This window comes from Mesonia sediminis, assembly GCF_042684705.1.
GTDB lineage: Bacteria > Bacteroidota > Bacteroidia > Flavobacteriales > Flavobacteriaceae > Mesonia > Mesonia sediminis.
The window spans coordinates 57,672-115,342 of record NZ_JBHULZ010000008.1 but is presented as its reverse complement, the minus strand read 5'-3'; the positions used below and the strand labels follow the sequence as shown (position 1 = coordinate 115,342).

Below are 57,671 nucleotides of genomic sequence, written 5' to 3'. Positions count from 1 at the left end.
TTACGGAAATGTAGAATCTAAGCATTCAGGTTTAGGTTTACCTGATTGATCGATTTTTTGATCATAAAAAAACCAGCAAAAGAAATTTTACTGGTTGTATAATAAAGTCCGGTTAAGTTTCCTTTAAGGGAAGCAATATTAATTCTTCGAGAATTGTTGCTGGGCGCGAACAATTAATAATAAACCGATGGCAATGAAAGGTAAACTTAGCCATTGTCCTGTATTTAAAGCCCATTCGGCACGTTGATCTACTTGTGCTTCCTTAACAAATTCTACCATAAAGCGAACACTCCAGAGCATTACTAAAAATGCTCCGAAAATAAAACCGAGCTTTTCCTTGCTGTTGGTGCTCCAATAAAGATAAGAAAGAATAATAAACACGATAACATAACAACCAGCCTCATATAATTGAGCTGGATGCCTAGGGAAATTTTCGCCTAGTTGGGCGAAGATTACACCATAGTCAGAAAAAGTGGGTTTACCAATAATTTCAGAATTAATAAAATTACCTATCCGAATAAAAACCCCACCAATGGCTACGGGTAATACAATGCGATCTAGTATAAATAGCATTGGTTTTTTTAGAATTTTTTTGGAATACAGATACATCGCTAAGATTATACCTATGGCTGCTCCGTGACTGGCCAAGCCTTGAAATCCTGTAAATTCAAATTCTGGATTAAATCTGGCTGGTAAAAGAATAGATAGTGGGTCTTCAAAAATTAATTCAGATTGATAAAAGAAAACATGACCTAAGCGAGCTCCTAGTAGGGTCGCGATAACGGTATAAAGAAATAAAGGATCTAGTTTTTCTTCCGATATATTTTCGTGGGCAAACATCTTTTTGATGATATACCACCCCAATGCAAACGCAATAACATACATCATACTGTAGTATCTAAGCGTAAAAAAGCCTAAATCAATTCCTAAAGACGGATCCCATACTATGGCATTACTTATCATATACTAATTTTTACTGTTGACAGCGTAAATATAAGGATATATTTAGCTTAGAGTAGAGATTGTAGAATTAAATCAGTGGTTTGAATTAAGGAACGGGATCATAGCCACTTTCTCCCCAAGGATGACATTTTGAGAATCTTTTAAAGCTTAAATAACCACCTTTAAATAATCCATGTTTTTTAAGTGCTTCTTGTGCGTAAGAAGAACAGGTTGGACTAAATCGACAAGTCGCAGGTGTAAGTGGCGAGATAAATTTTTTATAGAGCCAAATTAAAGCTAAGAAAGGCGCTATAAATATTTTCTTAATCATTTTTAATGGTAAAAGATGTGCCTTCACGGCTATCTTTTAACTGAATACCCACTTTGTTAAGTTCGTCCCTTATTAAGTCACTAAGTGAAAAATCTTTGTTATCGCGAGCCTTTTTTCTTAAACTAATAAGTAATTCTACTAATTTTTCTACGCGATTTCTATCTTGACCACTAACAAGGTCAATATTAGGAATTAAACCCAAAACATCAAAAACAAAATTATGCATTGTTTCAGATAGTAGCACTTTGTCTGCAGCGGTTATTTTAGCTTGTTCTGTACGAACTGCGTTTATCATTTTTACCGCCTCGAAAAGATGTGCAATTAGAATTGGACTATTAAAATCATCATTCATAGCATCGTAGCAGTTTTGGCGCCATTTACTGATGTTCAAACTGCTTTGATTTGATTCTGGAAGTGATTCGACTAAGCTTATGGCTTCCATTAAGCGATTAAAACCTTTTTCTGCCGCCTGCAGAGCTTCATCTGAAAAATCGAGAATACTTCTGTAGTTGGCCTGAAGCATAAAAAATCGGGTAACCGAGGGACTATAAGATTTACTCAATACATCATTGTTACCAGAAAATAATTCTTTTGGTAAAATATTATTACCGGTACTTTTGGCCATTTTTTTACCATTTAAGGTAAGCATGTTGGCATGCATCCAATAGTTCACAGGAGACTTATCGTGTGCGGCTTCTCCTTGAGCAATTTCACATTCGTGATGAGGGAATTTTAAGTCCATTCCTCCTCCGTGAATATCAAATGACTCTCCTAAATATTTGGAGCTCATTACGGTGCATTCTAGGTGCCAACCGGGAAACCCAACACCCCAAGGGGACGGCCAGCGCATAATGTGCTGCGGTTCAGCTTTTTTCCATAAAGCAAAATCTTGTGGATTCTTTTTATCTGATTGCCCGTCGAGTTCGCGGGTATTCGCAATCATATCTTCTAATTTTCTTTTACTCAGAATACCATAGTGTTTACTTTGGTTATATTTTATAACATCAAAATAAACAGAGCCGTTGGCTTCATAAGCTAAGCCTTTTTCAATAATTTTTTTGATCAGTTCTATTTGCTCAATAATATGACCTGTCGCAGTAGGCTCAATGCTTGGTGGTAAGTTATTGAATTGATGTAAAATCTGGTGAAAGTCTACCGTGTATTTTTGAACCACTTCCATGGGTTCAATTTCTTCTAAACGAGCCTTCTTTGCAATTCGATCTTCGCCAGTTTCGGCATCGTTTTCTAAATGACCAGCGTCTGTTATATTACGCACGTAACGCACTTTATACCCTAAATGCTTTAAATACCTGAAAACTAAATCAAAAGAAATAAAGGTTCGGCAGTTCCCTAAATGCACGTTACTGTAGACAGTGGGGCCACAAACATACATTCCCACATAATCTTTCGTGATAGGCTTAAAACGTTCTTTTTCTCCCGTAAGAGAATTGTAAATTTTTAACTCTTGATTTTCGTATAAGGGCATGGGTATAATTTTTAACTTGGTGTAATGAACTTAAAATTTTAAAATTCAGTATCCATATTGATGTAGTCTAAAAACTCTCTTTTTATATTCTTGTCTTTAAACTTACCACCAAATTCGCTTGTAACGGTACTACTTTCAATATCTCGTATTCCTCGACTGTTGACACAAAGATGCTTGGCGTCGATAACACAAGCCACATCGTCTGTGCCTAGTGCTTTTTGAAGTTCAGCTACAATTTGCATAGTTAAGCGCTCTTGCACTTGAGGTCTTTTGGCATAGTAGTCTACAATTCTATTCATTTTTGATAGCCCCACAACAGTACCATTTGAAATATAGGCCACGTGAGCGCGACCAACGATAGGTAGTAAATGGTGTTCACAAGTAGAATAAACCGTAATGTTTTTCTCTACTAGCATTTCCCCATATTTGTAATTGTTTTGAAAAACAGAAGCTTTAGGTTTTCTCTTGGGGTGTAAACCGGCAAAAGACTCATTCACAAACATTTTAGCAACGCGAAGAGGAGTTCCTTTTAAGCTATCGTCTTCTAAGTCTAAACCCAAAGTCTTTAATATATTGTGAACGTCTTGCTGTATTATGGCAATCTTTTCTTCATCTGTTTTTTCAAACGCATCTTTTCTTAGCGGATTCTCTGCGCTAGAACTTACATGGTTGTCACCAATTTCTTCTATATTTTCCAAGATATTATCAATTTTCATTTTATAAACCTCTATCGATTTTAAGTGGGCAAAGATAAGCATTTATGTTTTTCTAAACTAAAGCTTTATTCGGCAAGGCAAAAACATTATAGTTTTTAACTTAATTTTGGCCTATGATTAAGTTTTCAAAAATCGTAACAAAAGCTTTACACCTAAAGAATTGGTAATAAACAGACAGAACTTAAACTACTTGCCTACATATCAAATATAAAACTCATTATGTAGTTAGAATCATTTCTTTCTAATTGCACAGTATTGCTTAAGCCTGTTTTTAATAGGTCTTGTTGCATGTTTACCTGATAGTAGCTATAGGCAAAATCTATTTTTATTCGACCAAAATTATATCCTAAACCAGCTGAAAATCCGTAAAGATCGTCTTGTAAATCCTTATTTTCAAATGGAGATTGTTCAAAACGAGCTCCTGCACGTAAACTCCAATTTTTAATACGATGTTCTACACCCATCTTTATGCTTGAGGCAGCAGTTAGTCCATCGCTTAAGTTTTTATTTTGTATTTCAAAGTTTTGATTTTCTCTAGGTCGCAATTTAATATTACCATAGTTTTTATAGCCGTAATCTAAACTAACCAGTGTTGAAGGTGCAAAAATCAAAGCTGCACTTGCTTTTATTTGACCTGGTGTCCTAAGTTTATAATTTGGAAAAACGTTCACAATAAAAGGATTAGCAGTAGCATTACCAAATTCTTGACTTGAGGTGCTTAGATATTGGGTCGTTTCATCAGAAATTGTATACCAAGTAGGAGAGTCGTAACTCAATCCAAGTCGTAAAACCTCATTAACCTTAGCTATTCCACCTAATTGAAAAGAAAATCCTGAACCCACTGTGCTCAGGTTGTTTTCGAAGTAAATTGAGGATAATCTGCTGCCAGTGTCAGGTCTTTCAAAATAGCTTGTAATGCGTTCATAATTAATAAAATGAGCATTTAGGTTAAGTCCTAAATAAAATCTGTTTTGCAAAGCTAAGGAGCCATTTAAAGAGAATTTACCATTAAAGCCTGTGCCTTGTTGACTATAGGAATGATAAGTATTGTTGGTGGTAGTATTTGAACTATATTGCGTGTTTTCTAAATCATTCGGATCTGCTGGATCAAAAAGATATGTTTCGTAACCCAAGTAAGCTGTTTGCAGTTCGGAATTGGTAACTCCAAGGTTGTTGAAGTTTGTTTCGCCTAAAAATCGGTATAGATCATCTAAAGATTCACCAGGCCGTGTGGTGAACAAATCAAGGGGAATACCATTAGCTAAATTTGTAAAGTAGGAACCGATAGTCTCGTTGCTTGTTCCTCGAGCAAGAAAATTTTGTTCCAAATTTTTTTGCTGATCATAGGTGAGACCAAAACTGAATTTATTTACAGTGGCTTGAGGATTGTAATTTTCAAAAACATAGACTGCCCCAGCTTGAGGAATGTGAAATTCATTTTCTTTCGCAGCTCCATTTTCACCGGCAAAAGAAGAATTGTTTTTGAGATGCTGATAACCAAAGGTAAACCCAGCGGTATTATGCAGAAAAATTGAGGATCCAGCAGGATTTACTTGGAGCGCAGATAAATCACCACCCAAAGCGCCAAAAGCTCCGCTCATGGCCGTAAAACGTGCCGTTCCTAAAACATCAGACTGTCCAAAATTTAGGGCCTCATTAATACTTTGAGCAGCACCTATTGTTGAGATAAATGCTGCTGTTATTATACTTATATATTTTTTTTTCATAAAGATATTTTTATCTAGGAGAACGACGAGAAGAACTACCCCTGCTGCTTCTTGTTCCGCTACTTGATCGGCTAGAGCTAGAAGATCTTGTAGAGCTCGAATTGCGGGTTGATCGACTAGGCGAATAAGTGCGATTGCTTGAATTTGTAGACCTACGGTTTATAGAGTTCGAACTTCTGGTGCTAGAACGTGCGCTTCGGTTGTAGTAACCACTTCTTCTACTGTTTTGAGTAGCCGATGAATTTCTGTTTACGCCTCGATTGCTTTGGTAACGGCTATCACCTCTCGCATTAATGCCACGGGTGTTTTTTATAGTCGTTCTTGATTGACTTCTCCGAATGCTATTATTGCTACTTCTGTTTATACCGCTATTTGAATTTCTACGGTAGCTTTCTGAGGCATTTCTACGATAGCTATCACCGGCATTGCGTCTGTAATTGCTATTACGCGTGTTGCGATAATTTCTAGTTGCATCGTGATAGGCTATTGAGTGTCTATAATTATGATAGGCAGGATGATAAGCCACGCCACCATAAAATGGGTGATTCCAAGCGCCCCAGTAATTATAAGGGTGTCCCCATCCCCAATAGGCCGATCCCCAGCCAAATCGAGGGTTGTGCCAACCCCATCCCCAAGCGCCGTAATAACCGCCATACCAGGCGCCGTGAAAAGGAGCGCTCCATATCCCCCAAGGGTGATAAAAACCGGAAAATAAATAAGGATTTCTATCGATAACGGTGATGTTAACCTCGGTTGGGTTAGATCCCCAACTAGCATTGTTGTAGGTGTATTCCTCATCTTCGTAGATTATATCTTCCTGACCGTTGTTTTGATAATTGCTCTGCGTAGTGTAATTGTCAATATCGGTAAAAACTTCATTCTCTTGGTTTACTCCTTGAGCCATAGCGATTTGCTCGCCTTGCTCTTTAAAGTAATTTTGGTAGTAACCAGCTTTTTCATTTTGTCGTTGCTGTTGTGCAGCAGTAGGTCGATTTAAGTTTTGATTGTATATGCCATCTTGAGGAATAGACGTATTCTGATACGTGCCACACGATAGCAGTAAAAATAGCATCCCTATCCCAAGTGGCCAAGATGCGTATTTCAATATATTTATAGAATTAAGATGCATATCTTTTGTATTTTATTGTTGAACATTTCAAATTTAACTAGTTTTGCCTAAACTAAAAATTCATTAACAATAGCACAAGCATTGTGCCAAAGATAGATATATGGCAAATAAGCTAACCTCAAGAAGTACAGATTATTCAAAGTGGTATAATGAGCTTGTTGTACAAGCAGATCTAGCAGAGAACTCTGCTGTTAGAGGGTGTATGGTGATTAAACCTTATGGCTATGCCATATGGGAAAAAATGCAAGCTCAGCTAGATAAGCGTTTTAAAGAGACAGGGCATCAGAATGCTTATTTTCCTTTATTTGTACCGAAAAGTTTATTTGAAGCCGAGGAAAAAAATGCCGAGGGATTTGCGAAAGAATGTGCGGTAGTAACTCACTATAGATTAAAAACCGATCCTAATGATGCATCAAAATTAATTGTAGATCCAGAGGCAAAATTAGAAGAAGAACTAGTGGTTAGGCCAACCTCAGAAGCTATTATTTGGAATACCTACAAAGGTTGGATACAATCTTACCGTGATTTACCTATTAAGATTAACCAATGGGCCAATGTGGTACGCTGGGAAATGCGTACACGTTTGTTTTTAAGAACAGCCGAATTTTTGTGGCAAGAAGGGCATACCGCTCACGAAACAAGAGAAGAGGCTCTGTTTGAAACCAAGCAAATGAATGACGTGTATGCTGATTTTGTAGAAAATTTTATGGCAATTCCGGTTATTCAGGGTAAAAAGACCGAAAGTGAACGTTTTGCGGGTGCAGAAGAAACTTATTGTATTGAAGCCCTTATGCAAGATGGGAAGGCCCTTCAAGCTGGAACTTCACATTTTTTAGGTCAAAATTTTGCGAAAGCCTTTGATGTGAAATATGCTAGCAAAGAAGGTAAATTGGAACACGTTTGGGCCACAAGTTGGGGGGTGTCTACGCGATTAATGGGAGCCCTAATTATGACCCATAGCGATGATAAAGGACTTGTGTTGCCGCCAAAATTAGCGCCGAATCAAGTGGTTATAGTTCCTATTTATAAAGGAGAGGAGCAATTAAAACAAATTGCCGAAAAGGCACATATAATTGCCCAAAATCTTAGAGAAGCCGGTATTTCGGTGAAATTTGACGATCGTGATACACATAAACCAGGCTGGAAATTTGCTCAATATGAATTACAAGGGGTTCCTGTACGTTTGGCAATAGGACCAAAAGATTTAGAAAAAGGTACAGTAGAGTTGGCTAGACGGGACACCCTTACCAAAGAATTTATAAAACAAGATGAACTTGTAGAGAAAGTGAAAGATCTAATGGTTGAAATTCAAGATAATCTATTTAATAAGGCACTTAACTACAGAAATGAACACATTTCTAAAGTTGAAGATTTTGAAACATTCAAAAAAGTATTAAAAGAAAAAGGTGGTTTTATTTCAGCTCATTGGGATGGGACAGCCGAAACGGAAGAGAGAATTAAAGAACTGACTAAGGCAACCATTCGCTGTATTCCTTTTGATACTGAAAATGAATCAGGTAACTGCGTATTGACTGGTAAGCCGTCTAATCAACGTGTTTTGTTTGCTAAGGCTTATTAAAAAAAGTTTAAAAAAAATTGAAATTTTGTTTGGTGCATTTAAAATAAGTCTTATTTTTGCATCCGCATTCAAGCAATAATGGTCCGTTCGTCTAGGGGTTAGGACGCCAGGTTTTCATCCTGGTAACAGGGGTTCGAATCCCCTACGGACTACAAAGTAACAAACAACTGGTTTGTTTTTGAAATAAGTAAGCTAATGGTCCGTTCGTCTAGGGGTTAGGACGCCAGGTTTTCATCCTGGTAACAGGGGTTCGAATCCCCTACGGACTACAATTTAATTAATGAGATAAGAAATAGAGTTATGGCAAATCATAAGTCGGCATTAAAGAGAATACGTAGTAATGATGTGAAGCGTTTGAGAAATCGCTACCAGCATAAAACTACCCGTAATGCCATAAAGAAATTAAAAGCGGCTGATAAGGCGGAGGCAGAGAAGCTATATCCTTCTGTTGTTTCAATGATCGATAAATTAGCGAAGAAAAATGTAATTCACACTAATAAAGCAAGTAATTTAAAATCTAAATTAGCAAAGCACGTTGCTGCTCTGTAAGTTTTAGTTAGTGTTCAAAAATTTTGAAACCTTCCTTTTTGGAAGGTTTTTTTATTTCTAGCTAGATCGTGAAGTTTCTATAGCTCTTAAATATAAAAAAACCGATTGGTATGTATAATCCCAATCGGTTTTTATGTTGAGTGTCATACAATCTTTCTATCCGTTCATCGAGATAAGAAATTCTTCGTTGTTTAAACTGTTTCTTACTTTGTCGTTTATAAACTCCATGGCCTCTATAGGATTCATATCTGCTAGATATTTTCTAAGTACCCACATACGCTGAATTGTATTTTCATCGTGTAGCATATCATCTCTACGGGTACTTGAAGAGGTAAGGTCTATGGCAGGGAATATTCTACGGTTAGCAATTTTACGGTCTAACTGCAGCTCCATATTACCCGTACCTTTAAATTCTTCAAAAATCACCTCGTCCATCTTAGAGCCTGTATCGGTTAAAGCGGTCGCTATAATAGATAAAGACCCTCCTTTTTCAATATTTCTTGCCGCACCAAAAAAGCGTTTTGGTTTGTGTAAGGCATTTGCATCTACACCACCACTTAGTACTTTTCCACTGGCGGGTTGTACAGTGTTATAAGCTCGTGCCAATCGAGTAATAGAGTCAAGTAAAATTACTACGTCGTGGCCGCATTCAACCAAGCGTTTTGCTTTTTCTAATACGATATTGGCAACGCGAACGTGTTCGTGCGCTTCTTTGTCAAAGGTTGAAGCAACAACTTCACCATTTACGTGGCGCTGCATGTCGGTAACTTCTTCTGGGCGCTCATCTATTAATAAAACGATTTGATAAACTTCTGGGTGATTGGCTGCAATGGCATTGGCGATATCTTTCAATAGCATCGTTTTACCGGTTTTAGGTTGCGAGACAATCATACCTCTTTGCCCTTTTCCTATAGGAGAGAATAAATCAATTATGCGCGTAGATAAATTGCTTTCTCTTTCGGCTAGTTTAAACTTTTCTTGTGGAAATAGAGGAGTAAGGTGCTCAAAAGATACACGGTCTCTAACCACTTGTGGGTCTAAACCATTTATTTTACTAATTTTGATTAACGGGAAATATTTTTCGCCCTCCTTTGGAGGTCTTATTTGTCCTAAAACGGTATCTCCAGTTTTTAACCCGAATAGTTTAATCTGTGATTGAGATACGTAGATGTCGTCGGGTGAAGAAAGGTAGTTATAGTCTGATGAGCGTAAAAACCCGTAGCCATCTTGCATAATATCTAGAACCCCTTCACTTTCTATAATGGCATCGAACTCATAATTGGGCTCGCGGTATTTATTGCGTTTATCTTTGTTACCATTTTGAGATTTATTTTTATGCTGAGGGTCTTTTTTATCGTTTGATCGATCGCCCTGCTTTTTACTTTGCTCGTGTTTCGGGTGCTGGTTTTGCCTTTCTTTTTGGGGATTTGAGCGACCAGAATTAGAATTAGAGCTCTCGTTTGCTTTTTTTCCTTGATCAGGATGCGAAGTGGTCTTTTTAGTTTGTTTGGAGGGTTGTTTTTTAGATCTATCTGATTTTTGATCTTTCTCTCCTTCTTTATGAGGAGATTTTTTTAGAGGCTTTGAATGATTGTTTGGTTTTTCTTCCTTTCTAGCCTCTGCAATATTTTTTTCTTTAGGTTTTGTTTGTGGCTCTTCCTCGCTTAACGCCTCCTTGGCTTTGTGCGGGTTTGCCGCTTGGTAATCTAAAATTTGATAAACTAAATCTAATTTTTTTAAGCGGTTGTACTTAGGTACATTGAGCGATTTGGCAATTTCTTTAAGCTCGGGTAGCTTTTTTGCTTTTAATTCTGATATTTCTAACATCTATTGAAAAAATATATTATTGAATGTTTTGTGTTAAAACCAAAACCTATATGTGAAAAACGACGGTTTGGTAAAATGTATGTTTTTTTTGAAAAAATTATGAAGTTCTAAGTAACCTTGTTTGAAGTGGTTACGCATAGATACTGCAATAATACAATTTTATTTTCTTTTTTAGGGTTTTCAAATACAATAAATATTATATTTTTGTATCCATATCAAAAGATAAAAATGATTCAACGCATTCAAAGTATTTATTTATTGCTGAGTTTGGTGGTTAGTGTTATGGCGTCATTTGTATTTAGCTTGTGGTTGAACCCCAATGCAAATCCAATTTATGCCACAGACCTACCTTATGTTTTAGCGGGACTTCTATTGAGTGCTTTATTGGCATTGGTAAGTATCTTTTTATTTAAAAATAGAAAATTGCAGTTTGTTATGAACAGACTCAACATCATATTAAACTTTATTTTACTAGGATTTTTCGTGTACTGGTCTCTAATCGTACCTGGAGAGATGAATATCTCAGAGAAAGGTATTGGGTTGTTTCTTCCTATCATTTCTATCGTTTTTTTAGTGTTGGCTAATAAAGCCATCAAAAAGGATGAAGCACTTGTAAAATCTGTAGACCGACTGCGATAAACCTAATATCTTAGTAGTATTAGTGCGTAAAAACTCAGTGATTTTCACTGGGTTTTTTTATTTTAAATTACCACGTTTTCCTAGCTCAATAATTTCTAGCTTTTCAATTTTTTCTTTATTAATTTCAAAGCGGAGCATTGTGCGAACATTATGAAAACCGTGGGTACCACATGCGCCAGGGTTCATATGTAAAACCTGATTGTTTTTATCGTACATCACTTTTAAAATGTGCGAATGTCCACAAATAAAAAGCTGAGGTTTTTCAGTTTCAATTAATTGCTTTGTTCGGGCATTATATTTTCCTGGATAACCGCCTATATGAGTCATGTATACTTTCACCTGTTCGCAGTAAAAAAACAAATCTAAAGGGAAACTGCGCCGAGCTTTATCATCGTCTATATTTCCGTAAACAGCTCTTAAAGGTTTTATCCTACTTAAAGTATCGGTTACTTCTAAATTTCCAATATCGCCGGCGTGCCATATTTCATCCGCTTGACGGGCATAAGTAATTATGCGATCATCAAGATGTGAATGGGTGTCACTTAAAAGGAGAATCTTTTTCAAAAAATAAGAGGTTTTTAACAGGGTTTAATGCTTTAAGACCTACATGGTCTATAGATTCATGTATCTTTGCAAAGCAAAAATAGGTAAATAGTTTGAGGTATTTTATCGAATTGGCTTACAACGGTACAGCTTATTTTGGCTGGCAGAGGCAACCGAATGTAATTAGCGTACAAGAAGTCTTAGAAGAAAAGCTGCAAATTGCTTTGCAAAATTACACCGCTGTTGTGGGTGCAGGCCGTACCGATGCTGGTGTTCACGCTAAGCAATTGTTTGCTCATTTTGATTGCAAAGAAAGCTTAAACGAAACCGATTTCTGTTTCAAAATGAATACCCTGCTGCCGAAAGATATTGCGATTTCTCAACTTTTTGAGGTCCCCGGTGAGGCACATGCGCGTTTTGATGCCACTGCGCGTAGTTATGAATATATAATTGATACGCAAAAGAATCCTTTTACAAATCAAGGAAGTTATTTTGTGAAACGTACTTTAGATATAAAGAAAATGCAAGAGGCGGCCGATATTTTATTGGATTATACCGATTTTGAATCTTTTTCAAAAGTTAAGACAGATGTTTTTACTTTTGATTGCTCCATTATGCACGCTAGTTGGAAACAAGTGGACCATCAACTTATTTTTAGTATAAAAGCAAATCGTTTTTTGCGTAATATGGTAAGAGCCATAGTAGGAACTTTATTAGAGGTGGGTAGCGGGAAACGCGAACCGAAAGCAATGCACCAAATCATTCAATCTAAAAACAGGTCTAATGCTGGAGCTTCTGCGCCGGCTCGAGGTCTTTATTTAACGCAGGTTGATTATCCTGCACATATTTTTACAAACCATGGCAAATAAAACGGGTAAGGCATTTGATTTTAGGTTGTTTAAGCGTTTACTCACGTATACTAATCCGTACAAAAAAACCTTTTACTTTGTAGCTTTTACAGCTATTTTGCTCTCTTTACTTGGGGTGGTTAACCCGTATTTAACCAAGGTAGTCATTAATCAAAGCATAGTACCAAAAGATGCGAGTTTACTGGTTAACTTTATTATGCTAATGTTAGGAGCTTTAGTGTTAGAAGTGCTTACTCAGTTTGGATTTATTTACTTTGCGAATTGGCTTGGGCAGCAAGTTATACGGGATATACGAGTTAAATTGTTTGCTCATATGCTGCAATTTAAAAAGCAATATTATGATCAATCTGCTGTAGGTAGGTTGGTTACCCGTGCTGTAAGCGATATTGAAACCATTGCAAGTATTTTTAGCCAGGGGCTCTTCATGATTATTAGCGATTTATTGAAAATGCTTGTGGTAGTTGGGTTTATGTTATATCAAAGCTGGAGGTTAAGCCTCTTGGTTTTTCTAATCTTACCGCTGATTATTTACGCTACACGTGTTTTTCAGAAAAAAATGAAAGTGGCCTTTGAAGAGGTCAGAACACAGGTTTCTAATCTCAACACATTTGTACAAGAGAGGCTTACAGGAATGAAAATAGTGCAGATTTTTCATCGAGAGAAAGTAGAATATGCTCGTTTTAAAGCCATTAACGAGAAACACAAAAATGCTTGGATTAAAACAGTTTGGTACAATTCTATTTTTTTTCCTATTGCAGAAATGGCAACTTCGATTGCGATAGGATTAGTAGTTTGGTTTGGAGGATTAAGGGTTGTAGCGGGCGAAGAATTAAATTTGGGTATAATTGTCATGTTTATCCAGCTTATACAAATGTTGTTTAGGCCTTTACGACAAATAGCCGATAAATTTAATACCCTGCAAATGGGAATGGTAGCCGCAAATCGGGTTTTTGCGGTTTTAGATACCAAAGCCATAATAAAAGATCAAGGGACTCTAATAGCAAAAAATCTTCAAGGAGATATTGAATTTAAACAAGTGAGCTTTGGTTACATACCTGATGAGTTAGTGCTTAAAGGGATTGATTTGAAAGTGAAAGCTGGAGAAACGGTAGCTATTGTAGGTGCAACTGGTGCTGGTAAAAGTACTATCATAAATTTATTAAGTAGGTTTTATGAAATTAATGACGGAAGTATTAGTATAGATGGTATTAATATAAAGGATTTTCAGCTTAGATCTTTACGGAATGAAATTGCTGTTGTATTACAGGATGTTTTTCTTTTCGCCGATACTATTGAGAATAATATCACATTAGAAAACCCGAAGATAAGCTTAGAGGATGTCATTGCTGCAGCGAAAGAAATTGGCGTACACGATTTTATCAATACCTTACCAGGGAAGTATCAATATAATGTAAAAGAAAGAGGCACGATGTTGTCTAGCGGGCAACGGCAATTGATTGCGTTTTTAAGGGCCTATGTAAGTAAACCAAGCATTTTGGTTTTAGATGAGGCCACCTCTAGCGTAGACAGTTATAGCGAACAGTTGATTCAGGAGGCTACCGATAAGATTACGAAAGGAAGAACCTCTATTATTATAGCGCACCGATTGGCAACTGTTAAAAAAGCAGATAAGATTATCGTAATGGATGCTGGGAAAATTGTTGAAATAGGAACACATCAACAATTGCTTCAAAAAGAAGAAGGGTATTATAAAAGCCTTTATGAAGTGCAGTTTCTCGAATACGATATATAATAGTTAATGAAATAGATGAAGTTTATGAAAGATCTTCTTCTAGTTTTTTTTCTAGCTCCTCCAAATCATCGTATAAATCAAAACTTCCATCTTTGATATAGGAGGTATGTCCAGTTTCTTCACTAACCACTAAGGCAACAGCATCTGTTTTTTCGGTTATGCCGATAGCAGCGCGGTGCCTCAACCCAAAACGCAGCGGAATGTTTCTATCGTTAGAAACAGGTAAAATAACCCTTGTTGCTGTGATAGTATTATCTTCGATAATCATAGCTCCGTCATGTAGAGGAGAGTTTGGATAAAAAACAGATTCTATAATAGGCTGGTTTACTTTAATGCGCATACTATCTCCTGAGCTTTTTATAAAATCTAAACTTGTATTTCTTTTAATAACAATTAGCGCACCAGTGTTGTTTTGACCCATTTTCTGGCAAGCCTTAATTATCGATTTAAAATCGGTTTCAAGTTGATTACCATTGTTTTTATTGAATTTAAACTGACGTAGAAAGTTGCGCCTACTACCAAAATTGGTTGAGCCAACCATAAGTAAGAATTTTCTTATTTCTTGCTGAAAAACTACAATTAAGGCGAACATTCCGGCCCCAATAAACTGTCCTAATATGCTGCTTAGCATTTCCATTTGAAGCAATTGGGTTAATTTCCAGACAAGGTAAATAATTACAATGCCTATAAATATATTAATGGCTGCACTGCCCTTAACCAAGCGATAAACATAATATAGTAGTATAGCTACTAATAAGATGTCTATAATGTCTAATATTCTGAGTTCTAAAAAACTAATGCTATCCAAAAAAAAATGATTTTCGTAAATTTATAAATTAATCTTTAAGTTGGTCTAGAATAAGTACACATTCTTTAGCTTCTTTAACATCGTGAACCCGAAGAATCTGTGCACCCTTTTGTAGCGCCAGTGTGTGTAAGACCGTAGTTCCGTTTAAAGCGTTCTGTGCATTTGAGTCTAATAGCTTGTAAATCATTGATTTTCTTGAAACGCCAATTAAGATTGGTGCTTGAAGCTGCTGTAAAAGTTCAAGCTCATTTAGCAAGCTATAATTTTGAGTCAAGGTTTTAGCAAATCCGAATCCTGGGTCTATGATGATATCATTAAGACCAAGATCACGAGCTTGCTGTATTTTCTTTGAAAAGTAAAAAATAATTTCTTGAGTAAGATTTTGGTATTGCGTTAAGCTTTGCATGGTTTTTGGGTTTCCTCGCATATGCATCATAATGTAGGGTACTTGTAATTTGGCTGCTGTTGATAACATAGCCTGATCTAATTCTCCTGCAGAGATATCGTTAATAATTGCTGCTCCTGCGCCAATACTCTTTTCGGCGACCTCACTTCTAAATGTGTCTATTGAAATAAGTGTCTCGGGAAAATTTTTAAGAATAAGCTCAATTACTGGTAGCACCCGCTGGCACTCTTCCGTTACACTCACTTCTTTAGCACCAGGACGAGAGCTGTATCCGCCAAGGTCAATAAAATCGGCTCCTTCGCTAAGCATTTTTTCAGTTTGTTGAAGTATTTGTATTTCAGATTTATATTGTCCACCATCATAAAAAGAATCGGGTGTTAGATTCAATATACCCATTATTTTAGGTGAACTCAAATCGATAAGGCTTCCTTTGCAATTAATTGTCATCTTAAAAATTGATTTTTATAATTATAAATGCGAAATTTACGCAAAATTCATCTTTTCTATGCAACAAACAGCGCAGCAATACGATGCCGTAATCCAAAAATGTAGAGCTCTTTTTAGTCAGAAAATGCAAGATTACTCCAGCGCATGGCGTATTCTGCGATTACCTTCACTAACCGATCAAATATTTATTAAAGCACAACGCATTCGCGGATTGCAAGAAAATCAAGTTCAAAAAGTTGACGAAGGGGAAATTCCAGAATTCATAGGCATTATTAATTACAGCGTGATGGCTTTGATTCAGCTTAAAAAAGGTGTTGCGCAGCAACCTGACTTGTCATTAGAACAAGCTCTAGAAGTTTATGACGAGCAAATTGCCTTAACCAAACAGTTAATGTTGAATAAAAACCACGATTATGGCGAAGCTTGGCGCGAAATGCGGGTAAGCTCTTTAACCGATTTGATTTTGCAAAAATTATTGCGGGTAAAACAAATCGAAAATAATCAAGGCAAAACGTTGGTTAGCGAAGGTATTGATGCTAATTATCAAGATATGGTGAATTATGCCGTATTTGCCCTTATTTTACTTAATTTCAATCAGCAAAAAAAATAATTATGAAAGCAGTTGTAAACTTTGCACGCATATTTGTAGGTGTACTTTTTATCTTTAGTGGTTTAGTAAAACTTAATGATCCCGTGGGTTTTTCGTTTAAGCTACAAGATTATTTTGCAGCCAGCGTTCTTAATCTGCCTTTTTTAGTGCCTTATGCATTGGCTTTGGCGGTTTTTATTGTAATTTTTGAGGTGCTTTTGGGTGTAAATTTACTACTCGGTTACTTAAAGAAATTTACTAGCTGGAGTATATTACTAATGATTATTTTCTTTACATTTTTAACCTTTTATTCGGCTTACTTTAATAAGGTAACCGATTGCGGATGCTTTGGCGATGCGATCCCCTTGACGCCCTGGGAGAGCTTTTATAAAGACGTTGTTTTAAGTGTGCTTATTCTTATAATTTTCTTTAATCAAAAATATATACAACCTATTTTTAACCCAAATTCTCATAAATGGATATTTTTTGCGGCTTTTATAGGTTGTTTGGGCTTAGCTTATCACGTCTTAATGCATTTACCGGTTGTAGATTTTAGAGCCTATAAAGAAGGGGTTAATATTCAAGAGGCCATGCGAGTTCCAGAAGGCGCACCAGAAGCAATTTACGACTACCATTGGAAATTCAAAGTAGATGGTGAGGAAAAAATTTACACTACTCAAGGCAGCTACCCGCCAATTGATGGAGAGTTTGTTGAGGTAGAAACCGAAATGGTAGCTGAAGGTTATGTGCCACCAATCCACGATTTTGCATTAGAAATAAACGGTAAAGACTTAACCGGAGAAATATTAAATGAACCAAAAGTTTTAATCGTTAGCGCTTATAATTTATCTAAAACCGAACGTAAAGGTTGGGCAAAAATCAAACCAGTTCTCCAACAGGCTCAAGAGAAAGGTTATAAAGTAATAGCTTTATCGGCTTCTGGAGCGGCAGAATACCAAGAAATTAATAAAGATTTTCAACTAAACCTAGATTTTTATTTTGCCGATGAAACCACTATTAAAACTATTGTGCGTTCTAACCCCGGTTTGGTTCTGCTTCACGAAGGAACCATCAAACAAAAACTGCATTGGAATGATGCTCAAAAAATTGCATTAGATTAAATTTTGATAACATACATTGGTAAAAAGATAGTTTATGCAGCCTTAACCCTTTGGGGGGTAATAAGTGTAATTTTCTTATTGTTTCAAGTTTTACCCGGCGATCCCGCTCAAATGATGCTCGGTCAGAATGAAAGTGAAGAGCAATTGCAAATCATTCGAGAAAAATATGGATTTGACCAAAGCTTAGCCACACAATACGGGTATTATTTAAACGACTTGTCACCCATATCGGTCCACGCAAATAATAAGTCACATTACACCGCTCTTAGTACAGGAAAATATGATGCTATCGCTTTGTTCAAAACAAACTCTTTTACTTGTGTTGTCAAAAGACCTTATCTACGAGAATCCTTTCAAAAAAACAATAAGCAGGTCGGACAGGTGATTGCCGAAACGCTTCCCAATACAATTGTTTTAGCATTTTCGGCAATTAGTATTGCTTTGCTATTGGGTGTTTTTTTAGGCATTTTATCGGCTTTGAGAAAAGACTCTTGGATAGATCAAAGTATTCAAGTACTAAGTACGGTAGGTATGAGTGTCCCTTCATTTTTTAGTGCCATTATATTTGCATGGCTGTTTGGGTTTGTTTTGCACAACTACACCGGTCTGAATACCACAGGAAGTTTATATGAGTTAGATGATTTTGGTGAAGCCAATCAATTACAACTTAAAAATTTAATACTACCCGCTTTGGTTTTAGGCATTAGGCCCTTGGCTGTAGTAATTCAATTAATGCGAAATTCTCTGCTCGATGTGTTGAGTCAAGATTATATTCGTACCGCCAAAGCCAAAGGTCTTAATACCTATCAAATAGTATGGAGGCACGCTTTAAAAAACGCTATGAATCCGGTTGTAACTGCCATTTCTGGTTGGTTTGCTTCAATGTTGGCAGGGGCAGTTTTTGTGGAATATATCTTTGGGTGGAATGGTTTAGGAAAAGAAATTGTAGACGCACTTAACACCTTAGATTTACCAATAATAATGGGCGCGGTAATTGTGATAGCCTGTATGTTTATGCTTATCAATATTTTGGTAGATGTAATTTACGCCTATTTAGATCCAAAAATAAGAACGAATTAAATAAAAAATTATGCGAGATAAAATTGTTGCAGGAAACTGGAAGATGAATAACAACCTGCCCGAATCAATAACTTTGCTAGAGGCTTTAAAAAAGAATGAAATGCATTCAGAAGTTAAAGTGATGGTTGCACCTAGCTTCCCTTTGTTATTCCCAGTCAAAGAAATGCTAAAAGTTTCTGATATAGAAGTAATTGCACAAAACTGTAATGCACATAAGCAGGGAGCGCATACGGGAGAGGTTGCTGCATCTATGCTAACCAGTATTGGAGTAAAAACTGTGATTATAGGGCATTCTGAACGCAGACATCTGTATAATGAAAGCGATGATTTATTGGCTGAGAAGGTTAATACGGCGCTAGACGAATCGATGCAAATAATTTTTTGTGTAGGAGAGGAGCTAGAGGCTAGAAAAGCCAATCGTCAAAATGAAACCATTAAAAGCCAACTTGAAAATAGTCTCTTTCATCTAAATGCAGAGCAAATGAAGAAGGTTATTATTGCTTATGAACCGGTTTGGGCAATTGGAACTGGTGAAACGGCTACTCCCGAACAGGCCCAGGAAATGCATGAGTTTATCAGACAACAGATCACTGAGCGCTTTGACGCTGATTTATCTGAAAATACCTCTATTTTATATGGTGGTAGCGTAAAGCCTAACAACGCCAAAGAACTTTTTTCAAAACCCGATGTAGATGGCGGATTGATAGGTGGTGCATCGCTTAAAGCGGATGATTTTTCAGCTATTATAAATGCTTTTTAATGTTTTCGAGCATCAATATTTTGAAACTGCTCCATTGTGAGCAGTTTTTTTATGACAAAAGTCACTATTTAAAAAAATAAGAGAAATTTATTGAGATGATTTTTTACTTCTAAATGCTAACTTTAATCAAGTTAAAAACTGGTGTAGATTTTTTTGAAAGATAAATTGATACGTATTTATAACTATGCTTGCTGTAAGTTTTTGAAAATTAAAATCTTATAGTTTGGGTTGATAAAGCTATAAGATAAAACTATTCTGTTTTTTTATTTTTTAATCCTTTGTGATTTAAAGCAAATAAAATTATTGAGATAGGGCTTAAGATAAGGCTGATTTAAGTCATTTTTATCACTTTAAACTAAAACTAAATTTGCTAATAAATAACAAATAAATTCTAATTTTAAATACTATTAATTATGAAAAAGGTAGTTTTAGCATTATTAGTGGCTATGCTCGTACCGTTTGTGGGTCAAGCACAAGAAATCTCAAAAAATGAGCAAACCGATTATTCTAAATGGCAATTTAGGCTTAGGGGTGTCGTAGTTACTCCAGATGAAAGTGCCAATATCGAGGCTATTGGTGGAGATGTTGACATTTCAACAACAGTAATTCCAGAATTGGATATCACTTATTTCTTTACTAAGAATATTGCAGCGGAATTAATTTTAGGGACGACCAAACACGAGGTCTCGGCGATTAATACGGCTGTTGGAGAAATAGATTTAGGTTCAGTATGGTTATTGCCACCTACTTTAACCGCTCAATATCACTTCTACAATGGTAATTTCAAGCCCTATTTGGGGGCAGGGATTAATTATACCATATTTTATGGAGAAGACGAAGGTCCTGTTGCCGATAATTTAACCTATGATAACAATGTTAGTTTCGCCTTACAATTGGGTCTAGATTATACCTTAAATAATAATTGGTTTCTAAATTTAGATGTCAAAAAATTATTTTTAAATACAGATGTAGAGGTAGACGCTACCAGTGCACTAGGGGCAACTGTTGGGGCAGATGTTGATATTAATCCTTGGTTAATAGGATTTGGTGTAGGATATAAATTATAATTTAAAGTAAATAGATAGATAAAACCTGGTGAGATACCGGGTTTTTCTACTTATTTAAACTATTGATTTTATTTTTTAGTTCTTGCATCGAAGCCTGCAATTCCCGCAAAATGCCATTGTCTGAGTTGGCATCTAGATTAAAAGTAAGTTTAGAATTGACTTGCCATAATTCCTGAATTTCAGCTACATTTACTTCAAAGGCAGGATACTCGTCATTAAAAGAAATTAATCGAACACGGCTAGGATCCGCTAACTTATGCAACTTTTTTACCACTACACTATCATACATTACCACCACATACACACGGTGGTCATTGGCATCACTTATACTTGGTACTGCCTTGGCCAACACCCACTCATCTGGTCTAAAATTGGGCAGCATACTATCTCCTTCTATTTGAAACCCTCTATAAGTTGCATTTCTAAATTGAGGAAGCGGCATATCAAATGCAGGTAATTGTCTATACCAATCAACATCTTGAACATTATGAGGGTAACCTGCAGCAGCTTTTTGGTTTACCATTACAATGTTTTCATTTTCCTCAGAATTAAGGCTAATTACCTTTGGCATGGTATCTACTCGATGCAGAGGCAAACGCTTTTGATTGCTTTCACCAAACAACCATAAAGGGTTTATACTAAACTGCTTGAGTAACTCCATTACTACACTTCCGCTAAGCTTAGTTCGACCGCGTTCAATATCGGCAGTTGAGGTTTTAACACCTAAAAGGGAAGCAAACTCGGCTTGAGTTGCGCCTTGCTCTTCTCTAATTTCTTTAAATCGACGTATTTCTATTGGTAATTCCATATCCAAATATACATTATTTGGCGGATATTTTCCAAAACTTATTCGGTTTATTTCCGTTTAAACGGATTTAATCCGTAAATTTGTATAAAATCCATATAAATGAATTTTGATAGAATCAAAGAAAAACTTAGCATACTAGCCGATGCAGCTAAATATGATGTTTCTTGTTCAAGTAGTGGTAGCAAACGAACCAACAAGAAAAAAGGTTTAGGCAATTCAAGTGGAATGGGAATATGCCATACCTATACGGCCGATGGTCGGTGCGTTTCATTGTTGAAGATTTTGCTTACTAATCATTGTATTTTCGACTGTGCTTACTGTGTAACGCGAAAAAGCAATGACATTAAACGGGCGGCTTTTAAAGTACAAGAAGTAGTCGATTTAACAATCAATTTCTATAGGCGCAATTATATTGAAGGACTTTTTTTAAGTTCAGGTATTTTTAAAAATGCAGATTATACGATGGAACGCCTCATCTTGGTAGCTAAAAAATTGCGGTTAGAAGAAAACTTCAACGGCTATATTCACTTAAAATCTATTCCTGGGGCGAGTGATGATTTGATGTATGAGGCAGGCTTGTATGCCGATCGACTTTCGGTAAATATAGAGATTCCTACTCAAAATGGGTTAAAATTACTGGCTCCCGAAAAAAACCGCGAAGATTTTTTAAAACCCATGAAAAAGGTGCGTAATGAGATTGTTAAGTATAAATCTGAAAAAAAACTGATTAAAAGTACGCCGGTATATGCACCAGCGGGGCAAAGTACGCAAATGATTGTAGGGGCTACCAATGAAACCGATGCCCAAATTATGTATACTGCTGCTCATCTTTATAAAAAGTATAAAATGAAAAGGGTGTATTACTCGGGGTACGTTCCTATTTCTTATGATTCTCGACTTCCCGCAATTGGTACAGAGGTGCCCATGCTTAGAGAGAACCGACTTTATCAAACCGATTGGTTACTAAGATTTTACGGCTTTTCAATCGATGAGTTATTAAATCAGAAACATCCTAACTTAGATAGTGATATAGACCCAAAATTAAGTTGGGCCTTACGAAATTTACATCTTTTTCCTGTAGATATAAACAAAGCCGATAAACAACAACTCGCGCGCATACCTGGTGTGGGACTAAAGTCTGTTTACAAGATTCTGCAAGCCAGAAAGTACCGGAAACTAGGATGGCAGCACCTAAAGAAAATGGGTATTGCTTTGAATCGAGCGCAATATTTTATGGTATGCGACTCTCGTGATTTTCTAAAGGCCGATATGAGTGCGCAACAAATAAAATCAAATATACTTACTCAAGGAAAAAGCAAATACAAGCCATTGTTTAATTCACAATTAAATTTATTTGAATAAAATGAAAATTGTGCTATTTGATCATAGCTTTGAAGGTTTGTTATCTGCCATTTTTGAGGTGTTTCATTTAAGATTGAAAGATGTAAAACTGATGGGGCAAAACAACCATGCTGCATCTTTTTTTGATGAAGAAATATGGGTAAGCACAGATCAAGAAAAAGCCGCCCGTGTGGCAAAGGGAATTATTAAATATGGCGGTAAAAGCGACCTTACTTGGTTATACCGATGCTTTTTGAGCGAGTTGGCTGAGGTGCCCCAGTTAATACTTGCTTATATACGCCAATTGATGGTTGATAAGCATAGTGGTAAAAATGACTTTAGTAGAGATGCAGTAATACAATTGCAAAAGATTAATAAAATGATAGGGAGAGAAAAGCATCGTATGGATGCATTTGTACGTTTCGAAAAAACGGCAAACGGTCTATACTTCGCGCGAATAGCTCCCGATTTTAATGTGTTACCCCTAAATGCCAAGCATTTTAAAACCCGTTATGCCGATCAAGAATGGTGTATCTATGATATAAAACGTGATTATGGTTTGTTATACGATTTAGAATCCTTAAGGCATGTGCACTTGCCATCGGTAAATACTTTCTTGCATAGTACGCCACCAGATTTGTTAGCTGAAGATGAAGTGGCCTATAAAAAATTATGGAAAAATTATTTTGAACATACCAATATTCAAGAACGCGCCAATAAAAAACTGCATACTCAACACGTTCCTAAACGATATTGGAAATACTTAAGTGAAAAATATATATTGGATTATTAAATTATTTTCTCACCAATCATACCAATGCAAAATCCTAATATTGCCCCTAGCGTTGGGAGGTAAGTGTTTTTTAATTTACTTTCAGGAATGAGATCTTGTACGAGAAGATATAAAATTCCGCCACTAGCGAAGGTCATTAAATAAGCTGTCAAATCAGGGTAATCACTTAAAATAAAATGTCCTGCTAAAGCACCACCTAATCCAAAAAAACTTAGAAAGAAGAAAAGCAGCAGAGTTTTACGTGTACTAAATCCACTTTGGGTTAAGTCTCTAAAAGCATTAAAGGCTTCGGGTAAGTTTTGTAAACCAATAAAGACGGCAAGTAATTTGGCCATTTGAGACTGTGATGCAAAAACGGCTCCCAGAGCAATGGATTCTGGTATAAAATCCATAAGCATTGCCAGTAAAGTAGCGGTTTGACCACCTTTTTTACTCAAATACCAATCGATTAATAAAAAACAGAGCGCACCAGATAAGAAAGTCAAAACCAGCGGCCATACCGCTAACTCCTCAAGGCCTTTAGGAATTAAAACTAAAGCTACTGCCGATAGGATAATCCCTGAGCCAAAGGCCATAAAACTATGGCTTAACTCGTATTTTATAGGGGTGTCTTTAAGGTGATGATTAAAAATATAGGCTAGAAGTCCGCCAATAAAAACACTTACCCCAGCTAGAAACGAAAAGAATAATAATTTTTCCATAGTTAGGTTTTTAACATAAAATAAAAAAACCAAACCGGCTGTTGAGGCTACTCTATATTATTGGATTTCGGCACTAATTCCCGCTTCTAGTAAGGCAGTACAACGTGGTTTTAAATCTTCATAATCTCCCGTTTTTACGGCACATTTTCCTTTATAATGAATAATAAGCGTGCATTGCTCGGCTTGTAGGGCATCGTGATCACAACTCTTAATTAGCATTTCAATTACATGGTCAAAAGTGTTGACATCATCATTAAAAACAATAATTTGGTTCTGTTCTTCTTCTGCGGTTTCTGTCGCACTCTTTTCTAGTACTTCCTCCTGAACACTCATAGTTGTTAAGCTTGTTTCTTTCAAAAATAAATAATTTTGAATGTAAATTTTAATTTTTAACAAATTTTGCCCCCACCCAATTATCTTTTATGTGGTGGTTAACGTATTGCAGTCCCAATTGATTGCATTTTTCTTTTATGAGACTTAAATCTTCTATGTAAAAGCCGCTTAATAAAATAATACCCTCTTGTAGCAATACCTTTTCGTAAATGGGTAGATCTTGAAGAAGAATATTGCGGTTGATATTGGCGATGATTAAATCGAATTTTTTAGAGCCGAGCAGTGATGCGTCTCCTTCAAAAACTTTAATTGCCGGGTAGTTATTGCGAACTACATTTTCTTGTGTGTTTAAATAGCACCAATGGTCTATATCTATAGCGGTTATATCTGTAGCACCTCGCATACCGGCCAAAATGGCAAGAATACCTGTGCCACAGCCCATATCTAAAACCACTTTGTTTGTGCAATCGAGCTGCAATAAATGTTGTACCATCATATGAGTGGTGGCATGATGCCCCGTACCAAAAGACATTTTAGGTTCAATAATAATATCGTAGGTAGTCTCTTGTTTGGCATGAAAAGGTGCTCTTATTTGGCAGATGTCATCCACTAAAATAGGCTGGAAATTTCGTTCCCACTCCTCATTCCAATTTACCTGTTCAATTTCCTTAACTTCAAAGTCTATCTTAAAATCAGGATTTTGAAAAATGTATAATTCTTTAACTGCCTCGGGTTGATGCAGAGATTTCTCTATATAAGCCTCTAATCCCGTTTCGGTTTCAACAAAACTATCAAAACCTAATTCGTTAAGCTGGGCAATCAAGATTTCGGCAAGCGGTTGGACGGGTTCTAACCGAAAGAAATATCCTATATAAGTTGGAGTCATGGTTTACAATATTTGGTGCAAAAGTAAGTAAGATTTTTAGTAGCTGAGAGGCTTCGTTCGAATTTTATTCCGCGAAAGCGATATTCTTTTCAGTTTTCTTTTGCGGATAAATGCTTAAAATAACTTGGGTGCCTTGCGGTGCTTGTTGTTCATCTTTCAAATCGACTATCTTATAAGTGATTTCCCCTTGAAAGGATTTGTTATATAATTCTATTCGTTCTTTTATGATAGAAACGCCCATACTTTTGTGTTTTTTCTGTGAACTGGGTTTGGGTTGACGACCTATTCCGTTATCGGTAATACTTATGCTGGTTTTTGTTGTGTTGTGATTGATGTTTACACTTATTTTTTTCTTTTTTTTATCACTGAGCATTAAGCCATGCCAAATAGCATTTTCTAAAAAAGGCTGTAACAAAAGCGGTGGTATCTTAACTTCTTGAATTTCTGGATTATTGTCACCAATAAACAGGATTTCTAAGTCTTGTTCAAAGCGATTTTCTTCTAGTTGTAGGTAGTAGTTGGCCAGTTTAAGTTCTTCGGGTAATGAAATAACGTGTTGTTTTGAAGTTTCGAGAACCATACGGGTATACCTGCTGAATAATTTTAGGTACTTTATTGCTTTTTCATTTTGCTTGATTTGAATTAAATAAGTGATAGCGTTTAAACTATTGAATAAAAAATGCGGATTTACCCTTAACCGCGTAACTAGTATTTCGGCTTGAGCTAAATTACGTTCGTAAATTGCATTTAGTTTTTCTTTCTCTTCTTGATTAATTCTGGTATTGGTGGTTTTTCTTTCTTTGTAATTACGGTATTGCAAATACAAAATAATAAGTATTAAAAGCAAACTAATCCCTAGAAAAAAACTGATGAGGTTACGCCTAGCAAGCAATTCATTTTGATTAGCCAGTTTAACAGCTTGCAGGGCTTTATCTTTTTTTAATAGCGCAATTTCATTTTCCTTTTTAGCCAAGTTATACTGTTTGGTCAGGGCATCTATTTTAACATTTTGCTCATGTATTTTTAAACTATCGGCGTAAGCTTGCGCCCATTTATAGTGTTTCAAGGCATCGGCAAATTTGGTTTGTTCTTCGTGCAATTGCGCCAATAGCTCATGATTACCTTGCAAAACAGCGGTTTGCTTGTTTGTCGTGGCCAATTTTTGCGATTGTTGTATATAATTACTGGCTTGGGTGTAATTTTTTCTATTTAAAAAAGTATGCCCTAATTGATGCAGTACTTCTGCTTCTTTATGGCTGTTTTCAAGTTGAACATAACCCGCAAGCGCTTTTTTATAGTAAATCACTGCTTGAGTAAGATTTTTGTTTTCCTTAAGATAGGTTAGCCCCAAATACTCATAAGCGATAGCCAATCCAAAAACGCTGTTCATTTCTTGATTGATACGCAGTAAGCGGTTAAGGTAAGATTTGGCTAAAACATAATTTTCAGTTTCGATATGATAATCAGCAATCGATAAATAATTCATGGCTGTACCCAGCTTATTACCGCGTTGTTGTTCGGCTTTTAAAGAACGGTTGAAGTAAGCCAAGGCTTCTTTTTGTTTTCCCGGGATTTGACTCAAAGCATTGCCAATCCCGTTACTTGCAATGGCTATATTTCTTAAGTCTTCTTCCTCCTCGGCCAGCTGCAGGGCTTTCATATAAAAATCTACTGCCGTAGCATATTTCTGGTTGTATCGACTAGCTACTCCTGCATTGTTGGCAAAAATCATCTTGTAAAGTTTGTCAACTGATTTATTTTCTATCCATTCAAAAGCTCGTTGATGATAAGCAAAAGCGGTAGAATAATTTTTATGGTAGCGGTAGAGCAAGCCTAAATTGTCATTTGCTCGAGCCATTAAAAGGGTGTCGTTTAGTTGCTCAGCTAAAAGTATGGCTTGCTGTGCCAAGGCAAATTCTAAACTGTCTTGTTGCTTTTTTTTATGCAATTCACGTGAACGATTTATAAGAGTGAGTACCTGGGTGCTGTCTGGTGCTCGAACAAAAAGCTCTGTATCCATATTTTGCGCTCGACCAATACTAAAACTCACCAAAATATTCATCCATATAAAACATAATAGCTTAAGGTTTAGAACCTTTACAAAATTAAATAAAGTTTGGAGAGCTGTTGAAGACAAAATATCTCGTATTAAATTACAAATAAATCACTGCCTATACCCGATCGAGAAAATCGGCTTTTTTATTGCGTGAGACTGGAATTTTTATGTTGTTTTTAAGCACGATATAAGCCTCGGCTTTTACAAACTCACATACTTGATCTAAATTTACCAAGTAGCTGTTATGCACCCTAAAAAAATGATTGTCGGGTAGAAGGCATTGTATGTCTTTTAGCTTTTTTGATAAAAACAATTCATTACCGTCGCATAAATAAATACGACAATAATTACCGTCACTTTTACAATAGGCAATTTGCTGTGGTTCAATAAAAACTAATTTTCCATCAACGGGAATGGCAACCCTTTTTTGATTGTTTAGACGTTCTTCTAAAATATCACTGGGATTTTGCTTTTCTTTATTATACTTTAACCGATTGATAGTAGAAACCAAATCATCTGTATCAATAGGCTTTAGCAGGTAATCAAAAGCACTTTCTTTTATGGCCTTTATGGCATATTGACTATATGCCGTTACAAAAACTACTTCAAATTGACGGCTTTGAAATTTGCTAATGAATTCGAGACCATCCATCTGGGGCATCTCTACATCGATGAATAAGCAATCTGGAGTATGATTTTTTAGATACAAAAGCGCCTCGTTAGGGTTGGTGAAAGTCTTTAATATATTTACCCCTTGGCAATAATTTTCGATTTCCCACTCCAGACTTTTTACGGCTTTAAGTTCGTCATCCAGTAATACAATTTCTAACATTTTGTTGGTTATTTAGTCTATCTAATTTACGAAAAAATTGAATTATATAATGGTATATTGTATAGTTTGGATTAAAAACCGTATATCTGGTTAAAATACCTTGATGATTTTCAAGATGTTCATTTTCAAGTACCTTGGTGAGTTTGGTTTAATAATCATCTGGTTTATTTATTATTTTCTGAGCACGTTCTTGATGAGCTGCTAAGGTAGATTTATCCATTTTATTAAGCATACTCATCATCATACTCATACGTTGGTTGTCTTTTAATTTTTCGCGATGAGTAGCTAGAAAATTCCAATAAAGCGCATTAAATGGACATGCGCTTTCTCCGGTTTTCTCCTTTACCTTATAGTGGCAGTCTTGACAATAATTACTCATTTTATTGATGTAACTACCGCTTGAAATATAGGGTTTTGTAGCTACAGTGCCACCATCGGCAAACTGACTCATACCGCGAGTATTTGGCATTTCTACCCATTCAATCGCATCAATATATATGCCTAGATACCAAGCATCAACCTCATTGGGGTGCACACCAGTGAGCAGGGCAAAATTACCCGTAACCATAAGTCGTTGAATGTGGTGCGCATAGGCAAGTTCTAGACTTTGCGAAATGGCGTGGCTAAGGCAATTCATTTTTGTTTTACCGGTCCAATAAAAATCGGGGAGTTGGTTTTGGTGGTCCAGTTTATTACTGCGGCGGTATCCTGGCATTTCTTTCCAATAAATCCCACGCATATATTCGCGCCATCCCAAAATCTGACGTATGAATCCCTCTACTTGAGAAATATTAATATCGTATTCAGCTTCGTAATAAGTGTCTAGAACTTTATCGATAACCTCTTTAGGGGATAACATTTTGGTGTTTAATGCAAAAGAGAGTCTAGAATGAAAGAGATAGTTTTCTTGCGTATGCATAGCATCTTGAAAATCGCCAAAGTGCACTAAGAGCTCATCGCAGAAATACCGCAAAACTTTTAAGCTGTCTTCACGCGAAGTGGGCCAATTAAATTGTGTTTTGTCTACCTCTCCTATGCTTTTTACATCGGTTTTGGTAAGGGCCCCAACAATATCGGTTACGTCTTTTCTAAATCCTTTTTCGTGCGGAATCGTTGGAGAGCCTTTCCACTTTTTCCGATTACTTTTATCAAAATTCCATTTTCCGCCCTCTGGGTTATTTTCGTCCTGCATTAAAATACCATGTTTTTTTCGCATAGCACGATAAAAATACTCCATTACCAATTCTTTCTTGCCTTCAAAAAAATCGGTTAAATCATGGCGTTGAGTAAAAAAATGTTCGGTATCATAGCTTTGAGTTTTTATATCTAACTCATTGGTAAGTTCTTTAAGTTGCTCATCTAATCTATATTCATCTGGTAAGAGGTACTCAAAGCATTCTATATCATGTTCATCTATTAAAGCTTTAAGGTTGGCACTTAAATCTTGCTTGTTCTTTTTATCGGTCAGCGTATAGTACACTAGCTTATGACCACGCTCTTTTAAATGCTCAGAAAAGTTTCGCATGGCAGCAAAAAAGCCTACAATTTTTTGAATGTGATGGTTAACATAATCGGTTTCTTGCTTCATTTCGGCCATAAAATAAAGCATGTTATCATCGGTTGTAGAGAACCAAGAATGTTTATAATTCAATTGGTCACCCAAAATTAAGCGTAGCGTTTTCATGAAAATAGTTTGTTTTGTAGCCAAGTCTGTTGGTATTTACTAGAAGCATCGTATCGGTTGGCTTGGCTTTTAATATTAAATTTACGGTCCCGAGGGTCATTACCTACACCACTGTTGTACATCCAATTGCCCCAATTGCTGTGTACATCATAGTCTACCAGCATACTTTCTAAGTAGGCGGCGCCTTTTCGCCAATCTTGTTTTAATTCCTTTGCCCAATAACTGTTGATGTTTTGTCTTCCTCTGTTGCTCATAAATCCGGTTTGAGCTAATTCAATCATATTAGCATTTACAAAGGGTTCGGCTGTTTTACCTTGTCGCCATTGTTCAAATACTTGTGGGTTATTATGCCAGTTTAGTTTTTCTTTACGGATTCCTGATTGCTTAAAAATAGCATTTCCGTGCTTGAGTGAAATGTATTTGAAGAAGTCTCGCCATAGCAACTCAAAAATTAACCAATAGGTGCTTTCGTTTTTTATGATTTCTTCTTCATATTTTTTGACTTCCCAATAAATTTTCCTAGCCGATATACAACCGTTAGCCAGCCAAGCCGATAGCTTAGAACTGTAATCTGCACCCAATAGTCCGTTTCTCGTTTTTTTATAAACGCTCAACTTTTGGGTTTTCCAAAAATAATCCTGTATTCTTTTAGAAGCCTCTTGTTCTCCTCCCTTAAAGGGGAAAGCGGTGCGAGAATCGGGTTCAAAAGAATGTAGCCCTAGTTCTTCTAGGCTAGGGATCGCTTCTGAATGTTCACTAAGTGCTTGATGGTAGTTTTTTTGCGGTAGCGGTAGGCAAGCCCTTACATTGGCTTCTTTTTCTACTTTTTTTCTAAATGCGGTAAAGACTTCGGGTATTTGATTAAAACTAAAGGGGATGTCATTTGGGTGATATAGTATTTGGTCAAAAAAGGAATGCGCTTTTAATAAGCCGCATCGACTTTTAATTTTACTATAAACCAAAAACTCTTCTTCTGTCCATTCTTTTTGGGAATAGAGATCGGTAATATTAAATTTTTCAACCAACTCGGGTATTTTATCTTCGGGTTGCGCCTTAAAAACCAATAAGTCTATACCTAGTTTAGTCTTTAAATTCTGTTTTAATTGCTTTACACTCTCTATAAGAAATTGCGCTCTAAACTTCTCTGTTTTTTTAAAACCATAGGCGGTGGTAGCATAATGGCGAGGATCAAAGCAATAAACCGCATATACTTGTGGGTGTTTTTTGCAAGCGGTGTATAAGCTATTTTGATCTGCAATGCGCAGGTCGTTTCTAAACCAAACTAGTGCGCTGTCTTTTTGTTTTGTCTGCATCTTTGGCTACAATATTTTACATGTTCCCAATCGCGTTGCCATTTTTTACGCCAAGTGAATGGACGCTGGCAAGTCACGCAAATCTTTACAGGAAGATGTTTCTTATTCATAAATACTTTTGGTGGGTACATCGGGTTTGGCGTAGGCCAAGCGTGTTAGAAGATGAGGTAGGGCATAAGCATCTAGACCATTTATGCATACCGTTTTTTGTTGTGCTAATCCTAAAAAACCATCTTCTTCTGGCGAGGTTTCGCTATAAACGCCTAAAATCTCCCCAACAATTAATCGGCATTTATTCTCTTCTATAAAGTAATGATTTTTCATTTTACAAGCTATTTGTACCGGTGCTTCTGCTACAAATGGAGCTTCAAAATCGTTTTTATAGACTGGAGTAAGGCCACTTTTCTCAAATTCTGATACCTCACCATTATAGCGCGCCGAGGTATGATGAGCTTGTTGGTATATCGATTCGTTCACGTGATTAACACTAAAAACCCCAGTGCGGTTAAGATTATCCCAAGTGTTGCGAATTGCAGAAGTAGGCCGTAGGATAAATCCCAACAAGGGCGGATGACTGCCTAAATGAATTACAGAGCTGAAAATAGCGAGATTTTCAATTCCATCTTGCGATCGGGTTCCAATCAGATTAGCCGATTTATAACCGCTTAAGCTATTGATAAAATTAGCACGGTAGCGCTGGTCCATAGCTTTGATTTGTGTTCGTGAAAAATACATATGTTTAATAATTTTATTATTACGTTAAACAAAAGTAAGCTTTTGGCAAAAAAAAGACAGCTAAAACAACTGCCCTTTTCCAACAACTAAACTTAAAATTAAACTACTTTTTGTTTTTTTGGTCTTTTATAGTTTCCTCATCAAAATCTACCTCATTGTTCTCTCGCTTTCGATTACCAAATGAATCTAACGGCTGATCTTGTTCTTTTCTTTTTCTATGTTTCTCTTCAATTCGTCCCATTTCTTTTTTCTTTAAAATTAGGCTTATTTTTGCAGAAAAATTTTAATTAAAAATTAAAATTTTGTTAAGTAGGTTTAAATTTATTAAAATAAATCAATAAAGCATAATTTATTGCTTTTATCTTTTTAAAATATTTGCTTTACGGATGAAAGCCTTGTTTTGATTATAATCTGAAGAAGTACAATAACTTAAACTTACATACAAAATAAAAGCCCCGCCAATGCCTACTAGCGCTTGCTGTGTAGAAGCCACCTCCCAAGCCAGAGGTAAATCGGCCCCTAGGGCAATAGCAAAATGATAACTTGAGAATGCTAGACCGTACAGCATGGTATAAAAGGCGGCTTGGCTACTTCCCTTATACCATAAAAATCCCATAACCAATGGTACAAATGCGCCGCTGGTTAAGAAATCAGACCCTATCCAAGATACTTTTAAAACCGATTTTATTTTTAGTGCGATAAATAAGGCAATGGCAGCCATAAGTAAGGTAGCTACGCGCGCGACCAATATTTTCTCTTTATTGCTCGATTGGGGCTTCAGGTGGTTTTGATAAATATCTACACTTAGTGCCATAGCACCGGTATTGAGCAGTGAATCCATAGTCGACATAATGGCGGCACTCAAGCCTACAAAAATCATCGCGCTTAGTATAGGTTGCTCTATTTGCGCAACCATAGTGGGTACAATTCCGCTTGACGGTAAATCTTCATATAGTACACTGGCGAACATTCCGGTATAGGTTACCATGAGGTATAAAGGAATAAAGGCAATAAAACTGTACAGCATCATTCTTTTGGCGTCGCTACCGGTTTTGGCGGCCGAAATTCTTTGCCAAACGTTGGCTTGTATCATCCACGAGGTACCAAAGGTAATCACGTACGCCAATTGGTCGGGAACCTTATGAAAAAAGGAGGTAAATCCGGTTTTTTGTTGAAGCAGCGCTTGTTGTTGTACCGCCTGCATTCCACCAGAAGCGGTGTACGTAAAATAAAATAGAAAAATTCCCGCCAATAAGAAAAAGACAAATTGGAGTAAATCGGTTACCACTACTCCTTTAAATCCGCCGAAGAGCGAATATAAAAGGACAATAGCTGTACCCAAAACGGCCCCGGTTTCATAACTAATATTAAAGAAAGCCTCAAAAAATTTACCTATGACAATTACTTGAATAGCTGCGGCAATAAGCATAAAAAGCAAAATAAAAATACTGAGTAGTAATCCGGTCCTTCGGTCATAACGGGCTTGCATCAATTGTGGTTGCGACAAATGCCCTAAGTTTCTAATACCTTTAGAAAAAACATACATCAAGCCTGTTGCAAGTAAAACGGGTACTCCGTAAATCCAAAAAGAATTGAGTCCGTTGGTGTGGGCGTGGTCTACCAAGTCTATTGCCGATCCGCCTCCCCACCAACTGGCAATGAAGGTCACTGCCAGTAACCACGCGGGTAATTTGCGCGAAGCCAGAAAGTAATCTTCATTGTTTTTGCTCTTGCTATAATAAATGCCTATACCCGCGATTAGCACGACATATATCACTAAAAAGAGGACACTTAATTCATGATGATTCATTACCCTTATTTGGTGGTCGAAAGTACGAGATTATTTCGAATTAAGAACAATTGTTGTGTATGGGTAAATATTCTCTTTTATCTATACAGACAGAATTCTACCATCTTTACTCCTCTAAATTGAGCTCTAAAAGCTATTAGATCTCGAGTAGGTGGCTCGTTCTTAAAGTACTGCATTTAAAACTCAGGAGGGTATTTAAATTTTATTACTCTTTAGGTCCTACTTGCTTTAAACTGACTTAGTCTTTTAGTATACTAACTTTATAGCAAAGCAAGATTTAAATCAAATTGTCTTTATCATAAATCTATATTGAACCTATTATGAGTTTACTTTAGTGCACTATTTAGTGGACTCACTGTGGATTCACTGTGGACTCAGTGTGGACTCAGTGTGGACTCAATATGCTTTTGATAGGCATTTGAATTGAAGTAAACAGACTTTATTTAAGCTTGAAAGTGGAATGGGTAAGAGTTCTGGCAATGGTAATGCTCTAATTACTCCGTTCTTTAAAAAAAGATAAAGGTTATGAATACTCGTTATATGCTATATTTTATCCATTAGCAATAAAAGGCTTATTCAAAAATCCAATTACTTTTTAAATTCGCAGGCAACTTTTGAGATTGACTCTATGTATTTTTTTTGAATGCAATCTAACTTAATTATAGCTTAAAAGGGTAGACAAAATTTTCTGATTTCACGCAGAGGGAGTACACAATCAAATTTTAGGGGTATTCGCTTGATTATTTTGCTTACTTTTGCTTTAAGAAATGGGGTGCTTATTTCATAGGCTGAGAAGATACCCAGAGGTCATCCTCGAAACCTGATCTGGATAATGCCAGCGTAGGGATTTTTACGGACTACTTTTGCAAACAAAAGGCTTGGTCTGCACTTGCCATTTCGTTAAACTATAAAGAAATGGATTCGCTGTTTTACAATTTTACCCTTATTCAAATCTTAGGCACCTGCTTTGGCGTTACTCAAGTTTTACTGGCTCGCCAAAACTATATACATAACTACCTGTTTGGCATTGTTTCAATACTACTAAGTATCTGGATTCATTACCACTCCCAGTTGTATGCCGATATTGTTTTGAGTCTATACTATTTAGTAATGAGTATTTACGGGTGGCTGTATTGGCAGTTTGGCAAAAAAAACAATCCGCCACCCATACAATATGCCAATCGTTTAGATTATATAATAAGCTTTGGCATTGTGTTGTTTTGTTTTGGGGCGATGAGCTTCTGGTTAATCAACTACACCGATTCTGATGTACCTATTTGGGATGCAACCACCAGTGCCTTTGCTTGGGCAGGCATGTGGTTGATGGCTAAACGTAAAATGGAGAATTGGATTTTTCTAAACATCAGTAACATCATTACCATCCCTTTACTTATTTATAAAGAACTTTATATCTATGCCGCCCTCACCGGTTTTTTATTTGTGGTAGGGGTTTCAGGATATTTGAAGTGGAGAAAATTAATACAAGATGAAAACCAACCTACAAGGCATCAGCCAGCAACAACTTAAAGCCGCCTGTTTGGGTGCAGCAAGCTTCTCTAATGAAGTGCTGCACTACTTGGCGCAAGAAAATTTATGGAATATCTGGGTACCTCAAGAATATGGGGGTCAGGCTTTATCTTTAACCCAAGGTTTAAAGAAGTTACAGGCAGTAGCAAAAATAGATGGTAGCCTGGGTTGGACGCTCACCTTGTGCAGTGGGGCTAATTTCTTTGTTGGCAATTTAGAAAACGAGGCTGCAGCCGAAGTTTTTAAGGCAAAACAAAACACAATTCTAGGCGGTAGCGGCGGAGTCTTTGGCGAAGCGCATCAAGAAGAAGGGCAATACCGTATTAATGGAACTTGGCATTATGCCACAGGTGCACCCTACCTTACGCATTTTACTTTAAATGCTCGAATTATGAATGCCGGCAAGCCAGTAAAAGATGACAACGGAAACGACTTAATAAAAAGTTTTATTTTGCCTAAAGAAGCGGTGAAGATTATTCCTAACTGGTCGAGTATGGGTTTAAAGGCTACGGCTACACATTCTTTTCTGGTTTCAGATTATCGTGTGGCACCAAGATTTAGTTTTGTTTATCACGAGGTAAAACATGCGGCAGACTTGTACCAAATTCCTTTTTCGGTCTTTGCTGATTTTACTTTATGGGTCAATTACATCGGTATGGCGCAACATTTTTTAGATTTAGCCAGGTATAAGGAGGTTGAATCTTCTTGGCAAATTTTAAATGCTACGCTAGAAGACAGCGAAAAACGCATATATGACTTAGCACTACAAACCGAAAGTCGTCTAGACAACTCAACATTTGGTTGGGAAGAATGGGTGGTGCAGGTACACCAAGCAGCCGTAAATTCTGTGCAAGCTATCTCTCAAGCCATTATAGGTTTGTATCCGTTTTTAGGTATTTCGGCAAGCAAAGAAGGCAGCGAGTTGAACCAGGTATTTAAAGATTACTTCACCGCAACGCAACATCATATTTTTACAAAGAAGCGCTAGAATAAACTATTTATCTACTTTAGAAGTGTCCTAAAAAAGGGGAAAGCCTATATTATATCTCCTATTTTAAAGGTATAATTGATATATAGAATAAAACCCTGAATTAATAAGGCGCTAATGTAGAAGCTTTATACAATGCCGATATAAAAAATACCGACCGAAATCAGCTACTTTAAGCGAATTCTAAATAACGAATTAATATAAATTACCCGAATTTTGTCAACACTTTCTAGACAATTACTATCTTTAGAAAAATAATCTAAAAACTTGCAACAAGCACCTACTTAAGTCATATCAAAGTTCTTTAAAACGCTTTAATAGGACTTCTTGTATAATGTACTTAGCAAATTTCTATAACATTTATGGCCAAGAAGAAAAAAATTGAAAAGACAAAATCAATCGAAGAAACCCTTTGGCAATCCTGTAATAAGCTAAAAGGTTTTGAAGAGCCTTTTGAATACAAATAAACTGTCATAGCATTAATATTTTCATAATTCACAATATGAAAACATCTTCTTTTTAGAAGATACTTTTTGATGATTTTATTCTACAAAAAAAATGTTAAGCAATATGATATTGCTTTAAAAATATACGAAACATTTAACCTTTTTAGAAATTCTTTTATTTTCGCAACCCTTTATGTATTTTATCAATTTTAAGTAAATAACCAATTTTTATTTCCATGAAAAGATTTAATTTTTTAGCAATTATTTTTTTAGCGATTATGATAGCGTTCACCTCTTGTTCTAGGGATGATGATGCTAATATTTCAGGTGATTACTTTTCTATCACTAGAAATGGTGAAGAATACTTTAAGGAGGAAATAAATTACGCTTACTTAGGAATAGATTTTAGTCAGTTGTGTAGTGGTCGACCAGATTTAACGATTAATAGAACAGAGGAATATATAGAAACAAACGAATTTAGCTTCTCAATACAATTATTAGCACCCGCTTGGGATGAAGATATGGAGCATGTAAGTTATTTAGACGCACAAATATTTATTGCACATGATGGCAATAACCAAGAAAATGATTGCAATTATGCTTACCATTTAGATTTGTTATATTCTGAAAATGACAGAATTTTCTATCCTGATAAAGGCGCAAATAATGTTCACTATATACAAAGTGTATCAAAAATTTCTGAATACGATAATGAGGTTGTCTATGCGGTTAAAGGCAGTTACCAAGCTACTATGATAAATAGTTCTTGTGATACTATTGATATAAAAGGTGATTATAATTTTTATATCAGAACATTCAAATTAACTTAATAATCTTCGTTACTTTAGTCCCTTAATTACTTTAGCCCCTTAATAGTTCGGAGTGATATTTTAAATTTCAATTAATACCTTTGAAATATGAAATATAAGAAGAGCAGTTCATAGTTATCATGCTCCTGAAGGTAAAATGCCTACGCCTCAATTATTGAATTATAAGTATGATTATGATAAAATTTAATTAAAATTTGTCACCTCAATTGTCACCTTAAATTATAAACCCTCGTAAGTACTGGCTTACGAGGGTTTATTGTGGAGTCGGGGAGACTCGAACTCCCGTCCAAACAAGCAATTCAATGGCTTTCTACACGCTTAGTTTTCACTTGAATTTTCGAGAAAAATCTGGCAGAAAACCGCCTAATCTTTCCTTAGCCTTTTCAATTTCGGTATTCCTTAAAGGCGTCAGAATACCTAAATTTACTTTATCGGTGCCTCAAATGCAAGTGCCGTAAATTAAGGCCCTCGCGAGACATCTCGGCTCCCTGTCTTACAGGGACTAAGCTAATCTTACTATGATTCAGATTATGCAGCCAAGGCGTAATTATTTTCGCCGTTTAAAAAAGTCTGAAACATGAGATTTACGAGCTATATTCCGGCGCTCGACGTGCTTACTATTCAATTCGACTCGCTGTCAAAACCAAATCGACCCCAATAGTAGTACCATTATCTACAACAACTATTCCCTTTTTACCTTTGGCAGAAAAAACTTAGGCAACAAGCTTAATACAAACTTCTGGGCGTTCCGCTTTTGATGCAAAAGCGGCGGGCTATCCGCTATATCTTTTAAAGCAAACCAGCTTTAAAAGTATGCCGCTGCTATCCCTAACGCAAAATAGTTTAAAAGAACAATATCTGTAATAGATAAGGCTGGCAAAGATACAATAAAATCATATATTTACCCAATAAATCCGAAAGTCTTCCGCTAGCTTGTTAAAGACGAAGTGGTTTTAACTTTTGCCGATAAAATTTTTGTGAAAATATGAAAATAGGAATTATAAAAGAACGTAAAAATCCGCCCGACAGGCGAGTGGTATTTTCTCCAGAAAAACTTTCTCAACTTAAAAAGCAATTTCCCAGCTGCCAAATTGCGGTAGAATCTTCGGCTATTCGTGTTTTTCCAGACGAAGACTATAAGAATTTGGGGTTCGAGGTAACCCAAGATATGAGCGATTGCGATGTGTTATTAGGAGTAAAGGAAGTGCCGGTTGAAGCTTTAATACCCAATAAAAAATATTTTTTCTTCTCGCATACCATCAAAAAGCAACCCTACAATAGGGCCTTATTGCAGGCTGTTTTGTCGAAAAATATAGAACTCTATGATCACGAAGTAATTACCGATACCCAGAACAGCAGACTTATTGGTTTTGGTCGCTACGCTGGTATTGTTGGGGCGTACAATGGCTTTAGAGCTTTAGGATTACGCGATAATTTGTTCAATTTACCCAAGGTAGAAGACCTACCCGATTATAATGCTGTGGTAGCCAACTTGCAGCAGGTAAAATTGCCGCCTATTAAAATAGCGCTAACAGGATCGGGAAAAGTAGCCCACGGAGCACAAGAAATTTTAGAACACCTAAATATCAAAATGATTAGCGTGCACGATTTCTTAACTAAAAGCTATGATGAGCCGGTGTATACCCTGCTAGATGTGCTTGATTATAACAAACGCAAAGATGCTAAGGTGCTAGATAAATACGACTTTTACAATCATCCTGAACAATACGAATCAAATTTTATGCGTTTTTCGCGGGTAACCGACTATTTTATAGCCGGTCATTTTTATGGCGAAGGCGCTCCAAAATTGATTACCCAAGAACAAATTCAACAGCCAGATTTTAATATAAATCTCATTGCCGATGTAAGTTGCGATATCAACGGACCCATTGCCAGCACCATAAGGGCTTCAACCATCGCCGATCCGTTTTATGGCTACGATAAAACCAGTGGCGAAGAAGTTGCCTACGATGCAAAAAATGCCATTTGCGTAATGGCTGTAGATAATTTGCCTTGTGAACTACCTAAAGATGCTAGCGAAGGCTTTGGAGATATGTTTTTAGAGCATGTAATTCCCAACTTTTTTAATGATGACCCAGAAGGTGTCTTAGAACGGGCTAGAATGACGTCTAACGGAGAGCTAACGCCAAGATATGCCTACTTAAAAGATTATGTAAATGGGGAGTAGAGCATTTTTATGCTTGCTGTTAAGCGCCGGCATTCTTTTTTCTTGCGTTGGTTTAAAGCGTTTGCCCAAAGCCGAAAAAGATAGGAATCTTAAGATCATGAGTTACAACATTAGGTATGCTCAAGAAGGTGTGGGAGAAATTAGCTGGTCGAACAGAAAAGAATTGCTCACAACGCAGTTAAACGAAGTGCCCGTAGATATCTATTTGTTGCAGGAACCATTAGATCAGCAGATAATAGATATAAAAAAGGCGCTAACTAATTTTAGTTTTGTAGGAGATCGACGTGTTGAAAATGTTAAATGGGGAGGCTATAACGCTATCTTTTATAATGAAGATAAATTTGCTTTGTTAGAAAGCAATACGTTTTGGTTGTCTGAAACGCCCGAACAAGAATCTAAAGGCTGGGATGCCAAACAAGTTACCATTGCTACTTATGCATTATTAAAAGATAAGGCAACCCGTAAAAGGTTCTATGTACTAAATACTCATCTCGATAGAGTGGGAGAGGTAGCCAAATTAGAAAGTTTAAAACTGATCAAAAGAAAGATTGAAGAAATAAATAAAAAACACTACCCTGTTATAATAGGAGGTGATTTTAACTCGAAAGAGACCACAGCGCCTATTGCTTATTTTGATAAGTATTTTAAAGACGCAAAAAAAGTTGCTCAAACAGCGCCCATCGGGCCAAAGGGTACTTTTAATTATTTTAATTCACGAATACCGCATAAATACCGTATCGATTATATTTATGTGTCTAAAGCGATAGAAGTAAAAAGTTATCAAGTTTTAGATAATCAGTATGAAGGAAGGTATCCTTCAGATCATTATCCGGTTTACGTAGCCTTGATGCTTCCTTAGCACTAGACAAACTTTTATTATCAACCATAAGATTTTACTGAATAAAACATAGCCTTAAAGGCTATGTTTTATTTATTTTATGGGGTAATTGCCAGCTAATTAATGAAAACTACAGCAACTTTTAATGACAAGTTGTAGGGCTTGTAAACACAAGCCTTTGAGAGTGTAATATAATATTGTACAATATTCCACCAAAAATTGTACAATATTTTTATAAAAATTGTACAATATTTTTCAGAAAGTTGTACAACTTTTATAGAAAAGCTCTTTAGGTTGAAAACAAAACCCCAAGACCTTCATTTAAAAAGTTCTTGGGGTTAGGTTTAAAAGTTGAGCAGTTAGTGCTTAAAATCTATGCTACACTAAAGCCAGAGTCAAGCTTTTATAAAGCCTTAACGCATTTTCTAATTTGCACCAGGTTGTGTAAAAGTTTTTCTAGATGCTTAAGATCTAGCATATTCGCGCCATCACTTTTTGCGTTTGCCGGATCAAAATGCGTTTCAATAAAAAGTCCGTCTACATGATTCACCACTCCTGCACGGGCAATGGTTTCAATCATTTCTGGTCGGCCACCGGTAACGCCACTGCTCTGGTTAGGTTGTTGTAACGAGTGCGTAACGTCTAGCACTGTAGGCGCATACTGGCGCATAGTAGGTATACCTCTAAAATCAACTATCATATCTTGGTAACCAAACATAGTACCGCGATCGGTGATCATAACTTGCTCGTTGTGGCTGTCGGTAACTTTTTTGACCGCGTGTTGCATGCTTTCTGGACTCATAAATTGTCCTTTTTTTAAGTTAACTACCTTACCGGTTTCGGCGGCAGCCACCACCAAGTCGGTTTGGCGCACTAAAAAGGCAGGTATTTGCAGTACATCTACATATTCGGCGGCTAGTTTTGCATCGCTAACTTCATGAATATCGGTTACGGTGGGCACCTTAAAAGTTTCGGCAACTTTACGCAAAATCTTTAAGGCCTTTTCGTCGCCAATTCCAGTAAAACTATCTATTCGGCTTCGATTGGCTTTTTTAAAACTGCCTTTAAAAATGTAGGGAATTCCTAATTTATCGGTAATATTCACCACTTTTTCGGCAATACGCAGTGCCATTTCTTCGCTCTCAATAGCACAAGGACCGGCGAGTAAGAAAAAATTATCTTTATCTATGTGTTTAATATGGGGTATTTGCTCTAAATTCATAACATTTACTTTAAGACAAAGGTAGAGAATAAATTAAAATTGATTTGCCGCTGAAGAAAAATTATAGCGATTAGGGTCTGCTTTCATAAACAGGGCGCTAGCTAAGTAATTAAGGGTTCATCTGCGGTTGTTTTTTAATTTCGGGCATTGCATTTTCTTTATTTATGAGTGAATTATTCCGCTTAAAGCGGATAGAAATCGTTTAAAATAAAGGGTTTATGTAAGGAAATGTCAGTTTCTTTTAACTTCATGTTATATTTTTAGGTTAAAGCTTTAATATCAGAAAATTAAGCGTAAATTTGCAGCCTTTAAATTACTATATGACTTCAATTAGAAACATTGCAATTATTGCACACGTTGACCACGGTAAAACCACTTTGGTAGATAAGATTATGTACCACTGCCGTTTGTTCCGTGAAAACGAAAACACAGGTGACCTTATTCTTGATAATAACGATATTGAGCGTGAGCGTGGTATTACCATTACGTCAAAAAACGTGTCGGTTACTTATAAGGGAACCAAAATTAATATTATTGACACCCCTGGTCACGCCGATTTTGGAGGTGAGGTAGAGCGAGTTTTAAATATGGCCGATGGGGTTTTACTATTGGTAGATGCTTTTGAGGGGCCTATGCCGCAAACGCGTTTTGTATTGCAAAAAGCAATTGATTTAGGCTTAAAACCTTGTGTGGTTATCAATAAGGTAGATAAAGAAAACTGTACTCCAGACGAGGTACATGAGAAAGTATTTGATTTGATGTTTGAGTTGGGGGCAGAAGAGTGGCAGCTTGATTTCCCATCGGTTTATGGTTCGGCTAAAAACAACTGGATGAGCACCGATTGGAAAAATGAAACCGAAAATTTGGAGCCGCTTTTAGATATGGTTATTGAGCATATTCCTGAACCTAAAGTAGATAAAGAAGGTACGCCACAAATGTTGATTACCTCTTTAGACTTCTCATCTTTTACAGGAAGAATCGCCATTGGTCGCCTGCAACGAGGTGTTTTAAAAGAAGGTATGCAGGTTTCTCTAGTAAAAAGAGATGGCAGCATTAAAAAATCTAAAATTAAAGAATTGCACGTTTTTGAGGGCTTGGGCCGTAGAAAAGTGCAGGAAGTTGTAGCAGGAGATATTTGTGCGCTAGTAGGTTTAGAAGGCTTTGATATTGGTGATACCGTTGCCGATGTAGAAAATCCTGAAGCTTTAAAGACCATTAGCATAGATGAGCCTACTATGAGTATGTTGTTTACCATTAATGATTCTCCATTTTTTGGTAAAGACGGTAAATTTGTAACCTCAAGGCACATTAAAGAGCGTTTGACCAAAGAGCTGGAGAAAAACTTGGCATTGCGTGTTGAAGAAACCGATAGTGCCGATAAATTTATGGTTTTTGGTCGGGGTGTTTTGCACTTGTCTGTGCTTATAGAAACTATGCGTAGAGAAGGTTACGAGTTGCAAATAGGGCAGCCGCAAGTAATCATTAAAGAAATAGACGGTGTAAAGTGTGAGCCAGTAGAAGAATTGACCATAGATTTACCCGAAGAAGTTTCTGGTAAAGCGGTTGAAATGGTGAGTATGCGTAAGGGTGAAATGCTTAGTATGGAAGCTCGCGGAGACCGTATGGTTTGTGAGTTCATCATTCCTTCTCGTGGTATTATTGGTTTGCGTAACCAATTGCTTACTGCCACAGCGGGAGAAGCGATTATGGCACACCGTTTTAAAGAATACCAACCGATTAAAGGAGACATCCCTCAGCGTTTAAACGGCTCTTTAGTTTCTATGGAAAAAGGTACCGCAATTCCTTATTCGATTGATAAACTACAAGATCGCGGTCGCTTTTTTATAGATCCGGGTGAAGATATTTATGAAGGCCAGGTGATTGGGGAGAATTCACGTCAAGATGATATGACGGTGAACGTAACCAAGACCAAGAAGCTTTCGAATGTGCGTTCGGCTGGAGCCGACGATAAAGCTAAAATTGTTCCGGCTATTAAATTTAGCTTAGAAGAAGCTTTAGAATACATTCAAAAAGATGAGTATGTTGAGGTGACTCCTAACCATCTTAGAATACGTAAAATTTTCTTAACCGAGAACGAACGTAAACGCAATAAAATAATTTAAAATAAAAAACTGTTTTAGTTTTTATATCATAATAACCCCAAACCAGTAGGTTTGGGGTTATTCTTTTTTAGTAGCTTACCTAAAGATTAATCTTCAATAGTGTATCTTCGTATCTTTAGTAGTTTCGAATGAGGTTTAGGTTTTTTAATACACATCGGCTTTTATTAAAAGCTTCTTATTTTAACGGAATTATTGTTGCGCTCAAAGCCTTATCTGGAGTGGCCACTACAATGGTAGTTAGTCGGGTAATAGGTCCGTCTGGCCTAGCTTTACTAGGAAACTTGCGAAATTTTACTCAAACTATTTCTAGTTTTACTGCCGAAGGTTATCAAAACGGGGCCATAAGATACGTATCGGAATACCAACAAGACGCTAAGCAACAGCAACAAATTATCGCTAGTATTTTTCAATTGAGTATGGGGGTAGCGCTAGTCTTTGGGGTGGTGCTTTTTTTATTTTCTTCTTTTTGGAGTGAGGTGGTTTTCAAGACAGATGCATACGCAGACATCATTCGGTTGGTTGCTGTGGGCTTACCCTTTTTATCGCTCAATCTATTATTAATTTATATTTTTAATGGTTTAGAGCGCTACAAAAAATTAGTGGTACTTAATGGAGTTTTAAGCCTAGGCAATATGGTAATGACTATTGTCTTGGCGCTTCAAATGGGTTTGAGGGGCGCGCTTATAGGCGTTATCTTAGGACCAATATTGGTTTTTTTCCTTATGCTTTTGGGGCTAGGAAAAGAAAGAGAGGTATTATTAAATTTATTTCAATTCAAATTATTTTCTCTTACTGCGGTAAAAAAATTAAGTGGTTATTTATTGATGACCATTTATGCTACCGCAATAGTTTCGGTTACTTATTTAATGATTAGAAATTTAGTAATTAAAACCTTATCTACAGAAGACGCTGGTTATTGGGAGGCTATGAATAGATTGTCCTCTTTTTACTTGATGTTTTTTATAAGCCTTACTTCATTTTATTTGTTACCCAAACTAGCAAAAACCGATGCGTATGGTAGCTTTAAAAAAGAGTTGAAGCATTTTTATACCCTTACAATCCCTTTGCTGGTAGTTGCATTTTTTATAATCTATTTTTTGCGTACTTGGTTGCTTCAATTGTTGTTGGGCGATGAATTTTTACCTACAGAGCGTTTATTTTTTTGGCAGTTGGTTGGTGATTTTATTAGCATCTTAGCCATCGCTCTGGTAAAGCAGTTCCACGCCAAACGAATGATTAAGGCTTATTTAATTAGCAATAGCTTTTTAAACCTTTCCTATCTTATTTTTAGTCATCTGTTTATTGAGGTTTATGGGTTGCAAGGAATAGTGAAGGCCTATGCCTTGGCTTATTTTATCTATTTAATTCTTGTTTTGTTTTTCGTTTATATGCATTTTAATTCAAAAAAAAATGAATAGAATCTTCAACTTACAAGCCCCTAAAATGAGTTTAATTTTATTATTGGTTTACCCAATAATTTTGGCGCTGTTGCTGGAGATAGGTATTCATCAAATAGGACCATCAACGTTTTTAAATGTTTTAGAGAATACGCTTTTTGGGATAATTATTTATGTGTCTGTTTTAATTTTAAATTCTTTTAAAGGCAGTAAATGGATTAGTAAAGCCATGTTGCTTGGCTTTTACTTGATTTTAATTATTGAAACCGGATTGTATATTCTATTTGAAACCAGATTTAACGCGAGTTATATTTATGTGATTCTAAATACCAATACTGCCGAGATAACCGAATTTAGCCAGACGTTCTCTACCTATTATCTGCTGTGGTTACTTTTATTTTTACTTCCTCTTTTTTCATTTTTTCCTAAATCTATAGCTTCCGCGAAAGCAATATCAAAACCCAAGATAGTAACCGGTGTCGTATTTATTTTAATGCTAGCAGGGGTGCTTAAATTTTCTAAACTTATAATCTATAATTTACCGTATATCACGGTAAAATCTTACACGCAATACAAGGAGCAGGTAAATGAAATAGAGCAATTTAGAGCAGAAAATTTACAGATTGAAGTAGCAACCACTACTCAAAATGAGTTGATTGTGGTAGCCATAGGAGAATCTGCCAGTAGAAAACACATGCAAGTGTATGGCTATGATAGGCCCACCAATCCGTTATTGATAGCGCAAGACTCTTTAAAATTATTTAATGACGTGATAAGTTCTCACGTTTATACTATGGGCTCTTTATATGATGCCCTTACGCTGGCTAATTATGAAAACCCTAAAGCCTCACAATCGCTTATACAGTTTTTAAAAAGTGCCAACTACAAGACCTATTGGCTTTCCAATCAACGTCCCGTTGGCTTTCATGATAACTTAATTTCTAAACTAGCCTCAGTTTCTCATGAGACAGTATTTCTAAATTACTCCGCTTTTAATGAAAATGGAAATTATGACGAGGTGCTGTTACCTTTACTGAATGAAACCTTAAGTGAAGAAGGTAAAAAAGTTATTTTTCTTCACCTTGCCGGAAATCATTATGCTTATAATAAGCGTTATCCTACTCGTTTTAATTATTTTAAAACCGAAGAGAAAAACGAAAAAACGAGCAATATTAACACCTATGACAATGCCATTCGCTACAATGATTATGTGCTTTCGGAAGTTTTAAAGTTAATACAGCAACAAAACAAAAAGAGCGCTTTCTTATATTTTTCTGATCACGGAGAAGAGATGTATGATGTTGCTGAATTTTTTGGGCATTTTGAAGATAAACCCACTTCAACGATGTATGAAATTCCTTTTATATTTTGGAAATCTCCTAGCTTTGAAACGCCAACTGACTTTGTGATTGATACTAGTAGAGCCTATATGCTAGATGACTTTCCGCATTCGCTAACCCATTTAATGGGCATTTCTGCTGAAGGTTTAAAAAGAACTAGGAGTATTTTTAGCGATTCTTTTCGGCCTAGAAAACGTCTGATTCAAGATGGAGTTGATTTTGATGAATTTAAAGCGAAAGAGAAAAAATGAGTTACAAAATAGGGATTTTAATCGATCGATTAAACGGGGGAGGAGCCGAGCGTGCTGCGGGAATTATATCGAAACTTTTATCTGAATTGGGGCATAAAATTTTTATAGTAACCTTGTTTGATGATGTAGCCTATCCCTACCAAGGAAAGTTGATTAATTTAGGGAAGTATAAAACCGGTTCACGCTCTTCACTTGCAAAATATTTAAGGTATAAAAAACTTCATACAACTTTAAAAGCCGAAAATCCCGATTTGATTTTAGATTTTAGAATGAAGGATTTTCCGTTAAGGGAAAAGTTACTGAATAGATTGGTTTTTAAATACCCCATGATAAATATGGTGCGCAGTTATAGGTTGGAGTGGTATTTTCCAAAACCCAAAAAACTAGCTCAACATTTATACGCGGATTATGCCGGCATAATAACCGTAGCCAAAGAAATAAAGCAGGTGGTACAACAGCATTACGGTTTTAGTAATGTTACAGCCATTCCTAATGCTATAGATATAAAAGCAATTCAGCGTAAAGCTAACGAAAGCCTAAATACACCAGAGGAGTATATTATTGCTGTAGGTAGAAATCATCCTGTAAAACAGTTTGAGGCTTTAATCCTAGCGTTTTCAAAAAGCAATTTGCCAAAGAAAGGGATAAAATTGGTTATTATGGGAGATGGCAACGAGAGTGAAGTGCTCAAAAATAGAGTTAGGCAACTCAATTTGCAAAAGCAAGTACAACTGCTAGCTTTTCAAACTAATCCTTTTCCTTTTTTAAAGCATGCTAAATTTTTGGTTTTAAGCAGTAAATATGAAGGATTTCCCAATGTGTTGGTAGAAGCATTAGCCTGCGGAACTCCCGTGGTGGCTTTTAATTGCTCTTCGGGGCCGAGTGAAATTATTCAACATGAAAAAAATGGTCTATTGGTTGAAAATCAAAATTTTATAGCCTTAACCCAGGCGATGAATAGAATGATTGACGATAGAGCATTATATGAGCAATGCAAGGGTTTTGCACTTGAAAGTGTAGCTTGTTTCTCTATAGAGAAGGTGAAGCATCTTTGGAAGCAATACCTAGCTGGACTCAAAATGGAGTGACTTTAATTCCTCTTTTTATCAAAAAAGCTTTTAATTTTTTTAAACCCTGATACATCCAAAATGGGCATTCAAGTAAAACTTTCTGTTTAAAGCTGAGTGCCGAAAAATCTATATCTTGTTTAAATTTTTTAAACAAGGCTTTATTCCGCTGATTTTTATACTGGGAGGCGTAATAATACCGGCTAGCATTAAGGTATTTTTTTAACCCGGGATGACTTTCCGCTTGACGGTCAAACTTCTTGAAATCTATTAGCTTTTTATTGCGAATAGTACTATTTGTCATTTGGTTAGGAATGTCTACATAGTAAATTGCACAAGCCTTATAATAGTAAGCCAATTTAAATTGAGAATTGGCTCTTATGTTAAAATCTAAATCCTCTCCTATATCTACTGCGGTATTAAAATTTCCAATTTTATTTAATGCCTTTCTAGAAAATGCAACACAACTATAGCAATAAATAGGGTTGAATAAACTGGCGGTAAAGAAATCTTCAATTTTCACATATTGATTAGGCCTCACCGCTTTGGGAAGGTTTTTTACGGGAATAACGGTATGGTTGTTAATCTTTTCCTCGTAATCGGTTCCATAAATATCGCAATCGGGAAATTTTCTGGCAAGGGTGTCAATTGCAGCAAGAAAGTTGGGCTTCCATTCGTCATCGGCATCTAAAAAAGTGATAATATCTCCTTTAGCATTAGAAATCCCAGTATTTCTTGAAGCTGATAAACCTTTATTTACCTCGTGTTGAAGAATGGTTATTCTAGAATCTTCTATTTTTTCTGCACGAGATAAACTTTTATCTGTAGAGCAATCATTCACAATGAGCAATTCAAAATCTACAAGTGTTTGTTGCAATACAGAGTGTACACTTCGCTGAATATAATCAGCTTTATTATACATAGGTATAACCACAGAAAACCTAGGCATTTCTATCGAGTTGAATTAAGTGGTAAAGACGGTACAAATCAAAAAGACGCAAAGAAGGTTTGGGTCCCAATAAATTTCTTTCGATGTGGCGTAAAGTGCTTTTTGGCAAGGAAGCGGCAGCACGATCTAACTTTGCTTTTTTTAATTTTTTATGAAAGGCTAAAATTTTAATATATTCGGGGTCAATAAGTTTATGTTGTTTAAAATACAGGGCAGCTTTTAAAGAATCTAAAGATTTTCTCAAAAATTCTTTACTGCTTTCTATCCCCAAATGATACACCGGATTATTAATATGTAAGATAGGTACCTCTGCTTGCTGAAGTTGGTAAGAAAATAGCGTGTCTTCGTGTCTTAAATTTGGGATATCTTCATTAAACTTAACCTTCTTAAAAACTGACTTACGGATTAGAAAATTAAGTGTAAGAAAAGAAACATAGGGTTTTCTACTGCGTTTTTCGGTGGCTAAAGCTTCTCTTAAATTCCCGTAATGCCAGCGTAAGCGTTGAGCAGCATCGGGTTTGTTGGGAACATACTTAATACCTCCGTAAATAATGTCGTGCTCATTAGAGATAAATTTAAGGTAGTTTTTTATAAAATCATCTTTAATGGGCATCACATCGGCATCTAAAAAAAGTAGCCAATCAAATTTTGCAGTGTCTGCCAGAAGATTCCTAATTCTGCTTCTCCCAATATTTACTTTAAGTACTTGATAAGATGCGTGTTCTAAAGCATTGATCTCGTCATTTTCATCTATACTAGATGGGTTGGTAGAAGCATCATCTAAACAAATAATTTCAAAATCGATTTTCTCGGCAGTGAGGAGTTGGTGTACTTTCTGTACCAATGGAAAAATAGTATAGTTATAAGTGGGAATCAGAACAGAAATCATAAGTAATTCTTCTTTTTAAGCCGTTTTCTGTACTACTTCAAACACTTTTTGGCCGTCGCATTTTAAGGTTTTAGACGGGTATTTTAATAGCAAAGCATAATCGTGTGTAGCCATTAAAATGGTATTACCGTTACGGTTAATTTCTTGCAAAACCTCCATTACCTCTACAGAGGTTTGTGGATCTAAATTACCCGTAGGTTCATCGGCTAGTATTAATTCGGGGTCGTTGAGTAAAGCACGCGCGATGGCAATACGTTGTTGTTCACCACCAGAAAGTTGGTAGGGGTATTTAAAATTTTTGGTTTTCATACCCACTTTGTTCAATACCGTATCAATTTTTTCTTCCATTTTGGCCTTGTCTTTCCAGCCTGTAGCTTTTAAGACAAACATTAGATTTTCCTTGATATTGCGGTCGTTCAGCAATTTAAAATCTTGAAAAACCACGCCGAGTTTGCGGCGTAAGAAAGGAATATCTTTTTCTTTGAGTTTACGTAAATCGGTACCTACAATAGTTCCTTCACCCTCTTTCAAGGGAATATCACCGTATAGCGTTTTCATAAAACTACTTTTACCGGTTCCTGTTTTACCAATTAAATAAACAAAATCACCTTTATTGATTTCTACATTTACTTCAGATAAAATAAGACTTTCTCTTTGGTAAATCGCCGCGTTGCGAAGCGAAAGGATAGATTGCGCCATAGCTTTTTAAGATTTGAGGCTAAAGGTAACAAAAGTTTTTAAGTTCTATTTTACTAGCGTACTCAATTTATAGGTGTAGTAATAAATTTCATGAGTTTGCTTTTGCGTCAAGCGGATGTAAAGACTGACTAAAATGCTAAATTTGATATAATTATTACGCGGGTTTGGCGTTATGTAGTAAGCAATTCTTTTATATTTGAGTTTTGATAAAAAAGCGACTTTATGTTTAAAACAATAGGATTTTGTTTAGTATTAGGAATCGGTTCGGGTTTCTCGAGTTACAGTCAGCAAACCGCAGTGTATACCGAGAATTTTATGACCTACCAGCAGGCGACTCGTTTATTCAATAAACAGCAGTACCAAGCCGCACAAAATTTGTTTAAAGAGGCCAAGCAGTTAACGCAAAGCGAAGAGCTTAAAGCCGATTGTGATTATTATATCGCGCTTTGTGCGGTGCGAACACAGGCTAGCAACGCCGAACAACTCTTAGATAATTTTGTTCAAAATCACCCCACCAGTACCAAACGAAATTCGGCCTACTATAACGTAGCCAATTATTACTTTTCGGCTGGCAATTACGTTGAAGCTAGGAACTGGTATAATAAGGTAGATGTAGATGGTCTAAGCAAAGAAGAAAAAACTACTTATTATTTTAATAATGGCTACACCTATTTTAAGGCGGGTAGAACAAACGAGGCAAAGAAGTACTTGAACCGCGTGCGAGACGATCAAGAATTTGGGGCCCAGGCGAAATACTATTTGGGTTTTATGGCTTATGAAGGCGATGAATATGAAGAAGCCAACCAGATGTTTGATGCCGTTAAAGGTGATAAACGGTTAGACAAAACCTTGTCTTACTTTCAAGCCGATATGAATTTTAAATTGGGAAAGTTTGAAGAGGCCATTGCTTTGGGTAAAGAACAGCTAGATCGCTCTAACCGACTTGAAAAATCTGAACTGAATAAAATAATAGGAGAGAGCTATTTTAACTTAGGGCAATATGAAGAGGCTATTCCCTATTTAAAAGAATACCAAGGGAAACGCGGTAAATGGAATAACACCGATTATTACCAGTTAGGTTATGCTTATTATAAACAAGGCGAGTATCAAAATGCCATAAATGAATTCAATAAAATTATAGACGGTCAAAATCACGTGGCACAGAATGCCTACTACCATCTGGCAGAATCTTATGTAGAATTAAACCAGAAACAACAGGCACTCAACGCTTTTAAAAATGCCTCTGAAATGGATTTTGAGCCTAAGATTCAAGAAGACGCTGCGCTTAATTACGCCAAGTTGAGCTATGAAATAGGAAACTCCTACAAAAGTATTCCCGAAGTATTAACCGATTTTGTTGAGCGTTACCCAAATAATCCGGCCACGACCGAGATACAGAACCTTTTAATCGATTCTTATATCACTAGTAAAAACTATAAAAAGGCACTAGATCTTTTAGAGGGTAGCAAACGCTTTAGCGATAAGCAAGTGTATCAAAAAGTTAGTTTTTATAGAGGGGTAGAGCTGTATAATGAGAACCGATACAGCGAAGCATTACATTACTTTAATCAATCTTTGGCTAATCGTAGCGATGCCTTATTTACGGCTAAAGCTACCTATTGGAAGGCAGAGACGCAATATAATTTAGGTAATTTTAAAGAAGCTTTAATTGGGTACAAGGAGTTTTTAGGTATGCCAAAAGCCAATGCAACCGAGGCCATAAAAGCCATAGATTATAATATTGCTTATGCCTATTTTAAAACCAAAGACTATACCCAAGCCATAAAGCATTTTAAAAAATATAGCGAACAAGAATCGGTGCCTTTACCACAAAAAAACGACACCTATTTAAGACTAGGCGATAGTTATTTTGTGAGCAGTGATTATTGGCCCGCAATGGAGGCGTATAATAAGGCCATTGGCTTAAAAGGTATTGACTCTGATTACGCTTACTTTCAAAAAGCCATAAGCTATGGTTTTGTAGATAAGAATGAGCGTAAAATAGAAGATTTAAACAATTTCATTGCCAAGTATCCTACAAGTATTTATAAAGATGATGCCTTGTATGAATTGGGAAATACCTATGTGGCCGAAGGTAAAACCAACCAAGCTCTTGCAGCATATAAACGTTTGCAAAAAGAACTACCTACTAGCTCGTATGTTTCAAAATCTATGCTAAAAGTAGGATTGCTGTATTATAACAACAATCAAGGCGAACAGGCATTGGGAACATTTAAAAAGGTCGTAGCCGATTACCCCAATACCACCGAAGCCAACCAAGCGGTAAAAACCGCGCGTAGCATTTATGTAGATTTAGGAAGAACAGAGGAGTATGCCCAATGGGTAAGCGGTCTTGATTTTGTTGAGGTAGCCGATTCTGATATCGATAACGCTACCTATGAGGCGGCAGAATTACCATTTATTGAAAATAAAATGACCCAAGCCAAAAAAGGATTTGAAAAATACTTGAATCAATTTCCAAAAGGTTTACACGCTTTATCGGCTCACTTTTATTTGGCTCAAATCAATTACGCCGATGAAAATTATGCAGCGGCCATTCCGCATTACCAATATGTAATCAATCAATCGCGCAGTGAGTTTACAGAGCAATCCTTAGCCCGACTGGGTCAGGTTTACTTAGAACAAGAAGATTATAAATCGGCTATTCCAATTTTAACTAGATTGGAACAAGAAGCAGATTTTCCACAAAATATCACCTTTGCGCAGTCAAATTTAATGAAAGCCTATTATGCGCAAGAGCAGTATGCACAAACCATCACCTACGCCGATCGCGTACTTGAAAATCAGAAAATAGAAAATAGTATAAAGAGTGATGCGCAAGTTTTTATTGCTCGGGCGGCGATAAAATTAGGCGATGATGCAAAGGCTAGAAACGCGTATGAAGCGGTAAAGAAAATAGCACAAGGAGCATTGGCAGCAGAAGCACATTATTATGATGCTTACTTTTTACGCGAAGATGGCGATTATCAAAAGTCAAACGAGGCGGTGCAAACTTTAGCCAGAGATTATTCGGGTTATAAGAAATTTGGAGGCAAAGGACTTCTCGTGATGGCAAAAAACTTCTATGATTTGAATGATGCCTATCAGAGCACCTATGTATTAGAAAATATCATTAAAAATTTTAAAGCCTACCCCGATTTGGTTGAAGAAGCTAAAGCTGAATTGATTCGTATAAAAACCAATGAAGCCAAAACCAATTCTTCTGTAGAAACCCCTCAAAATTAGAAAAAATAGCTATGTTATATAATCATAAATTCAATACTTCTATGCGTTTTAAATTAGGTATATCCATTGGCTTATTCCTTGTTAGCACAGCCTTAAGTTTTGCCCAAGAAGACAAAGAAGAGCAAGGTGATATAGATACCGAACGCTTGATAATTGTAAAACCATATTCGCCTACGGTAAGCGATGCTTTTAAAATTAAGCAGAACCCAGTGATCAATGATTCTACCGAGCGACAAAAGAAAAAAGTAAACTATACCATTAATTCTTTTCCAGTAGCCTCAACTTTTACCCCAGCAAAGGGTAGAGCGGCCCGAGTGCAACAACAGGCTTTACCCACAAGTTTTGATAATTATGCTTCTTTGGGTGTGGGCAACTACTTTAATGTAGACGCTGCTTTTTTCGGACGCATCCCGCTAAGTCGTTACCAAGATCTCAATTTAAGTTTTACACACCAATCTACCCAAGGAGGAATAGACGGAGTAGACTTAGATGATGAGTTTTATGATACCCAACTCAAGTTAGGTTATGAGCAAGAAACACGTAGTTTTACCTGGGGTACACAAATTAATGCTTTACACCAGTCTTTTAATTGGTACGGTTTACCGCAAGAATTTTCTATTCCAGAACCTTTATTAGACGGTATAGAAACCGGTCACGCTTATTTAGGTGGCGGATTAGATGCATATTTAAATACGGGAGAAGGGGTATTTCAAGGTATTGATTTAAGCTATATGCGCTTCGCAGATAATTGGGGTGCAGGTGAGAATAGATTGGTTTTAACTCCTAAATTTGAACTGCCTTTAACGCAAATGCCTGTAGACCTAGAGCTCAAATTTGATTATGTAAATGGTAATTTTGACGAACAACCCAATAATGTAAGTTTTATGCCTAAATACGCTTACCTGAATTCGAGTATTAGTCCGCGTATCGTCTTGTCAGATCAAGATTACTCGGTGCAATTAGGTGCCGAACTGGTTTACAGTATGGATGTTGAAAACGAGAAAAATAATTTTTATATCTATCCAAAAGTCAGTGGTAGTTACCGTTTAGCAGGCGATTATTTTACGGTTTATGGGGGCGCTCAAGGCGGATTAAAACAAAACTCTTATTATGGTTTTACCCAAAACAATCCGTTTGTAGCGCCGGCATTGGTGGTTGCCCCAACCGACAAACAATATGATGTTTTTGTAGGTGGTAAAGGTAAATTTACCGAAGCTTTAAGCTATAATGTAAAAGCCAGTTACCAAAACGAGGTGAATAAGGCTTTATTTAAACATAGCACAGATAACCAAAACGTAACCTCTCGTGAGGGTTACGAATATTTCAATAGCTTTGGCGTGGTTTACGATGAGGTAAATACATTACAATTATTTGCAGAATTGCAATTGGATATTAACGACCAATTTAACCTAAAATTAAACGGAAGTTTTTATAGCTACGGTGAAGACAGAGAGCCTGAAGCTTGGAATTTACCACAATTTGAAAGTCAACTTATGTTAAATTATGCGATTGATCAAAAATGGTTAATAAGCGCGAGTATGTTGGCGATGGGCGAGAGAAAAGATAGTTTATTTATCATAAATAGCACCCCAGAGTCTAGTGCACAAACCCAAACGCTAGACGCTTTTATAGATGCCAATTTACGCGTAGATTATCAATTCACCGAGCAATGGGGCTTCTTTTTAAGAGGGAACAACCTGCTGGGCGATAATTATGAGCGTTGGTATGCTTACCCAACACAAGGTCTGCAAATTATGGCAGGAGCCACCTATCAATTTGATTGGTAAAAAGAAGAACGTATGAAGAATATACTGTTTAGTTGCTGCATGCTTATACTTTTTAGCGCCTGTGAACAGCGGGAAGAGGTTGATTTAATAGTAAGCAATGCTAAAGTTTATACGGTGAATGATGCCTTTGATGTGGTGAAGGGTTTTGCTGTTAAAGACGGAAAGATCGTGGCCTTGGGAAATTACGAAGATTTGCATTTGCGTTATAAACCCAAGCAATCTTATGATGCCAAAGGCAAAGCCATCTATCCTGGCTTTATTGATGCACATGCTCATTTTTATAACTTAGGAATGCAGCAGCAAAGGGTAGAGTTAACCGGTACCAAGAGTTTTGATGAGGTTTTAGAAAAGTTAAAAGCTTTTCAAGAGCAAGAACAACGCCAGTTTATTATAGGAAGGGGTTGGGATCAGAACGATTGGCCCAATAAGGAATTTCCTACTAACAAAGCTTTAGATGACTTGTTTCCTGATACGCCAGTGGTTCTAACACGCATAGATGGGCACGCGCTTTTGGCTAATACCAAAGCTTTGCAATTGGCCAATCTTAATGCCGATACCGAAATATCAGGTGGGCAATTATTAAAGCACCAAGGAGAATTAACAGGAGTGTTGATAGATAATGCCATGCAGCCGGTGCAAGCTATTATTCCAGAGCCTACGCGTGCTACACAAATTGATGCTTTGCTAGCAGCACAAAAGATAGCTTTTGAAAACGGTTTAACGAGTATAGCCGATGCAGGTTTAAACAAAAATAAAATTGAATTGATTGATAGTTTGCAACAGGCAGAGGTGCTAAAGGTTAGACTTTATGCTATGCTAGCCAATAATGCGGAGGAGATTGATTATTTTTTAGAACGAGGACCACTAAAAACCGATTTTTTAAACCTTAGATCCGTTAAGGTATTTGCTGACGGTGCTTTGGGTTCTCGAGGTGCGGCGCTAAAACAGCCTTACTCCGATAAAAAAGGACATTATGGGAGTATGCTTATTGGTATAGCCGATTTTAAAGCATTAGCCCAAAAACTTTCTCAATCTTCTTGGCAAATGAATACCCATGCCATAGGAGATTCTGCAAATGCCGTGGTGCTGAGCACTTATAAAAACCTTTTAAAAGATAAACCCAACAGAAGGTGGAGGGTTGAGCATGCGCAGGTGGTAGCCCCTCAAGATTTTAAGTATTTTAATAAGAATATCATTCCGTCTGTGCAACCTACTCATGCAACAAGCGATATGTATTGGGCAAAAGATCGCCTGGGTGAAAAGCGATTGCAAAATGCTTATGCCTATAAGAAACTTTTAGAGGCTGCGGGATTGGTAGCTTTAGGAACAGATTTTCCTATAGAGAAAGTAAACCCTATACTTACTTTTTATGCAGCTGTAGCTCGAAAAGACTTGGATAACTATCCGGCCAACGGATTTCAAAAAGCTCAAGCTTTGTCACGAGAAGAAGCATTAAAAGGAATGACCATTTGGGCAGCCTATGCTAATTTTGAAGAACAAGAAAAAGGCAGTATTGCCGTGGGAAAATTTGCCGATTTTGTTGTGTTAAACCAAGATTTGATGAAAGTGAATGAGCAGCAGTTGCCGCTTACCCGTGTTTTGGCAACTTATGTAAATGGCGAAAAAGTATATTAAATCCCAGTATTAATTATTATAAGTAATTTGTGCTAAGTAATCATAGTGCTCGCCCGCAACCAATTGTTTACACGAAAATCCTTGAGCCGAAGCAGCTAATTTTAATTTTTCAAAATCGATATAAAGCCAGTCAAACCACTGGCTTTTTTGTTCTTTGTATTGTATTTGATATTGAACCTCTCCATAATAGTTTTGTGAGGTTATTTTTGATAAGGATTCGTCTTCCTCTTCATATAAGTAACGCAAATCTGAAGAGTCGATTAACAATTGTCCGCCGGGTTTTAAAATCTTTTTAAGCTGCTGAAAAAAAGAATTCAATTGATTGAGTTTCCCTATGATACCACTACCGTTCATAAGCATCAGGATAGTATCATATCGTTCTTCAACCTCAAAAAAGCTTTTTACTTGGGCATCTTTAATTCCGCGTAAGCGACATACTTCTATAGCTTTAGCAGAAATGTCTATGGCGGTAACTTCTAATCCCTTTTGCTGCAAATGCAAGGAGTGACTGCCCGCGCAGCAACCAACATCAAGGCAATGACCAAAACTGTTTTTAAGCGCTATTTGCTCTATAGCTGGCATATCTTTG

At 36.5% G+C, this 57,671-nt stretch carries 51 protein-coding genes, 2 tRNA genes, 1 other RNA gene and 1 riboswitch (1 of these 55 only partly in view); of the genes, 26 read left to right on the top strand and 28 right to left on the bottom strand.

Translation table 11 applies throughout. The annotated features are described in order from the left end of the window. Window positions 1–138: 138 nt before the first annotated feature. The 6 genes from lgt to ACFSQ0_RS01855 form a co-directional block, all read right to left on the bottom strand. Window positions 139–963 (bottom strand): prolipoprotein diacylglyceryl transferase, encoded by an 825-nt coding sequence (gene lgt, locus ACFSQ0_RS01880; RefSeq protein WP_379043330.1) that lies wholly within the window; start codon window positions 961–963, stop codon window positions 139–141. Between the two features lie 85 nt (window positions 964–1,048). Beyond that, a complete protein-coding gene (gene yidD, locus ACFSQ0_RS01875) occupies window positions 1,049–1,273 on the bottom strand; it encodes a membrane protein insertion efficiency factor YidD (protein ID WP_379043328.1) in 225 nt (74 codons plus the stop codon). Then, window positions 1,266–2,759, bottom strand: coding sequence for a cysteine--tRNA ligase (cysS, locus tag ACFSQ0_RS01870; protein WP_379043325.1), 1,494 nt, complete (start codon window positions 2,757–2,759; stop codon window positions 1,266–1,268). Before cysS ends, yidD begins: the two co-directional genes overlap by 8 nt. Before the next feature lie 38 nt (window positions 2,760–2,797). Continuing rightward, a complete protein-coding gene (gene folE, locus ACFSQ0_RS01865) occupies window positions 2,798–3,475 on the bottom strand; it encodes a GTP cyclohydrolase I FolE (RefSeq protein WP_379043575.1) in 678 nt (225 codons plus the stop codon). A gap of 194 nt (window positions 3,476–3,669) precedes the next feature. Continuing rightward, entirely contained in the window at window positions 3,670–5,202 is a 1,533-nt protein-coding gene (locus ACFSQ0_RS01860; RefSeq protein ID WP_379043322.1) for an OmpP1/FadL family transporter, read from the bottom strand. A gap of 10 nt (window positions 5,203–5,212) precedes the next feature. After that, a complete protein-coding gene (locus ACFSQ0_RS01855) occupies window positions 5,213–6,331 on the bottom strand; it encodes a hypothetical protein (protein WP_379043319.1) in 1,119 nt (372 codons plus the stop codon). A 100-nt stretch (window positions 6,332–6,431) separates the two neighbouring features. Between ACFSQ0_RS01855 and proS the strand changes: the two genes are divergently transcribed. The 4 genes from proS to rpsT all read left to right on the top strand — a co-directional run bounded on the left by proS (window position 6,432) and on the right by rpsT (window position 8,459). Continuing rightward, window positions 6,432–7,910 (top strand): proline--tRNA ligase, encoded by a 1,479-nt coding sequence (proS, locus tag ACFSQ0_RS01850; RefSeq protein ID WP_379043316.1) that lies wholly within the window; start codon window positions 6,432–6,434, stop codon window positions 7,908–7,910. 80 nt (window positions 7,911–7,990) lie between these two features. Next, window positions 7,991–8,062 (top strand) — tRNA-Glu (locus ACFSQ0_RS01845). 45 nt (window positions 8,063–8,107) lie between these two features. Then, window positions 8,108–8,179 (top strand) — tRNA-Glu (locus ACFSQ0_RS01840). A 31-nt stretch (window positions 8,180–8,210) separates the two neighbouring features. Beyond that, window positions 8,211–8,459 (top strand): 30S ribosomal protein S20, encoded by a 249-nt coding sequence (rpsT, locus tag ACFSQ0_RS01835; RefSeq protein ID WP_147860608.1) that lies wholly within the window; start codon window positions 8,211–8,213, stop codon window positions 8,457–8,459. Between the two features lie 156 nt (window positions 8,460–8,615). Here the strand turns inward: rpsT and rho are convergent, their stop codons facing one another. Further along, the gene (rho, locus tag ACFSQ0_RS01830) at window positions 8,616–10,286 is read right to left on the bottom strand and encodes a transcription termination factor Rho (protein WP_379043312.1); all 1,671 of its coding nucleotides are present in this window, start codon (window positions 10,284–10,286) and stop codon (window positions 8,616–8,618) included. A 228-nt stretch (window positions 10,287–10,514) separates the two neighbouring features. Here rho and ACFSQ0_RS01825 point away from each other — a divergent pair, with 228 nt between their 5' ends. Next, window positions 10,515–10,925 (top strand): DUF4293 domain-containing protein, encoded by a 411-nt coding sequence (locus ACFSQ0_RS01825; RefSeq protein WP_379043309.1) that lies wholly within the window; start codon window positions 10,515–10,517, stop codon window positions 10,923–10,925. Between the two features lie 57 nt (window positions 10,926–10,982). On the opposite strand, the gene ACFSQ0_RS01820 is transcribed toward ACFSQ0_RS01825, so the two are convergent. Next, entirely contained in the window at window positions 10,983–11,489 is a 507-nt protein-coding gene (locus ACFSQ0_RS01820; RefSeq protein WP_379043306.1) for a metallophosphoesterase family protein, read from the bottom strand. Between the two features lie 92 nt (window positions 11,490–11,581). On the opposite strand from ACFSQ0_RS01820, the gene truA reads away from it, so the two are divergent. Continuing rightward, a complete protein-coding gene (truA, locus tag ACFSQ0_RS01815) occupies window positions 11,582–12,337 on the top strand; it encodes a tRNA pseudouridine(38-40) synthase TruA (protein ID WP_379043303.1) in 756 nt (251 codons plus the stop codon). Beyond that, window positions 12,327–14,090: an ABC transporter ATP-binding protein gene (locus ACFSQ0_RS01810; RefSeq protein ID WP_379043300.1), complete on the top strand. Its 1,764-nt coding sequence runs from the start codon at window positions 12,327–12,329 to the stop codon at window positions 14,088–14,090. Before truA ends, ACFSQ0_RS01810 begins: the two co-directional genes overlap by 11 nt. 22 nt (window positions 14,091–14,112) lie before the next feature. Here ACFSQ0_RS01810 and cdaA read toward each other — a convergent pair whose 3' ends face one another. Further along, window positions 14,113–14,889 (bottom strand): diadenylate cyclase CdaA, encoded by a 777-nt coding sequence (cdaA, locus tag ACFSQ0_RS01805; RefSeq protein ID WP_379043572.1) that lies wholly within the window; start codon window positions 14,887–14,889, stop codon window positions 14,113–14,115. 37 nt (window positions 14,890–14,926) lie between these two features. Further along, window positions 14,927–15,751, bottom strand: a complete 825-nt coding sequence (gene folP, locus ACFSQ0_RS01800) for a dihydropteroate synthase (RefSeq protein ID WP_379043297.1) — start codon at window positions 15,749–15,751, stop codon at window positions 14,927–14,929. A 58-nt stretch (window positions 15,752–15,809) separates the two neighbouring features. Between folP and ACFSQ0_RS01795 the strand changes: the two genes are divergently transcribed. The 5 genes from ACFSQ0_RS01795 to ACFSQ0_RS01775 all read left to right on the top strand — a co-directional run bounded on the left by ACFSQ0_RS01795 (window position 15,810) and on the right by ACFSQ0_RS01775 (window position 20,368). Beyond that, window positions 15,810–16,361: a DUF1599 domain-containing protein gene (locus ACFSQ0_RS01795; RefSeq protein WP_379043294.1), complete on the top strand. Its 552-nt coding sequence runs from the start codon at window positions 15,810–15,812 to the stop codon at window positions 16,359–16,361. Between the two features lie 2 nt (window positions 16,362–16,363). Further along, the gene (locus ACFSQ0_RS01790; protein ID WP_379043291.1) at window positions 16,364–17,461 is read left to right on the top strand and encodes a BT_3928 family protein; all 1,098 of its coding nucleotides are present in this window, start codon (window positions 16,364–16,366) and stop codon (window positions 17,459–17,461) included. 3 nt (window positions 17,462–17,464) lie between these two features. Beyond that, window positions 17,465–18,541, top strand: coding sequence for an ABC transporter permease (locus ACFSQ0_RS01785; RefSeq protein WP_379043288.1), 1,077 nt, complete (start codon window positions 17,465–17,467; stop codon window positions 18,539–18,541). A 10-nt stretch (window positions 18,542–18,551) separates the two neighbouring features. Further along, entirely contained in the window at window positions 18,552–19,301 is a 750-nt protein-coding gene (tpiA, locus tag ACFSQ0_RS01780; RefSeq protein WP_379043285.1) for a triose-phosphate isomerase, read from the top strand. 413 nt (window positions 19,302–19,714) lie between these two features. Beyond that, a complete protein-coding gene (locus ACFSQ0_RS01775) occupies window positions 19,715–20,368 on the top strand; it encodes an OmpW/AlkL family protein (RefSeq protein ID WP_379043283.1) in 654 nt (217 codons plus the stop codon). A 46-nt stretch (window positions 20,369–20,414) separates the two neighbouring features. On the opposite strand, the gene ACFSQ0_RS01770 is transcribed toward ACFSQ0_RS01775, so the two are convergent. Further along, the gene (locus tag ACFSQ0_RS01770) at window positions 20,415–21,182 is read right to left on the bottom strand and encodes a LexA family transcriptional regulator (RefSeq protein WP_379043280.1); all 768 of its coding nucleotides are present in this window, start codon (window positions 21,180–21,182) and stop codon (window positions 20,415–20,417) included. Between the two features lie 93 nt (window positions 21,183–21,275). Here ACFSQ0_RS01770 and ACFSQ0_RS01765 point away from each other — a divergent pair, with 93 nt between their 5' ends. Together ACFSQ0_RS01765 and ACFSQ0_RS01760 are read left to right on the top strand one after the other, a co-directional pair. After that, window positions 21,276–22,538: a putative DNA modification/repair radical SAM protein gene (locus ACFSQ0_RS01765; protein ID WP_379043277.1), complete on the top strand. Its 1,263-nt coding sequence runs from the start codon at window positions 21,276–21,278 to the stop codon at window positions 22,536–22,538. Between the two features lies 1 nt (window position 22,539). Further along, window positions 22,540–23,310, top strand: a complete 771-nt coding sequence (locus tag ACFSQ0_RS01760) for a TIGR03915 family putative DNA repair protein (RefSeq protein ID WP_379043274.1) — start codon at window positions 22,540–22,542, stop codon at window positions 23,308–23,310. Here the strand turns inward: ACFSQ0_RS01760 and ACFSQ0_RS01755 are convergent. From ACFSQ0_RS01755 to ACFSQ0_RS01705, 11 genes are all read right to left on the bottom strand, one after another. Continuing rightward, window positions 23,307–24,011, bottom strand: a complete 705-nt coding sequence (locus ACFSQ0_RS01755) for a ZIP family metal transporter (protein ID WP_379043271.1) — start codon at window positions 24,009–24,011, stop codon at window positions 23,307–23,309. The genes ACFSQ0_RS01760 and ACFSQ0_RS01755 overlap by 4 nt on opposite strands. A gap of 57 nt (window positions 24,012–24,068) precedes the next feature. Next, window positions 24,069–24,344 (bottom strand): ATP-dependent Clp protease adaptor ClpS, encoded by a 276-nt coding sequence (locus ACFSQ0_RS01750; protein ID WP_379043569.1) that lies wholly within the window; start codon window positions 24,342–24,344, stop codon window positions 24,069–24,071. 49 nt (window positions 24,345–24,393) lie between these two features. Next, window positions 24,394–25,230, bottom strand: coding sequence for a 50S ribosomal protein L11 methyltransferase (prmA, locus tag ACFSQ0_RS01745; RefSeq protein ID WP_379043268.1), 837 nt, complete (start codon window positions 25,228–25,230; stop codon window positions 24,394–24,396). A gap of 64 nt (window positions 25,231–25,294) precedes the next feature. Continuing rightward, window positions 25,295–27,250, bottom strand: coding sequence for a tetratricopeptide repeat-containing sensor histidine kinase (locus ACFSQ0_RS01740; protein ID WP_379043266.1), 1,956 nt, complete (start codon window positions 27,248–27,250; stop codon window positions 25,295–25,297). Between the two features lie 151 nt (window positions 27,251–27,401). Then, the gene (locus tag ACFSQ0_RS01735; RefSeq protein WP_379043263.1) at window positions 27,402–28,118 is read right to left on the bottom strand and encodes a LytR/AlgR family response regulator transcription factor; all 717 of its coding nucleotides are present in this window, start codon (window positions 28,116–28,118) and stop codon (window positions 27,402–27,404) included. A gap of 148 nt (window positions 28,119–28,266) precedes the next feature. Then, window positions 28,267–29,802 carry a cryptochrome/photolyase family protein gene (locus tag ACFSQ0_RS01730; RefSeq protein ID WP_379043260.1) on the bottom strand — a complete coding sequence of 512 codons (1,536 nt, stop codon included), beginning with the start codon at window positions 29,800–29,802 and terminating at the stop codon, window positions 28,267–28,269. Further along, window positions 29,799–31,115 (bottom strand): DASH family cryptochrome, encoded by a 1,317-nt coding sequence (locus ACFSQ0_RS01725; protein WP_379043257.1) that lies wholly within the window; start codon window positions 31,113–31,115, stop codon window positions 29,799–29,801. The genes ACFSQ0_RS01730 and ACFSQ0_RS01725 overlap by 4 nt, the downstream gene beginning before the upstream one ends. After that, on the bottom strand, window positions 31,085–31,225 hold the full coding sequence (locus tag ACFSQ0_RS01720; RefSeq protein WP_147860588.1) for a DUF2256 domain-containing protein: 141 nt from the start codon (window positions 31,223–31,225) through the stop codon (window positions 31,085–31,087). The genes ACFSQ0_RS01725 and ACFSQ0_RS01720 overlap by 31 nt, the downstream gene beginning before the upstream one ends. Then, on the bottom strand, window positions 31,218–31,850 hold the full coding sequence (locus ACFSQ0_RS01715) for a flavin reductase family protein (RefSeq protein ID WP_379043254.1): 633 nt from the start codon (window positions 31,848–31,850) through the stop codon (window positions 31,218–31,220). The genes ACFSQ0_RS01720 and ACFSQ0_RS01715 overlap by 8 nt, the downstream gene beginning before the upstream one ends. A 103-nt stretch (window positions 31,851–31,953) precedes the next feature. Beyond that, the gene (locus tag ACFSQ0_RS01710; RefSeq protein WP_379043251.1) at window positions 31,954–32,091 is read right to left on the bottom strand and encodes a hypothetical protein; all 138 of its coding nucleotides are present in this window, start codon (window positions 32,089–32,091) and stop codon (window positions 31,954–31,956) included. 117 nt (window positions 32,092–32,208) lie between these two features. Beyond that, on the bottom strand, window positions 32,209–33,660 hold the full coding sequence (locus ACFSQ0_RS01705) for a sodium:solute symporter family protein (RefSeq protein WP_379043248.1): 1,452 nt from the start codon (window positions 33,658–33,660) through the stop codon (window positions 32,209–32,211). Between the two features lie 758 nt (window positions 33,661–34,418). Then, window positions 34,419–34,524, top strand: a riboswitch (TPP riboswitch). 51 nt (window positions 34,525–34,575) lie between these two features. Here ACFSQ0_RS01705 and pnuC point away from each other — a divergent pair. The 3 genes from pnuC (at window position 34,576) to ACFSQ0_RS01690 (ending at window position 37,451) form a co-directional block, all read left to right on the top strand. After that, a complete protein-coding gene (gene pnuC / locus ACFSQ0_RS01700; protein ID WP_379043245.1) occupies window positions 34,576–35,187 on the top strand; it encodes a nicotinamide riboside transporter PnuC in 612 nt (203 codons plus the stop codon). Further along, window positions 35,147–36,175, top strand: a complete 1,029-nt coding sequence (locus ACFSQ0_RS01695) for an acyl-CoA dehydrogenase (RefSeq protein ID WP_379043242.1) — start codon at window positions 35,147–35,149, stop codon at window positions 36,173–36,175. Before pnuC ends, ACFSQ0_RS01695 begins: the two co-directional genes overlap by 41 nt. Window positions 36,176–36,857: 682 nt before the next feature. Beyond that, window positions 36,858–37,451: a hypothetical protein gene (locus ACFSQ0_RS01690; protein ID WP_379043239.1), complete on the top strand. Its 594-nt coding sequence runs from the start codon at window positions 36,858–36,860 to the stop codon at window positions 37,449–37,451. A 256-nt stretch (window positions 37,452–37,707) separates the two neighbouring features. Here the strand turns inward: ACFSQ0_RS01690 and ssrA are convergent. After that, window positions 37,708–38,107, bottom strand: a transfer-messenger RNA (tmRNA) gene (gene ssrA / locus ACFSQ0_RS01685). A 329-nt stretch (window positions 38,108–38,436) separates the two neighbouring features. Between ssrA and ACFSQ0_RS01680 the strand changes: the two genes are divergently transcribed. Both ACFSQ0_RS01680 and ACFSQ0_RS01675 read left to right on the top strand, forming a co-directional pair. After that, complete coding sequence (locus ACFSQ0_RS01680; protein ID WP_379043236.1) at window positions 38,437–39,639, top strand: NAD(P)-dependent oxidoreductase; 1,203 nt, start codon at window positions 38,437–38,439, stop codon at window positions 39,637–39,639. 97 nt (window positions 39,640–39,736) lie between these two features. Beyond that, complete coding sequence (locus ACFSQ0_RS01675; RefSeq protein WP_379043233.1) at window positions 39,737–40,498, top strand: endonuclease/exonuclease/phosphatase family protein; 762 nt, start codon at window positions 39,737–39,739, stop codon at window positions 40,496–40,498. Window positions 40,499–40,880: 382 nt separating this feature from the next. Here ACFSQ0_RS01675 and kdsA read toward each other — a convergent pair whose 3' ends face one another. Then, window positions 40,881–41,699 (bottom strand): 3-deoxy-8-phosphooctulonate synthase, encoded by an 819-nt coding sequence (gene kdsA, locus ACFSQ0_RS01670; RefSeq protein ID WP_379043230.1) that lies wholly within the window; start codon window positions 41,697–41,699, stop codon window positions 40,881–40,883. Window positions 41,700–42,019: 320 nt separating this feature from the next. On the opposite strand from kdsA, the gene typA reads away from it, so the two are divergent. From typA to ACFSQ0_RS01650, 4 genes are all read left to right on the top strand, one after another. Beyond that, window positions 42,020–43,822: a translational GTPase TypA gene (typA, locus tag ACFSQ0_RS01665; RefSeq protein WP_379043227.1), complete on the top strand. Its 1,803-nt coding sequence runs from the start codon at window positions 42,020–42,022 to the stop codon at window positions 43,820–43,822. Between the two features lie 128 nt (window positions 43,823–43,950). Beyond that, on the top strand, window positions 43,951–45,240 hold the full coding sequence (locus tag ACFSQ0_RS01660) for an O-antigen translocase (protein WP_379043224.1): 1,290 nt from the start codon (window positions 43,951–43,953) through the stop codon (window positions 45,238–45,240). Further along, window positions 45,233–46,810, top strand: a complete 1,578-nt coding sequence (locus ACFSQ0_RS01655; RefSeq protein ID WP_379043222.1) for a phosphoethanolamine transferase — start codon at window positions 45,233–45,235, stop codon at window positions 46,808–46,810. Before ACFSQ0_RS01660 ends, ACFSQ0_RS01655 begins: the two co-directional genes overlap by 8 nt. Beyond that, window positions 46,807–47,898: a glycosyltransferase gene (locus ACFSQ0_RS01650; RefSeq protein WP_379043219.1), complete on the top strand. Its 1,092-nt coding sequence runs from the start codon at window positions 46,807–46,809 to the stop codon at window positions 47,896–47,898. The genes ACFSQ0_RS01655 and ACFSQ0_RS01650 overlap by 4 nt, the downstream gene beginning before the upstream one ends. Here ACFSQ0_RS01650 and ACFSQ0_RS01645 read toward each other — a convergent pair. From ACFSQ0_RS01645 to ACFSQ0_RS01635, 3 genes are read right to left on the bottom strand one after another with little or no spacing between them, the layout of a single operon-like run. After that, window positions 47,885–48,826: a glycosyltransferase family 2 protein gene (locus tag ACFSQ0_RS01645; protein WP_379043216.1), complete on the bottom strand. Its 942-nt coding sequence runs from the start codon at window positions 48,824–48,826 to the stop codon at window positions 47,885–47,887. The genes ACFSQ0_RS01650 and ACFSQ0_RS01645 overlap by 14 nt on opposite strands. Beyond that, window positions 48,819–49,715, bottom strand: coding sequence for a glycosyltransferase family 2 protein (locus ACFSQ0_RS01640; protein WP_379043213.1), 897 nt, complete (start codon window positions 49,713–49,715; stop codon window positions 48,819–48,821). The genes ACFSQ0_RS01645 and ACFSQ0_RS01640 overlap by 8 nt, the downstream gene beginning before the upstream one ends. A 15-nt stretch (window positions 49,716–49,730) precedes the next feature. Further along, on the bottom strand, window positions 49,731–50,414 hold the full coding sequence (locus ACFSQ0_RS01635) for a cell division ATP-binding protein FtsE (RefSeq protein ID WP_379043210.1): 684 nt from the start codon (window positions 50,412–50,414) through the stop codon (window positions 49,731–49,733). Between the two features lie 222 nt (window positions 50,415–50,636). On the opposite strand from ACFSQ0_RS01635, the gene ACFSQ0_RS01630 reads away from it, so the two are divergent. Genes ACFSQ0_RS01630 through ACFSQ0_RS01620 form a run of 3 tightly spaced genes read left to right on the top strand, consistent with a single transcriptional unit; the run spans window position 50,637 to window position 57,082 of the window. Continuing rightward, complete coding sequence (locus tag ACFSQ0_RS01630; RefSeq protein ID WP_379043207.1) at window positions 50,637–53,660, top strand: tetratricopeptide repeat protein; 3,024 nt, start codon at window positions 50,637–50,639, stop codon at window positions 53,658–53,660. Window positions 53,661–53,701: 41 nt separating this feature from the next. Continuing rightward, complete coding sequence (locus ACFSQ0_RS01625) at window positions 53,702–55,447, top strand: TonB-dependent receptor (RefSeq protein ID WP_379043204.1); 1,746 nt, start codon at window positions 53,702–53,704, stop codon at window positions 55,445–55,447. Between the two features lie 12 nt (window positions 55,448–55,459). Beyond that, entirely contained in the window at window positions 55,460–57,082 is a 1,623-nt protein-coding gene (locus ACFSQ0_RS01620) for an amidohydrolase (protein WP_379043201.1), read from the top strand. A gap of 9 nt (window positions 57,083–57,091) precedes the next feature. Here ACFSQ0_RS01620 and ACFSQ0_RS01615 read toward each other — a convergent pair whose 3' ends face one another. Continuing rightward, a protein-coding gene (locus ACFSQ0_RS01615) for a class I SAM-dependent methyltransferase (protein WP_379043198.1) crosses the window boundary here: on the bottom strand, window positions 57,092–57,671 show its 3' portion. Its footprint extends 146 nt past the window's final position; only the last 580 of its 726 coding nucleotides appear in the window; its start codon lies off the right edge, out of view; its stop codon occupies window positions 57,092–57,094.

Bases quoted from the DNA above. Each gene is read 5' to 3' on its own strand.
- lgt (WP_379043330.1), bottom strand. From the start codon at position 963: ATGATAAGTAATGCCATAGTATGGGATCCGTCTTTAGGAATTGATTTA.
- yidD (WP_379043328.1), bottom strand. From the start codon at position 1,273: ATGATTAAGAAAATATTTATAGCGCCTTTCTTAGCTTTAATTTGGCTC.
- cysS (WP_379043325.1), bottom strand. From the start codon at position 2,759: ATGCCCTTATACGAAAATCAAGAGTTAAAAATTTACAATTCTCTTACG.
- folE (WP_379043575.1), bottom strand. From the start codon at position 3,475: ATGAAAATTGATAATATCTTGGAAAATATAGAAGAAATTGGTGACAAC.
- ACFSQ0_RS01860 (WP_379043322.1), bottom strand. From the start codon at position 5,202: ATGAAAAAAAAATATATAAGTATAATAACAGCAGCATTTATCTCAACA.
- ACFSQ0_RS01855 (WP_379043319.1), bottom strand. From the start codon at position 6,331: ATGCATCTTAATTCTATAAATATATTGAAATACGCATCTTGGCCACTT.
- proS (WP_379043316.1), top strand. From the start codon at position 6,432: ATGGCAAATAAGCTAACCTCAAGAAGTACAGATTATTCAAAGTGGTAT.
- rpsT (WP_147860608.1), top strand. From the start codon at position 8,211: ATGGCAAATCATAAGTCGGCATTAAAGAGAATACGTAGTAATGATGTG.
- rho (WP_379043312.1), bottom strand. From the start codon at position 10,286: ATGTTAGAAATATCAGAATTAAAAGCAAAAAAGCTACCCGAGCTTAAA.
- ACFSQ0_RS01825 (WP_379043309.1), top strand. From the start codon at position 10,515: ATGATTCAACGCATTCAAAGTATTTATTTATTGCTGAGTTTGGTGGTT.
- ACFSQ0_RS01810 (WP_379043300.1), top strand. From the start codon at position 12,327: ATGGCAAATAAAACGGGTAAGGCATTTGATTTTAGGTTGTTTAAGCGT.
- folP (WP_379043297.1), bottom strand. From the start codon at position 15,751: ATGACAATTAATTGCAAAGGAAGCCTTATCGATTTGAGTTCACCTAAA.
- ACFSQ0_RS01795 (WP_379043294.1), top strand. From the start codon at position 15,810: ATGCAACAAACAGCGCAGCAATACGATGCCGTAATCCAAAAATGTAGA.
- ACFSQ0_RS01790 (WP_379043291.1), top strand. From the start codon at position 16,364: ATGAAAGCAGTTGTAAACTTTGCACGCATATTTGTAGGTGTACTTTTT.
- tpiA (WP_379043285.1), top strand. From the start codon at position 18,552: ATGCGAGATAAAATTGTTGCAGGAAACTGGAAGATGAATAACAACCTG.
- ACFSQ0_RS01775 (WP_379043283.1), top strand. From the start codon at position 19,715: ATGAAAAAGGTAGTTTTAGCATTATTAGTGGCTATGCTCGTACCGTTT.
- ACFSQ0_RS01765 (WP_379043277.1), top strand. From the start codon at position 21,276: ATGAATTTTGATAGAATCAAAGAAAAACTTAGCATACTAGCCGATGCA.
- ACFSQ0_RS01760 (WP_379043274.1), top strand. From the start codon at position 22,540: ATGAAAATTGTGCTATTTGATCATAGCTTTGAAGGTTTGTTATCTGCC.
- ACFSQ0_RS01755 (WP_379043271.1), bottom strand. From the start codon at position 24,011: ATGGAAAAATTATTATTCTTTTCGTTTCTAGCTGGGGTAAGTGTTTTT.
- ACFSQ0_RS01750 (WP_379043569.1), bottom strand. From the start codon at position 24,344: ATGAGTGTTCAGGAGGAAGTACTAGAAAAGAGTGCGACAGAAACCGCA.
- prmA (WP_379043268.1), bottom strand. From the start codon at position 25,230: ATGACTCCAACTTATATAGGATATTTCTTTCGGTTAGAACCCGTCCAA.
- ACFSQ0_RS01740 (WP_379043266.1), bottom strand. From the start codon at position 27,250: ATGGATACAGAGCTTTTTGTTCGAGCACCAGACAGCACCCAGGTACTC.
- ACFSQ0_RS01735 (WP_379043263.1), bottom strand. From the start codon at position 28,118: ATGTTAGAAATTGTATTACTGGATGACGAACTTAAAGCCGTAAAAAGT.
- ACFSQ0_RS01730 (WP_379043260.1), bottom strand. From the start codon at position 29,802: ATGAAAACGCTACGCTTAATTTTGGGTGACCAATTGAATTATAAACAT.
- ACFSQ0_RS01725 (WP_379043257.1), bottom strand. From the start codon at position 31,115: ATGCAGACAAAACAAAAAGACAGCGCACTAGTTTGGTTTAGAAACGAC.
- ACFSQ0_RS01720 (WP_147860588.1), bottom strand. From the start codon at position 31,225: ATGAATAAGAAACATCTTCCTGTAAAGATTTGCGTGACTTGCCAGCGT.
- ACFSQ0_RS01715 (WP_379043254.1), bottom strand. From the start codon at position 31,850: ATGTATTTTTCACGAACACAAATCAAAGCTATGGACCAGCGCTACCGT.
- ACFSQ0_RS01710 (WP_379043251.1), bottom strand. From the start codon at position 32,091: ATGGGACGAATTGAAGAGAAACATAGAAAAAGAAAAGAACAAGATCAG.
- ACFSQ0_RS01705 (WP_379043248.1), bottom strand. From the start codon at position 33,660: ATGAATCATCATGAATTAAGTGTCCTCTTTTTAGTGATATATGTCGTG.
- pnuC (WP_379043245.1), top strand. From the start codon at position 34,576: ATGGATTCGCTGTTTTACAATTTTACCCTTATTCAAATCTTAGGCACC.
- ACFSQ0_RS01695 (WP_379043242.1), top strand. From the start codon at position 35,147: ATGAAAACCAACCTACAAGGCATCAGCCAGCAACAACTTAAAGCCGCC.
- ACFSQ0_RS01690 (WP_379043239.1), top strand. From the start codon at position 36,858: ATGAAAAGATTTAATTTTTTAGCAATTATTTTTTTAGCGATTATGATA.
- ACFSQ0_RS01680 (WP_379043236.1), top strand. From the start codon at position 38,437: ATGAAAATAGGAATTATAAAAGAACGTAAAAATCCGCCCGACAGGCGA.
- ACFSQ0_RS01675 (WP_379043233.1), top strand. From the start codon at position 39,737: ATGAGTTACAACATTAGGTATGCTCAAGAAGGTGTGGGAGAAATTAGC.
- kdsA (WP_379043230.1), bottom strand. From the start codon at position 41,699: ATGAATTTAGAGCAAATACCCCATATTAAACACATAGATAAAGATAAT.
- typA (WP_379043227.1), top strand. From the start codon at position 42,020: ATGACTTCAATTAGAAACATTGCAATTATTGCACACGTTGACCACGGT.
- ACFSQ0_RS01660 (WP_379043224.1), top strand. From the start codon at position 43,951: ATGAGGTTTAGGTTTTTTAATACACATCGGCTTTTATTAAAAGCTTCT.
- ACFSQ0_RS01655 (WP_379043222.1), top strand. From the start codon at position 45,233: ATGAATAGAATCTTCAACTTACAAGCCCCTAAAATGAGTTTAATTTTA.
- ACFSQ0_RS01650 (WP_379043219.1), top strand. From the start codon at position 46,807: ATGAGTTACAAAATAGGGATTTTAATCGATCGATTAAACGGGGGAGGA.
- ACFSQ0_RS01645 (WP_379043216.1), bottom strand. From the start codon at position 48,826: ATGCCTAGGTTTTCTGTGGTTATACCTATGTATAATAAAGCTGATTAT.
- ACFSQ0_RS01640 (WP_379043213.1), bottom strand. From the start codon at position 49,715: ATGATTTCTGTTCTGATTCCCACTTATAACTATACTATTTTTCCATTG.
- ACFSQ0_RS01635 (WP_379043210.1), bottom strand. From the start codon at position 50,414: ATGGCGCAATCTATCCTTTCGCTTCGCAACGCGGCGATTTACCAAAGA.
- ACFSQ0_RS01630 (WP_379043207.1), top strand. From the start codon at position 50,637: ATGTTTAAAACAATAGGATTTTGTTTAGTATTAGGAATCGGTTCGGGT.
- ACFSQ0_RS01625 (WP_379043204.1), top strand. From the start codon at position 53,702: ATGCGTTTTAAATTAGGTATATCCATTGGCTTATTCCTTGTTAGCACA.
- ACFSQ0_RS01620 (WP_379043201.1), top strand. From the start codon at position 55,460: ATGAAGAATATACTGTTTAGTTGCTGCATGCTTATACTTTTTAGCGCC.